Source organism: Mycobacterium sp. GA-1285 (genome assembly GCF_001499905.1).
In the GTDB taxonomy this organism is placed as follows: domain Bacteria; phylum Actinomycetota; class Actinomycetes; order Mycobacteriales; family Mycobacteriaceae; genus Mycobacterium.
This window is the reverse complement of record NZ_LQIS01000012.1, coordinates 170,770-228,256: the sequence shown is the minus strand read 5'-3', so window position 1 is coordinate 228,256 and position 57,487 is coordinate 170,770. Positions and strand designations below refer to the sequence as shown.

The following is a 57,487-nucleotide window of genomic DNA, read 5'->3' as shown; positions in this document are numbered from 1 at the left end:
CCGAATCGTCGGTCGGCATGGCCGTGACGGCGAGGTTGAGCTCGAGCTCGTCGAACCGGTCGCCGGCGGCCTCGCGAACGAAGGCGATGCGGTCGGCGAGCGGATCGCAGCTCGCGGTGATCGGGGCGCCGCCGGTCAGCCCGATGATGTCGGCGCGCTGTGCGGCAAGCGTCAGCAGCTTGTCGCCGTTGCCCGCAATGAGGATGGGCACATCGGGTGCGTGCTCGTTGATGTGCTCGACGACGTGGCGCAGCCAGCCCACCCGCTGGCCGGCGGAGGGGTAGGGGAGCTCGGCCTGTTCGAACTCCTCCTTGACGTACCCGGCGCCGAGGCCCAGGTCGAAGCGTCCGCCGCTCAGGTCGCGCAGTGTGGTGACCTCGCGCGCGAGCAGCGCGGGCCGGTAGAACCCCGCGTTGAGCACGAAGGTGCCGACGCGGAGCCGCTCGGTGGCCATCGCCATCGCCGTCATCATCGGGAACGGCGCGGTCGTGTAGAGGTGGTCGGCGACATGGACGATGTCGTAGCCCATGTCCTCGACGCGGCGCGCCCAGTCCTGCACCGACTTCTGACGGCGCGCGGCCTGCAGCCCCACACCGAACCGGAAGGGTTTGGTCACGACTCGGATGGTATTCGGTGACGTCTTCTGCAAAATGTTTGGCGCGCTCATCGGTTGGCAATAAGCCTGACGCCGACTCCGACCTCCCGGGGTCCCACTAGCCGAAGGACTTGTTGCCCCGATCCGGCCCGTCGTGAACCATTCCGACGGGCCGGATCAATATTTCTGCTCATGGCCACGCATCCCACGATCGGCGTCGAAGAAGAGTTCCTGCTCGTCGACCCCACGAGCGGGGAACCGGTCGCGCGCAACGAGGCCGTCGCCCGCGAGGCCGCCCGCCGGGGCGTGAAACTGCAGCTCGAGCTGACCACGTGCCAGGTCGAAACCACCAGCGAGGTGGTCGGCTCGACCCGCGAACTGCGCGAGGAACTGCTCCGGTTGCGCCGACTTTCCGCCGAGGCCGCGCACGCCGCAGGTGCCCAGCTGCTGGCGGTCGGCCTGCCGCCCACACTTCCGACGGAATTTCCGATCACCGACACCCCGCGGTACCGGGAGATCGGCGACAAGTTCGGCATGATCGCGCACGAGCAGGGCATCTGCGGCTGCCACGTCCACGTCGCGGTGCCCAGCCGGGAAGCCGCGATCCGAGTCAGCAACCGGCTGCGGCCCTGGTTGCCCAGCCTGTTGGCGCTGAGCGCGAACTCCGCGATCTACCGTCACTCCGATACCGGCTACGCCAGCTGGCGCAGCGTGCTGTGGGCGCGGTGGCCCAGCGCGGGCCCGCCGCCGCACTTCGACTCCGTCGACGAGTACGACGCCGTCGTGCACATGCTCCAACAGGCCGGCGCGATGCTCGACGACGGCATGGTCTATTGGGACGTGCGCCCGTCGAAGAACTTCCCGACGATCGAGGTGCGCGTCGCAGACGTGCCCGCGACAGCGGCCGAGACGGTCCTGCTGGCCGCGCTGACCCGGGCCGCGGTGATGACGGCGTTGGAGGACGAGCGGCGCGGCGAGCCGACGCCCCCGCTCGCCGCACACGCGCTCAAGGCCGCGTATTGGAAGTCCGCGCGCGATGGGCTCGACGGCGATGCGGTCGACCTGATGGAGAGCCATCAGCGCGTGCCCGCGCGCGAGCTGCTGGACCGACTCGTCGAGCACGTGCGTCCCGCGCTCGAAGCGGTGGGCGACTACGACCTGGTGTTCGACGAATTGCGCCGCATCACCGAACAAGGCAACGGCGCCATCCGGCAGCGACGCGCGTGGCAGCGCCGCCGGGACGTCCGCGACGTCGTCGCCGAGGCGGCCGAGGCGACGATATCGGGCACCTGAAACCGTCAGGCCAGCGGGAGCTCGGCGAACGGCTCGCCCGTCGGCTCCTGGGAACCGCCCGGCGGTTCGATGGTGAAGGCGAGGGTGCGTGAGTCGCCGAGATCGGGCAGCACGGCCGTCGTCGACGGGGCGACGGCTTGCGCGTCCATCGTGCCCGCGGGATGCGGACCGTCCGCGTCGACCAACCACATCTGGTAGACGGTGCCGGGTTGGGGCGGGGTGACGTTGTTCATCACCAACACGCCGGCGTCCTTCTCGCGGGAGAACACCACCGTCGCGGTGCCGCCACCCGGAATGTCCCCGGAGACGGTGCGCACATCGGGCGCGGCGAACACCTGCTCGGCGGTCGAGGGTTTGGCGGCCGGGCGCAGCGCCAAACCGACGCCGACCGCACCCGCGCCGACCACGACCACTGCGGCGGCGGCGAGCGCGGCCTTCTGCCAGCGAGTCGGCCGCGGCCGCAACTGGCGTACCGGTTCGGCTCGCCCGCCGCCGACCTCGGCCAGCAGACGCTCGCGCAGCTGCGGGGGCGGTTCGACCGCGGTGGCGGCCGACACCACTGCCATCGCCTCGCGGACGTTGCGCACTTCGTCGGCGAAGGCCTGCGCGACCGCAGGCGGCGCGGCCGCGACGCGACGCTCGAGTTCACCGCGTTCGGAATCGGAGATCGCGTCCAGGGCGAAGGCCGCCGCGAGGGCGCCGAGGTCGGAATCCATGGGTTCGGTCATGCCATCCCCAAGCACTTGCGGAGACTGCGGAGGCCGTCGCGCATCCGCGATTTGATGGTGGCGAGGTTCGCCGCCAGACGTTCGGAGACCTGGGCGTAGGTCAGCCCGTCGTAATAGGCCAGCTGGATGCACTCTCGCTGGACATCTGTCAGCGAACCCAGGCAGTTGGCGACCTGGCGGCGCTCGTCGCGCGTGATCACCGAGTCCGCGACGTGATCGGCGGGCGGGTCGACGGTGGCCGCGCCGTAACGGTCCTCCCGCTGCGTCGCGGCCTGTTCGGAGCGCACCCGGTCGACCGCACGACGGTGCGCGAGCGTCATCAACCACGCGAGCGGGGAACCCGCCGAGGGGTCGTAACTTCCCGCGGTGCGCCACACCTGCAGGTAGATGTCCTGGGTCGTCTCCTCGCTGTACCCCGGATCGCGCAGCACCCGGGCTACCAGGCCGAACACCCGCGCCCGGGTGCGGTCGTAGAAGGTGGCGAATGCCTCGACGTCCTCCTCGGCAACCTGGCGAAGCAGTTCGTCGAGGTCCGTGGTCACCAGCGGTAGCCTAGCCACCCGGGTCGGCACCGTCATGAATATCGCGATCTGGCCGCACTGTGCGCGAAAGCCTGTGTCTGAGCGAACGTTTCGCCGACCGCTTCGGCACCGTGGACGACGGGTACCCGCCGCAGCCACAGCGTGAGGTGCTGCAGCCGGTACTCCAGCGCGGTCATCAGCGGCGCCAGCGGAGCGACCGCCTGCATCCGCGCCACCTCGGCGATGCCCGCGCGCCTGCGCGTGCCACGCACCGTCGCGATGAACGCCGGCTCGTTGCCGCGGTGCAGGGAGACGGTCACGTTGACCTCCCCGTCCGGGTGCGGCGCGTGCACCAGGTAGTGACCGTTGGTGCCGTTGAACGGCGACACCCGCAACTTCTTCGGTGCCATCGATGTCCCGTCCGGGCTCGGCGGGAGCAGATACGCATGCCGTTCACCGCGGTGGTTGTGCATCTCCATGACGACGTGACGCAAGACGCCCTCGGCGTCGTGGCACCAGTAGAGCGTGACGGGGTTGAACGCGTAGCCGGCCACTCGCGCCTGCAGCAGTGCGGTGACCCGGCCGCCGCCCAGGTCGACACCGCGGTCCCACAAAAAGGCGTCGATGCGCTGTCGCAACGAGTCCCCCGGGGCGCCGTCGAGGTGGTCACGCGCGTCGAAACGCGCGAACGGGCGCAGCCACCACGGCAGCCTGGGGAGCCGGTCGACGTCGACCAGCCAGCTGTACCCGTGGTGCTCGAAATGGTGGTACACCGGCGTACGTCGCAGGTGCGCCGTCCGGGTGCGGTACAGGCTGGAACTATCCACGTAGCGGTATTCGTAGCCGACCGCACGGCGGATGGGTGGTCAGGCGGACTGAAGTTCCCAGGAGTGCGCCGCGGCGACGAGACCCTGGATCAACGTGGAGGTCGCCGGCGTGAGCCCGTCGTCGCCGGGTAGCTGACTGCGGGGACTGATGCCTCGCACCCGCGGGGTCAGCTCGAGTTGTGCGCCGCCCCCGCGGACACGGTTGACCGGATTGTCGGGGTGCAACCCGCGCAGCTCGCGGGGGATCGCATCGAGATCGGTGACGACGTGATAGCCGGGAACATCGACGTGCTCGGCGAGGTGTTCGGCCAGTGCGCGGTTGCGGCCGCCCGCGAGCAACTGCGTGCTGCGGCCGATGCGGCCGTAACCGTGCAACGACACGGCGACGTCGACGTGGTCGAGGAACTCCGCGAGGCGTTCGGACTCCTGCGCGCGGTACAGCGCCGAGGGCAGGTGGTGCGGATAGTGGTCGGGATGGCGCACCACATACACCGAGGCGCCGGCGGCGTCGGCGGCGCGTTCGGCGATCACATCGGTCATCTGCTCGAGGCCGCCGCCGTGGATGGCCAGAAAACCGAAGCGGGACCGCAGGATTCGTTCCTCGACGATGCCGGGCTGCCGGACAAGTTCCGAAAGTGATTGCGGGGCAGGTAGATCGGATCGTCCGGCGCGGCCCGGCCAATGCGCCGGATCCCATCGCTTGAGGAACTCGACCCAGCGGGGTGGCAGGCCGTGGTGCAGGGCGCCGTCGATGATGCGCTCGAGGTAGCCCGGTCGCGGCGGGCCCGGTTCGACACGATGGTCGATGTACACCCACGCCTCGGCGGGCCCGTCGTCGGTGTGCACCGTGAGTCGGTCGCGACGGTAGCGCACCGGAACGCCTTCGGCGCTGTCCAGCACCGCCAAGTCGTGATCGTTGAGCTGCCACAGCACACCGTGCACCTCGGACCCGTGGAACGGTTCGACGGTGGCGACGCCGCGCTCGTTGATCAGCCAGTCATGGTCGGCCAGTCTGGCCGGCCGGGGCTGCGCAGCAGCGGGACACCGCAACGCCATCTGCGAGACGTCGAGGTTCGAGCCGTAGGCGAAGTACGCGTGCATCAACCCGTCAGCGTCAGATAGATCAACACCACGTTCAAGAGAGTAATCAGGGCGGCGATGACCCACCCGATCGTCGTCGTCACCCGGTGGTTGACGTCGTCGCCCATCAGGGCCCGGTCGCTGGTCAGCCGCACCAGCGGAATGAGCGCGAACGGTATCCCGAACGACAACACCACCTGCGACAACACCAGCGCCCGGCTGGGGTCCAGGCCGATCGCCAAGACCGCCAATGCGGGCAACAGCGTGATCAGGCGCCGCAGCACCAGCGGAATGGAGCGGTGCAGCAGGCCCTGCATGATCATCGCGCCGGCATACGCGCCGACCGAAGACGACGCCAGCCCCGACGCGAGCAGTCCGATCGCGAACAACAACGCGATCGTCGGCCCCAGGGTCTCGTTGACCGCGGCGTGTGCACCCTCAATCGAGTCGGTGTTCTCCTGGCCCCGCAAATTCGTCGCGGCGACCAACACCATCGACAGGTTGACCGCGCCGGCAATGACCATCGCGATGCCGACGTCCCAGCGCGTGACCCGCAGCAGCAGCCGTCGCATCGGCCCGGCTTCGGGGTGCCCGTGCCGATCCCGGGCCAGGCCCGAGTGCAGATACACCGCGTGCGGCATCACGGTCGCGCCCAGCATCGCCGCCGCGATCAACACGCTCTCGGTGCCCGCGAATTTCGGCATCAGCCCCGCAGCCGCCTCTTCGAGTGGAGGGGGCGCGACGAACAGGCTGGTGAGGAAGCCGACCGCGATGACCGCCAGCAGCCCGGTGATGACGCGCTCGAACGAGTTCTGGCCGTGGCGGTCCTTGACCATCAACAGCACCAACGAGACGACACCGGTGATGATGCCGCCGGTGAGCAGCGGTAGGTCGAACAGCAGGTACAGCGCGATCGCCCCGCCCACGACCTCGGCGAGATCCGTTGCCATCGCGACCATTTCGGCCTGCAGCCAGTAGGTCAGCCGGGTGCGGCGCCGCATCCGGTCACCGACCGCCTCCGGCAACGACATACCGGTCACCAGGCCGAGCTTGGCCGAGAGGTACTGCACGATGCAGGCCATCGCGTTGGCCGCGACGATCACCCAGATCAGGAGGAAACCGAATTGCGCGCCGGCGCTGACATTGGCGGCGACGTTGCCGGGGTCGACGTAGGCGATGGCCGCAACGAAGGCCGGTCCGAGCAGCAGCCAGCTCGGCCGCGCCTTCACCTCGGTGCTCCGTGCCACCCCACCCTCTTCCTATCCGGAACAGCGAATAGAAAAGTTAGGTTAGCCGAAACCTCGGACGTTTCGTCGTGCGGGGTTACCTGTGCCCGTCGCCGAGCCCGATGACGAGCCCGCCACCCCACGGCCAGCCCCAGTACGGGTTTGTCTGCGCCGGCGGTGACGTGACGATCTGCGAGCTTCCGTTGGTCCGGCACTGTGTGGTGTTGGGGCCGATGTCGGTGCATTCGGGCGCGGCACCGGCGACCGGCGCGACAAGTATGCACGCACCGATGCCGCCTGCGGTGAAAGCCGTTGCAAAGCAACGATATACGGCCTTCATGGTTGGCCTCCTCGGGCCACTGGAACTTGCGGCCGCTGACTGGCGAGCGCTGCGAAAGACGTTGGGAGTCAATCCCGAACGATCACGGGAAGAAGAAGCCGTCACCTTCCCACATGCTTCCCCATGGGCCGACGTACTCCTGCTCGGCGGGAGTGGCGTTGATGGAGACGTTGCCGGGCGACACGCATTCCGTGGTCGAACCGCCGATGGCCTGCGCGCCGCCGGTGTCGACGCATTGGGGCAGGGTCGGATTCGGGGTCGGTTCGGCGGCGGCCAAGGGTGCCGCCGCGAGCGCCGCGGCGATTCCCCCGGCAGCGATCATCGGAGCGAGATGACGAAGTCTGGTCCGCATTGGCACGCCCTCGATTCTGATCTACCCCCGGCCTTGCTGCACAGCGTACAACCCTTTTCCGGTGATCAACGGCAAGTCGAGTGTGGTGCGGATGCCCGGCGGCGCCGCCACCACCGCCGGGATCGCGTTGACGACGCGGGCTGCCGTCGCGACGAGCCCGGCGTGGTTGTGGTCACCGTTCGGACTGCTCAGACACAGGTCGACCGCGTACGACGGTTCGCCGGTGATCTCGATGCGGTAGGAGCCACCTTCCTGGGCGGGCTGCGGCCAGTCCGGGTGCAGGTCGTCGCGCAGCCGGGTGACGTGTTCCAGCGCAACGGCGACCTTGCCGTCCTTGATGCCCTGGACCTCGAAGCGCAGCGCCGCAGCGGTACCCTTGGCGATGTGGCCCGAGGCGATGTCGAAATCCTCGGGAGCCGGTTCGCGCACATAGGTTTCGGACACCTTGTCGAGTTCGATGCCGAGTCCCGCGGCCAGTTGCCTCACCACCGATCCCCACGCCAGGCTCAAGACGCCGGGCTGCAACAGCATCGGGATCTCGTCGAGCGGCTTGCCGAAGCCCATCACGTCGAACATCACCGTCGCGCTGTCGTAGGTGTCGTAGTTGATGATCTCCATGCACCGGATCTGCTCGATGCTCTGACAGGTTCCGGCCAGTGCGAGCGGAAGAAGGTCGTTGGCGAAACCGGGATCGATGCCATTAACGAATACGCTCGACTGGCCGGTCTCGGCGGCTTCCTCGATCGGCTTGACCATCTCGTCGGGCAGCACCTCCCACGGGTACTGCAGGAAGACGGCGCTGCTGCCGACGACGTTGACGCCGGCGGCCAGGATGCGACGGTAGTCCTCGAGAGCCTCGGGCAGCCGGTTGTCGGCCATCGCGGTGTAGACCGCACAGTCGGGTTGGGTCGCCAGAACCGCATCGAGGTCTGTCGTGGCGGTGATGCCGGTCGAAATGTCAAGGCCGGCAAGCTCGCCCGCATCCTTGCCGGCTTTGGCCTCCGATGACACCCAGACCGCCGTGAGCTCGTAGTGCGGGTCGTTGATGAGCTGGGTCAGCGCGTGCCTGCCGACGTTGCCGGTGCCGACCGCGGCCACTTTGATCGTCATGGAAGTCCTCTCACAGATCCGGGATGGGCATGTCGAGATTGGGCACCGTCAGGCCGCCGTCGACCTCGAGCGTCTTACCGGTCAGGAAGCTGCCCGCGGGCGAGGCGAGGTACACCGCGGCCGCGGCGATGTCCAGCGGATCGCCCAGCCGGCGCATCGGGGTGGCCTGCTCCATGGGCTTACGCAGTTCGTCGTTGGAGGCCACGATGTCGAGCGCCGACGTGAGAATCGACCCCGGCGCGATCGCGTTGACCCGGATCCGCGGGCACAGGTCGAGCGCGGCCAGCCGGGTGTAGTGGGCCAGTGCGGCCTTGGCCGTTCCGTAGGCGGCGAAACCGCGGCCGGCCAGCCGACCCATCGTGGAGGTGATGTTGATGATGCTTCCGCCGCCGGAATGCTCGAGCATCAGCGGTACCGCGGCCGTGGTGAGGGCGTGCGCGGTGGTGACGTTGAAGGTGAAGGCCTCCTTCATGTCCTTCGTGGACGTGTTCAGCAGCGCGTTGGGCATGGTGCCACCTACATTGTTGACGACGATGTCTAGTTTGCCGAACGCCTCGATCGCGGCGCCGGCCAACGTGGCGGTGTCGGCGGGGTGGGCCAGGTCGGCCACCACCACGTGCGCCCTGCGGCCGACGTCCGTGATCTGCTCGGCGACTTCCTCGAGTTGCGATTGTGTGCGCGACGCGATCACCACGTCCGCACCGGCTTCCGCGAATGCGACGGCCATCGCGGCACCCAGTCCGCGGCCGGCTCCGGTGACCACCGCTATCTGATCGTCGAGCCGGAATCTGTCAAGAATCACGTTTCGGTTCCTTCCCTCGCCGGCCGAACCGTAACAGGGCGCGACGACCCGCGTGAGGGCTTTCTGAAACACGTTCTAATTTTCGCGAGACGTACAACAGGGTCGTATCGCGACCGGTAGCACGACCCTGTTGTACGTCTCGCGAGAATCAAGGGCGACGACGGCTGGCGGCTGGCGGCTGGCGGCGATGAACTATTTCTTGGCGGCGGCCTTCTTGGCGGCGGCTTTCTTCGCCGGCGTCTTCTTGGCCGGCGTCTTCTTCGCAGTTTTCTTGGCGGGTGCCTTCTTGGCGGCGCCCTTCTTCGCAGGGGCCTTCTTCGCCGGCTTTTCCTCGTCGCCGCCGCGGCCCTCGCGACGCGCCTTCACACTGGCCTCGAGCTTGGCCAACAGATCGGAGACGTCCTCTGTCTCATCGAGTTCCTGCGGCTGCTCCTCGGCGGTGAACGCCTCGCCGCCTTCGAGTTTCGCCTGGATCAGCTCGCGCAGCTGCTCCTGGTAGTCGTCGTGGTAGCGATCGGGGTTGAAGTCGTCGGTCATCGAGTCGACGACCTGGGTCGCCATCTTCAGCTCGGCCGGTTTGATGTCGACTTCCTTGTCCAGCACCGGGAAATCGGGGTCGCGGATCTCGTCGGGCCACAACAGCGTCTGGATCACCATGACGTCGCGCTTGCTGAAGTCCTGAACCCGCAGCGCCGCCAGGCGGGTCTTGTTGCGCAACGCGAAGTGCACGATCGCGACCCGGTCGGTCTCCTTGAGCGTCTTGGTCAACAACACATACGACTTCGACGACTTGCCCTCGGGCTCGAGGAAGTAGCTGCGGTCGTACATCATCGGATCGATGTCGCTGGCCGGAACGAACTCCAGCACCTCGATCTCGCGACTGCGTTCCTCAGGCAGCGTGGCGATGTCCTCGTCGGTGATGATCACGGTCTGCCCGTCGTCGGACTCGTAGGCCCGGGCGATGTCGCGATATTCGACTTCCTCGCCGTCGATCTCGCAGACCCGCTTGTAGCGGATGCGCCCGTTGTCCTTCGCGTGCACCTGGTGGAACTTCACGTCGTGGTCCTGCTGCGCGCTGTAGACCTTGACCGGGACGTTCACCAGGCCGAACGCGATCGAACCCTTCCATATGGAACGCATCAACCCAGTATGGCTGATTTCAGGGCCGCATCGCGGCTACGGCGATCGGGCAGGTCGGCGCCGGCGCGGGACACCGTCAGCGCAGACGACATCGCGGCGGTGCGCACGACGTCGGTCAGGTCGGCCGTGCCGATCCGTGCCAGGTCACGGCGCCGCTGGGCGCCCAGCAGCCCCAATGTCCACAGCGCGTCGATCAAACCACTCATGTACGCGTCGCCCGCGCCGACGGTGTCGACGACGTCGACCTCGAACGCCGGCGCCCGCACCAGACCCCGCGCACACACCGCGAACGACCCCTGCCCACCCATCGTCACCGCGACGATCGACGGGCCCAGCGACAACCACGTCTCGGCAATCTGTTCGGGGGACCGACCAGGATCGAGCCACCTCATGTCCTCGTCGCTGGCCCTCACGACGTCGCAGCGCTCGATGAGCCGGTCGATGCGGGCGCGTGCGGCATCGGTGTCCTCGATCGACGCCGGCCGAACATTCGGATCGAACGTGACGGTGGCCGAGGGGTGGTAGGTGTCGAGCAGCGCGGCGGCGGCACGGCATCCGGGCTCGAGCACGGCCGCGATCGAACCGGTGTGCACCACCAGCGGCGGCCTCACTTCCGGCGTGCCGGTCAGCTGCCAATCGATGTCGAACGCATACTGCGCCGACCCGTACTCGTCCAACGTGGCCACCGCCGTGGGCGTCCTGGCCGCGCTCATACTTCCCGTAACCACTTGCGCCCCAACTTGTTTCACGTAGCCAAGGATGCGCCGGCCGCGTTCGTCGTCGCCGATGTGGGTGAGGAAGTCGACGCTGCGGCCCAGTCGGGCCAGTCCGACCGCCACGTTGAGCGGGCTGCCGCCGACGTGTTCGGTGACCTGTCCGCCGCGCTCGACGATGTCGATCAACGCCTCGCCGATCACCAGGGCCCTCATGGCGCGTCCTTCCCGGGCGATGCCTCGAGCGTCGGGAGATCCGAACACGAGCGGGCAGCGCCGTCGAAAGCTCGAGGAGAGCTGAACATATTGTGTGACAACACATTAAAGTCGAACTGTCGAAGCTCTCATAGAATTCTTCGGAGATACGTCACCAACGCCTTAGAGTTCGCTCATATGTTCGAGTCATGAGTTCCGAAGCGGTGCAAGCGACGGTCGCCACGCTGCGTGCCGCGTTCGACGACCTGGCCGCGCTGCCCATCGACACGCTCTCGGTCGCAGATTTGGTCGGCGTGCTCGACGAGCTCGAAACCCTCACCTGTCAGATGCCCGCACAGAGCCACCGCCTGCTGGCGCGCTTGCAGGTCGAGAAGACCGCCAAGGAGATGGGCGCCAAGTCGTGGCGCGACGTTCTGTCTATCCGGTGGCGTATCTCTGCCAGCGAGGCGCGCCGCCGACTCGATGAGGCAGCGTTGTTGGCGCCACGGCGCACACTGACCGGAGAACCACTCGAGCCGGTACTGCCAGCGACAGCGATCGCCCAGACGCACGGGTTGATCAACCGTGAGCACGTCAAGGTCGTGCGGGAGGCGATGGACCGCGTTCCGGCAGCGGTCGACGCCGTGACCCGCGCCCAGATCGAAGTCGATCTGGCCCGCAGCGCCGTCGGCGTTGGCCCAAAGGAATTGAAGGACAACGCCGACCGCATACTGTTCCTGCTCGATCAGGACGGCCCCGAACCCGACGACAGGGAGCGCGCACGGCGCCGCGGCTTGTGGAAGGGGCCGCAGGGTCCCGACAAGATGATCCCGGTGAGGGCCACGCTGACTCCCGAAGCATGGGCGATATTCGAGGCCGTCTTCGCCAAGTGGGCCGCGCCGGGTATGTGCAACCCCGATGACGAGAATCCCTGCGTCTCCGGCGTGCCGTCACAAGCGCAGATCGAACAGGACCACCGCAGTCTCGCTCAACGTCAGCACGATGCGTTGATCGCGGTCGGGCGCAGTGTGCTGGAAAGCGGTGAGTTGGGTCAGCACAACGGTTTACCGACCTCGGTCATCGTCCGCACCACATTGGGGGACCTCGAGAGCCTTGCGGGCGTTGGCGTCACAGGCGGAGGCACCGTCATCCCCATCGCCGACGTCATCCGCATGGGCACGCACGCCAACCACTACCTGGCGGTGTTCGACAAGGCCACCGGATCGGCGCTGGACTTGTTCCGTGCCCGCCGCGTGGCCTCGCCGGCCCAACGAATTGTGCTCATCGCCCGCGACGGCGGCTGTACGAAGCCGGGGTGCACCGTGTCCGCGTACGGGTGCCAGGTTCATCACGCCGCCTGCGACTGGGGCAACGACGGGCAAACCAACGTCGACGAACTCGGCTTGGCGTGTGGGCCCGACAATCGCATGGTCGGCCCCGACGGCTGGATCACCCGGATCAACGACGCCAACGATGTCGAGTGGATACCGCCCCCGCACCTCGATACCGGACAAGCCCGTGTCAACGACTTCCACCGTCCGGAACGACTACACCGTCCACCGGACGGAGACACCGAATTGCCGGAAGTCGACGCTGACGACCCGAGTTCTTCGGCCACCAGCGACACCCAAGGGCCGGAACCCAACGCGGCCTGACGCGGGAGCCGCGCCGCGACCGCTCGACGTCGCGATCAACCGTCACCCCACGACTTGTGGATTCCCCGGGTCCAGGCCGTCGGCCAGGTTCGGGTCGAGCCCACTGGGCGAGTGGGTGAACTCCTGGTGAGCCGGCGGCCGGCAGTTGTCATCCATCGGCGTCTGATCACCCGAGCAGTAGGGCAGGAGATCCTCGGGATCGGCCGCGGCGTGCGGCGCCGCCAGCAGAGCCGCCGCAATCAGCGCCGCCGCCAGGATTCTCGTCACGAATCCAACGTAGCAGCGGGTATACGTTCACATTGTGGATCGATTCGGCCGGGTGAAGCTGACCAACCCGGACAAGGTGCTGTACCCGGCGACGGGCACCACGAAAGGCCAAGTCTTCGAGTATTACGTCGGTATCGCCGAGGCGATGGTCCCGCACATCGCGGGCCGCGCCGTCACTCGCAAGCGCTGGCCCAATGGCATCGAGGAGCCGTCGTTCTTCGAGAAGCAACTCGCCTCGTCGGCGCCGGACTGGTTGGACCGCGCGTCGGTCACGCACCGCTCCGGGACGACGACCTACCCGCTGATTGACACCGCCGAGGGCCTGGCGTGGATCGCGCAACAGGCTGCACTCGAAGTGCACGTCCCGCAGTGGCGGTTTGTGCGCAAAGACGACGGGCCACCGACACCCGGGCCGGCGACGCGCATCGTGTTCGACCTGGACCCCGGCGAGGGCGTCACGTTCCGCCAACTCTGCGAAGTCGCCCACGAGGTGCGGGATCTGATCACCGACATCGGATTGACCACCTTCCCCGTCACCAGCGGCAGCAAGGGCCTGCACCTGTATGTCCCACTCGAAGACCCGATCAGTTCGCAGGGCGCATCGGTGCTTGCCCGTCGGGTCGCGCAGCAACTCGAGAAGACGATGCCCAAGAGGGTGACCGCGACGATGACCAAGAGCCTGCGCGCCGGTAAGGTCTTCGTCGACTGGAGCCAGAACAACGGGGCCAAGACGACGATCGCGCCGTATTCGCTTCGGGGACGCGAACATCCGACCGTTGCGGCGCCGCGCACCTGGGACGAGATCGAGGACCCCGAGCTGCGACACCTGAACTTCGACGAGGTGCTCGACCGGGTGCAGCAGATGGGCGACCTCCTTGCGCCGCTCGACGAGGCGGTCCCCGTACCGGATCGGCTGACCACCTACCGCAGCATGCGCGACGCGTCGAAAACCCCTGAGCCGGTGCCGAACAAGCCGCCCAAGACGGGAAACAACGACAAGTTCGTGATCCAGGAGCACCACGCGCGCCGACTGCACTACGACCTGAGGCTCGAACGCGACGGCGTGCTGGTGAGCTGGGCGGTACCTAAGAACCTGCCCGACACTCCATCGGTCAACCATCTCGCCGTGCACACCGAGGACCATCCGCTGGAGTACTTGACCTTCCACGGCGAGATCCCCAAAGGCGAGTACGGCGGCGGCAAGATGATCATCTGGGACACCGGCACCTACGAGGCCGAGAAGTTCAACGACGTGCCACCCGACAGCGCCAAAGAGGGCGGCGAGGTCATCATCAACCTGCGCGGCAACAAGATCGATGGCCGTTACGCGCTGATCCAGACCGACGGCAAGAACTGGCTCGCGCATCGGATGAAAGACCAGAAGCGGCCGCACGCAGGCGATCTCGCACCGATGCTGTCGACGGAGGGCTCGGTGGCGAATCTCAAGGCGGGGCAGTGGGCGTTCGAGGGCAAGTGGGACGGCTACCGCGTGATCATCGACGCCGATCGGGGCCGGCTCACCGTCCGCTCCCGGCGGGGCCGCGACGTCACCGGCGAGTTTCCCCAATTCGAGGCGCTGGCAGCCGATCTCGCCGACCACCATGTGATCCTCGACGGCGAGGCGGTCGCGCTCGACGAGTCAGGGGTGCCCAGCTTCTCGGAGATGCAGAACCGCGCCCGCTCCACCCGGGTGGAGTTCTGGGCGTTCGACATCCTGCACCTCGACGGCCGGTCGCTGTTGCGCGCCAAGTACACCGACCGGCGGCGGATACTCGAGGCACTGGCCGAGGGCGGCGGGTTGATCGTGCCCGACCAGTTGCCCGGCGACGGTCCCGAAGCGATGCAGTACGCGCGCAAGATGCGATGGGAGGGCGTCGTCGCCAAGAGACGCGACTCGACCTACCAACCGGGACGACGGTCGGCGTCGTGGGTCAAAGACAAGGTCTGGAACACCCAGGAAGTCGTGATCGGCGGCTGGCGGCAGGGTGAGGGCGGCCGCTCCAGCGGGATCGGCTCGCTGATGCTCGGGATTCCGGACCCAAACGATCCAGACGGCGGGCTCCAATTCGTCGGCCGTGTCGGAACGGGCTTCACGGACAAGGCGCTGGCCGAGCTGAAGAAGACGCTCGAGCCGCTGAAGACCGACGACAGCCCGTTCACCAAGCCGCTGCCGCGCCAGGACGCGAAGGGTGTCACATTCGTGCGCCCCGAACTCGTCGGCGAGGTGCGCTACAGCGAACGAACCTCGGATGACCGTCTGCGCCAACCGAGTTGGCGAGGCTTACGTCCGGACAAGAAACCCGATGAGGTCACCTGGGAGTAGCCGCGAGCAGCGCTTCCCGCATGCCCCGCGTCGCGAGCACGTCGGCCAACTCGTTGTCGGCGACGCCCGAATGGCCCTTTACCCAGAACCACTCGACCTGGTGCCGCGCGCAGGCCGATCGCAGCCGCTGCCAGAGGTCGACGTTCTTCACCGGCTGCTTCGCGGCCGTCATCCAGCCGTTGCGCTCCCAACCGAGCACCCACTTGGTGATGCCGTTGCGGACGTAGGTGCTGTCGGTGTACAGGTGCACCACGATGGGCCGCGTCAACGCCTCGAGCGCCATGATCGGCGCCGTCAACTCCATCCGGTTGTTGCTCGTCTGCGCCTCGCCGCCGCACATCTCGCGCACGTGTGCACGCCGGCGCAGCACCGCGCCCCAGCCGCCTGGGCCCGGATTCGGTCTGCACCCGCCGTCGGTATGGATCACCACGACGTCGTCTGCCATGCGCCGAGAATAGGCAACAGGGCGGGGTGGTCGGCTCACCGACGCGCAGGCGGCGAGATCATCGCCGCCCGGACCGACATCCCGAACTCGTGATGCCGCAGCGTGGTGATCCGGCGTCCGGGTTGCACCGCGTCTTTGATCGGCCCCGTGCGCTCACCGAAGAAATCCGCGGTCGCGTCGATGTCGGAGACGACGAAGGTGATCCCCCAGAGCGTTGACGGTGCTTCGCTCGTGGTGCCCGGTGAGCCGACGACTTCGATGATCACGTCGCCGAACCCCGCGTGCGCCCAGGCGTCCGCCGGATCGGCGACCTCGAGTTCGTCGACGGTCACGGTCGCTGATGTCACTCTTCGAGACTATGGCTTTCGGTTCGGCCGACGCCTCGGTTCGATCACAACATTACGGTTGTTTGCGGTGCGTTCCGCGAGGTAGGGACGCCGTGCGGAACGACGAAACCCTTCTGTCGGCCGCTGTTGCTCGGTACCTTGAGAGCGGAGCGTCCCGCATTTCACCGGAGGGCGGTGGCACATGGCCGGGGGAATAGCGACTGAGTTGGCGGCCGCCGGGTTCACCGACGCGGTCGAAATCGGCCGCGGCGGCGGTGGCGTCGTCTACCGCTGCTATCAGCAGTCACTGGCGCGAAGCGTCGCGATCAAGGTGCTCGCATCCGATCTCGACGACGACGACCGGGAACGGTTCCTCCGGGAGGGCTACGCCATGGGTGCGCTTTCCGGGCACCCGAACATCGTGAACATCCTGCAGGTCGGCGTGACCGAGGGCAACCGGCCGTTCATCGTGATGCCTTACCACCGTGAGGGTTCGCTTGCGGAGCGGTTGCGCCGCGAGGGCCGCATCGCGTGGCCCGAAGCGCTGCGCATCGGTGTGAAGCTCTGTGGGGCACTGGAAACCGCGCATCGGACCGGCACCCTGCACCGCGACATCAAACCAGCCAACGTGCTCTTCAACGATTACGGCGAACCACAGCTGAGCGACTTCGGAACCGCCCGGATCGCGGGTGGTTACAAGACGGTGACCGGGTTCTTCACCGGCACCCTGTCGTACACCGCCCCGGAGGTGCTCGAGGGAAACCCGCCCACCGTCGAGGCCGACGTGTACTCGCTTGGCGCCTCGATCTACGCGCTGATCGCGGGCAAGCCGCCGCACGAGCGCAAGAACGACGAGGATCTGATCGCGCACTACCTGCGCATCACCTCCACGCCCATACCGGACCTGCGTCCTCAGGGCATCCCCGCCGACGTGTGTGCCGCGGTCGAGAAGGCGATGGCCCGCGAGCCCGCCGACCGCTACGCGTCGGCGGCGGAATTCGGTCATGAACTGCAGTTGGCCCAGCGACACAACGGGCTGACCGCTGACGTGATGGCGCTCAGCGAGCCGAACGCTCCGCTCGAGCAGCCAGAAGCCACGGGGGCGGCGCCGATCTCGGAGCTCGTCGAGCCGTCATTGTCTGCGCAACCCGAACCCCTCCCGACACGCCGGCCCGCCAGGTCCGGCGACACCGGCGCACCCGTGCCCGAGCCGGGGATGTTTGCGCACACCGCGTCGATCAGCCAGTCCAGCCTGCCATGGCAGGTGCCGCCTCGGGTGACACCCGACCCGGTGGGGACCACGCCGCCGAGAAGGCGGAGTCGCAAACGGGTCCTGCTCGTCTCCGGAGCGATCGTGGGGGTGTTGCTGCTGGTGCTCAGCGGTGTCTTCGTCATCGCCTCGACGCGGGACTCCGGTGGCGGCCAAACCGCGGCCCCCGCACAGCCGGTCGCGGAAACGCAACCGGCTTGGCGGCCGATCGCCGACGCGCGCGTCGCCCGCGACGCGGTGGCCGCCACCGAGGCCGACGGCACCATCTGGGTTTTCGGCGGCCTCGCCGCCGATGGCCGCGTCAGCGGTAGGCACGAGGGCTACGACCCCGCCATCGACAGCTGGAAGAGCGGTGAGGACCTGCCGGTCCCCGTACAGCATGCGATTGCGGTGACCTGGCGCGAGAACCCGGTCGTGCTCGGCGGTTGGCGCACCGAAGGCAACGACGCCAAGGTCGCGACCGATCGAGTGTGGCGGGTTGTCAACAGTCGCTGGACCGAACTGCCGCCACTATTGCAACCCCGTGCCGCAGGGGCCGCCGCAGTGGTCGGTGACCGCATCATCGTCACCGGCGGCGTGGACTCCGCGGGAAAGCTGCTCAACACCACGGAAGTCTTCGACGGCACCTCCTGGAAGCTGGGTGCCCCGATCCGCACCCCGCGTCAGATGTTGAGTGCGGCCTCCGACGACAAGCTGGTCTACGCGATCGGCGGCACTACCGGTACCACCGATCTGGCGACCGTCGAGGCGTACGACCCGGCCGCCGACACCTGGACGACCCTGCCCGAACTCCCTGAACCACGAAGCGATTTCGGCGTCGCGGACACCGACGAGCGCCTAGTGGTGGTGGGCGGTACGTCCGGAGGGCAGGTCCTCGAGAGCGTCCTCGCGTTCGATCTGGCGACGACGACGTGGTCCGGTCTGCCCGACATGGGCACAGCCCGCCACGGTATGGCCGTGGCTGCGGTCGGTAACCGCGTATACGCCATCGGCGGGTCGACGGGTGCCGGTGACGCCAAGATCATCTCGTCCGCGGAGACCTTGAAATTGCCTGCGCGGCAACCGCAACCAGCTGCCGAGTGGCGCGCCCTCCCGGATGCGCCGACCCCGCGGCTGATGATGGCGTGGACGGTGCTCGACGACAAGATCTGGATTGCCGGTGGTATCCGCGAGGGGGAAACTCTCGACACAGTCGAGAGCTTCGATCCCCAGTCCGGAACGTGGCAGCGCCAGCCGCCGTTGCCGATCCCACTGCACCATGCGACAGCTGCCGCCTACAAGGGGCAGGTCGTCGTCCTCGGCGGTGCCACCGACAACATCGCCGAACCGTCGAACAAGGTGTTCGCCCTGCGCGACGGTGAGTGGACCGAACTTCCCGCCCTGCAACACGGCCGGGCCGGAGCAGCGGCGGCAGTCGCCGGCGACAAGCTCGTCGTGATCGGCGGCCAGAGCGACAAACAGCTCGTGGTGCCTGCGGAGGTGTTCGACGGGGAGTCCTGGCGACAGGCGGCCGACATGCCCACCCCGCGTGAGCATCTCGCGGCGGTGTCGGACGGCAGTTATGTCTACGCGGTGGGCGGGCGGTCATTGAGCGCCGACGAGAACACCGCGGCGTTCGAACGGTTCGATCCGTCCTCCGGCGAATGGAACAAGTTGCCGGACATGCCGACTCCGCGCGGTAGCTACGGCGCCGCCTACATCGACGGCCGAATTGTCGCGGTGGGTGGCGAGGAGCCGACGCGCGTGCTGGCGACGGTCGAGATGTACGACATCGCCAACGGGAAGTGGACGACGTTGGCGCCCATCGGAACTCCGGTGCACGGCCAGGTGGTGGCCGCGGTCGGTTCGGCGGTGTACTGCATCGGGGGCGCCGACCGGCCGACTCACGAAGGGCCCGTCGCCACCGTCGAGGCCCTGGACTTCACGTAGCGCGCAGTTGCGCGAGGGTGACGGCGCCACGCCGCAGCGCCTCGTTGGCCAACCGGACCCGACGGTCACCCTCGGCGGGGATCGCGAATTTGTCGTAAAGGTTCTGCAGGTGCTGTTTGACCGCGGCCTCGGTGACGAAGAGTTCACCGGCCATCCGGCGAACCGATGCGGGCTCGGGGAACGGGTCCTCGGAGACCAGCGGCCGGCACAACACGACGAGCACGTCGAGTTCGCGGCGGGTCAGCCGCGGCGGAGGCTCGACGGCCTGGGCGGTGACCGTCTCCTCGTCGAGCCTGCCGTCCCCGCGGTCCCTCACCTCCCAGAAGATCAACCGCGACTTGCCCAGCCGCACCTCGTCGCCGGACCGCAGCACCCGTTCGGCGGTGATCCGCTCGCCGTTGAGATAGGTACCGTTGCGGCTGCCGAGATCCCTTATGGACCAAGCGAATCCGAGGTTCTCGAGCACGGCGTGCAACCGCGACACGGTCTCGTCGTGCTCGAGCGACACCGCGTTGGTGGAGGCCTTACCGAGCGTCACCCGCTGACCACTGAGCGGGACCAACTCCCGCCCTGACGGCCTCGAGACTTCCAGGTGCGACGACATGGGACCTCCTATCGGAGCAATTCTGGCCCAGATAGGAGGTCCCTGGTCGACGAACGCTCACGGCCGGTTGGTGAACCTCTTGTAGGCGCGGACGACTCGCCTGGCCGGAGCCGACTCGAACAGCGGCGGCCAGGGCCATTCGCTGCGCTCCCGTCCTCGCGGCGCCTTGAGGAAGGCCAGCCCCAGCACCAACCCGAAGATCAGGTGTCCGACCAAGGTGATCGTCACCGTTGCGATGTTCAGCGGGAACATCATCTCCTCTCCGCGCGGGGCCAATGCGACCGTCGCCATCAGCCCGGCCCAGGTCGGGAACACGGCGAAGGCGACCGATGCGAGCACCGCGTAGACGTTCCTCCACCGGTCGATGCCCAACGCGAACGCGACGACGAAGAACGCCACGCCCAGGCCGCCGCCGTCGCCGATGTAGCGCCACACATAACCGACCGCCGCGCTGCCCGCGGTGTTCGGCTCACCGGTGACGAAAGAGCCCATCACCGGGATGAAGTCGCCCATCAGGTCCAGCACGTGCACCGCGAACAGCCGGGCTGCGTCATAGACGACGCATGCGACCATGCCGGCGATCAGGCCGCGACCGACGATCATGTCGATCCGGTGCGGGGCGAACGCGATGAGCGCGCCCAGCACCGCGCACAGCGCGATCAGGACCACCGACGTGACGTTCTGCGGCACCAGGCCGAACACGTCGACCGAGATGCCCAAGATCGGCATCGACGCCAGGAGCATCACCAGTAGGAGTCGCGCGACGTCCCATCTGGTCGGCGGCTTCTTGACCGTGCTCAGGTCCAGGTAACGCTGCCGCACGGTGTTGGCGACCTTGCCGACGACCGGCAGGTCGATGGCGCGCGGCTGCACCGTCTTGCCGTCGAAAGCACCGGTGGCCTTGGACGGGGGCTTCGTCGCAGGCCTGACCGCGCGCAGGCGCGTCGTCACGGCGTCGGCGCGGGTGATCTGGGGCCGTGGCCGCACCGGCAGGTCGCCGGGGCGCAGCCGCACGGTCTCGTCATGGGCTGGTCGGGTCGTTGCGATCATCGTCTTCCTTGCGGGTCGGGGAGTCCTTGCGGGTCGGAGGGTCGCATCCATGCTGGCGCGCGAACCCGAGCCGCGTAATCGCCGGAAAGCCAGATCTCCCCGCTGGAGGGGAAGGCTTTCCTACCCGTCGGGTAAGGCGGAGAGAGAAGACGCGCCGAAAACGGCTCGGCTTTCGTTTCGGGACCCTACGACTGGGTACGCTGGTGGCACTGGAGCTGAGACGACAGCTTCGCCATGCCTCGCCTTATGAGGTGATCCCCGATCAGTACCGCAGCTTTCGAAGGGCACCGGCTGGTACGCACGCAGTTGGAGATCCACGATCTCGCCGATGCAGAAGAATTTCTCGAAGACGCCTACGGCGTGAGGCTGAGGCTCACCCGCAAACCCTCACCTCGTCGGGAGGGGCCTCTGCTCACCCACTCGCGTGCGGGGGTCGGCCCGCTGACGCTCGACGAAGTCTATGTCGCGGGCCAGATCGAGGTTCGGCCGGATCCGTTGAACCGAGTGGCCACCATCTGGTCCACCGGCGGTCGGGTAGCCAGCGCCTGCGAAGGAACGCGATCCGAGGTGACGGCCGGCGAGGTCGGGATGCTGACACAGCCCCACCTCCCGTACCGGGCGCATGCGGAGGACGCGCGCGCCACAGTGGTCCTCGTCGATCCCGCGGTCGTGGCGGGTGTGGCCACCGGTCTTCCGAGGGGCCAGGCGCCGCTGCCCATTCGCTTCGAAAGCTTTTCGCCCGTCGACGAGAGCGCCGCCCAGGCGTGGAAGCACACGGTCCGCTACATCAGGGACACCGTGCTGTCCGAAGAGTCGCTTGCCACGCCGTTGGTCGTCGGGCATGCGAGTCGGCTGTTGGCGGCGGTGACGCTTCGGACGTTCCCGAACACGGCGGCGAGCGAGCCGAGTCCGCACGACCGTATCGACCACAAGCCGGTGCTCTTGCGACGCGCGATGGAATTCATGGACGCGAACGCCACCCAGGACATCGCGCTGGCCGACATCGCCGAAGCCGTGCACGTGACACCGCGGGCGGTGCAGTACATGTTCCGGCACCATCTGGACACCACGCCGCTGCAGTACCTGCGTCGGCTTCGCCTGCACTATGCACATCAACAGTTGTTGGCGGCCGACCGGAACAGCGACACCGTGACCGCGATCGCCGCGCGGTGGGGATTCGCCCACACCGGTCGGTTCGCTGTGCTGTACCGCCAGACCTACGGGCAGAGCCCGCACACCACGCTGCGCGGGTAGTCCCCAGCACCGACGCCGTCGCGGGAAGGCGCGTAGATTTGAGCGACCGAGCTTGACGCTGCGGAGCGACTGCATGAGTGACGACGGCATATCCGAGGTGATCGAACGCGGTGAACTGGCCCGCGCGCGGGCCGATGAGCTGCGTCGGCGGCAGACCGAACTGGCGATGGGGATTTCCCCCACTGCGGAGTCGGCCGCGCGCGCCCAGCGGCGCGCCGAACAAGCGCTGGACCGTGCGCGCCGGGCGCATCACGGCGCGGCGGCGCGGCACGACGACGCCAGGCAAGCGCACCTGCGGGCAGCGGCCGCGCACGAGCAGGCGGCCCTACATGCCGACGCCCGATCGGTCGGTCTCCATCAGGACGCCGCCGAACGCCACCGTGACGCCGCGCTCCGCCACCATCAGGCCAGTCTCGACGAGCAAATGCTGGAGGAGGAAGACACTCGTCGTTAGTTCTGCAACTCCATCAGCAGCAACGCCCCGCTGGTGGTCTCTTCGGTCGTGCGAAAACCGCTGCAGACCACGCGTACGCGAGCCTGTCGGCCTCGGCGGGTGACCGCGTCCAAAATCGCTTCGGAGGTGACGCCGGGGTCGACGAAGGCCTGACCGATCAGGGGCTTGACCTCGTCAGTGGGCAGGCCGATGTCCAACGACGCGAGCGCCGATCCCTGGGCTTCGTCGGCGCGCAGCCCCCAGAGCTCTTCGCAGCCTCGATTCCACAACATCACCCGCATCTCCCGGTCCACCACGATGAGGCCGAAGTGGATCGAATTCACCAACGAATCGAGGAACGCTTTCGTCTCGTTGACCTCCAGGCTGCGCTGGCGCAGTTCGTCGTTGATGGTGTGCAGCTCGTCGTTGGTGGACTGCAGCTCCTCGTTCATCGTCTCGAGTTCTTCGTTGGTGGACTGCAGTTCCTCGTTGGTGGTCTCGAGTTCCTCGACCGTCGACTGCAGCTCCTCGTTGGTGGTCTCGAGTTCTTCGTTGGTCGACTGCAGTTCCTCGTATGCCGTCTCCAGTTGACGGTTGGTCTCCACCACCTTGTCCAGCAGCGCGCGGGTCGCGGTCACGTCGAAGAAGACGATCGACACACCGCGTAGTCCGTTGTCGGTGTCGACGAGCGGGTTGATGTGAATCTCGAACCACACGACGTCGGAGCCGGGGCGATGCCACTGCACATCCTGAATGCGGGCCGACCGCCGCTCGACCTTGGCCTGCTCGAGATAGGCGCGCAGTTCGACGGGGCGGTACGACACCTCGAGGTCTCGCAGCAGTCGGCCGATGTCGCGAGCCGACAAGCCGAAGGTGGACTCCGCCTGCTGGTTGATCATGGCGACGGTGTCATCGCTGGTGACGACGATCTGGGCGACCGGTCCGGCACGGAAGGCGAGTTCGCGGATCGGGTCCAGTCCCGGTAGATCGTTCTGCCGGTCGTTGACGGGCGCTGAGTTCTCGAGTCGCTCGATGCCGTTGTGCGAGCCGACCGCTTTGCGAAAGATGCGGTGCTTGAGGTTGAGCGGCGTGAAGCGGTCGCTGTGGCTCAACAGCATCTCGGCGTGGCCGAGGAACAACGTCCCTTGCGGGGCCAGCGCGAAGTGCAAGCGGCTCAACACGTTCCGCTGTGTCTCGGCGTTGAGGTACATCAGCGTGTTGCGGCAGACCAGCAGGTCCACCCGCGAGATCGGCGCGTCCTTGACCAGGTCGTTGCGGCCGAAGATGACCGCCCTGCGCAGATCCTTCCGGAATACGTACCGGCCGTTGACCCGCTCGAAGTAGTTGTTCAGGAACTCCGCGGGTAGCGACTCGACGGCCTTTTCGTCGTACGCCGCGGTCCGGGCCTCGGTGAGCGCATCCTCGTCGATGTCGGTCGCGTAGATCTTGACGCGCTGCCGGAAGGCGTCCGCGCCCAGGGCGTCGGCCAGAACCATCGCGAGGGTGTAGGCCTCCTGTCCCGAGGCACATCCGGCGCTCCACACCCGGATGGGATCGTTGGGTCCGCGTTGGGCCAACATCGCCGGAATGACCTCGGCACACAGATGATCCCAGGCCGGCGGATCCCGGAAGAACGCGGTGACGTTGATGAGGATCGTGTTGAACAGCGCGTTGAACTCATCGGAGCTGGCCTGAAGGTGGTCGAGGTATTGCTCGTAGGACTCGACGCCGGCCTGGCGCATCCGGTGTTGCACCCGCCGCATCAGCGACGTGCGTTTGTATCCGGTGAAGTCGAATCCGCGCGAATCGCGCATATATCGCAGTAGCGCCTCGAACGCCTCGTCTGTTTGTTCGCTCAACCCGTGTCCGTCCGCTCGCTCCTGCCGCACGTCCGAAGATACTCATCAAACGGCGTTCTCCGGGCCGATGACCGCCCAAACGGTCTTGCCCGCCGTGTTCGGCGCGTTCCCCCAGGCGCGACACAGGGCTGCCACGATCCGCAGACCCGAGGGAGTCGCGCTGTGCGCGGAGTCTTCGCGCAGTCCGGCGGGCTGATGGCTGACATCGCTCACCGCGACGGTCACGGTCGAGTCCTTCGACTCGACCCGCAAACCGGGCCGACTGGTCGTGTGCTGCAGGACGTTCTCGACGAGCGTCGTGGCAACCACCTTGGTGGTCGGAATCAGTTCGGGCACAGCCCAAGCCGTCAGCCATTCCACGACCAGCTCCCGTGCGCGTTGCAGGCTGGCCACTGTCCCGGGAAGCTCGGCCCTCGCTCGGCGACGCACCTGAACCGAGTCGCCGACGGCGAGTGCGTCCATCGCTGCCTGCATGCTGGCGTAGGACGGCACATAGCGGGTGATGCCGTTTCGGGCGAGCGCCGACCGCAGTTCCTGATGTTCGCAGACCAGCAGAACGGGTATCTCGGGCCAGCGGCCGACATGCCACCGCGCGCTGGTGAACACCGCCAATGCGGATTCCGCGGGCACCTCCAGGTTGCTCACGTCGACGACGACGGCCCGGGGTTCCTCGAGGGCCGTCTTGATGATCGTGTCGCGCAGCGGCCGGTATGTGCGGCTGTCGAGCACGCCACGCGGCCGCACCGCCGTGACATCACCGAGCGGCTCCGCGAGGACGGTCAGCGGGGTGGAATCAGCCGACACCAGCTTCTCCGGGCGGCGATGCCGACAGATGCTCACCGAGCACGAGCGCCGCACGGTCGGCCTCGTCGGCGGTCTCCAGATAGCGCTTTTGGACGGTGCCCGGACCGACCGTGTTCGCCAGTCTGCGCGACATCTTGGCCTTCTCGCGCAGGCTGCGCAGCGCCACCCAGATGGCGCCCTCGATCTCCTCGTCCCGAGCTTTGAGCAGCGCTTCGGCCGTCCAGGCGTGCCCCACCCGGCACCGGTAGCTACTCGGCCCCACCTCGATGAGCGAGCCGTTGCAGTCAGGGCAGATATAGCCCGAATGGGGGCCCAGGTCTTCCGAGTCGACCGACGTCGAGAAACGGCTCCCCATCGCGATCCGGTTTTCCAATTCCATGGCTTTGTCAGGTTCCATTTCGCGAACCTCGATTTCTCGTTCGAGCAGTTTCGTCAGGACGGCGCCGATGTCACTTGCCGCGGCTTGATGGTCGACGACGTCAGATTCGATCGCAGTGCGAGGCATGGCCGCGAACAGCGCGTCGCTGGGGCTCTGAACGACGGTGGCGCCGCCCCGGGATCGGATGGCGGCCACGCCCAACACGCCGTCGTCCAGCACGCCCGATAGCAGGACGCCGATGGCGCGTGGCCCGTAGCTCAGCGCGACCGAACGGAACAGCGCATTGATTGCCGGGCGGTGCCCGCTCTCCGTGGGCCCCCGCGACAGCATCACGTGGCCGTCGACGGCGAGCAGGTGGCGGTCGGGTGCGCAGACGTAGATGTGCCCGGGTTGGATCGCGGCACCGTCGGTTGCGGTCTCGGCAGGCAGCGGCCCGCTGCGGTCGAGGATCTTCGCCAAGACGCTCGGCGCGTTCGGCGGCATGTGCAGGACGATGAGCACCGCATAGGGCATGTCGGGCGTCAACCCGCCGACGAAGTGGCTCAGCGCTTCCACGCCCCCGGCGGATGCGCCGACCGCCACGACGCCCGGCAGCGTCTCGTGTCGCCGCGATTCCGTGCTTGCCATTGCACACCGGTTACCCGCAGCCCCCGCTGGTAACCCCTTCCTGCCGTCACGCTACGCCTTCACCGGGTTGCGGAAAAACCCGGTCAAAGCCTGGCGATCACGTTTTCGGCGAACTTCTCCAGATGCCGGATCTTGGCCTCGAGTGGTTCGGTGTCGGAGCCGCGAATGTAGGGAATGCGAAACCCGACGATGACATCGGTGACGCCCCTGTCTTCCAGCCGTTTGATGCCGTCGGGCGTGTAGGCGTCGGCGGAGATCACGTGAACCTCGAACGGCCCCGTGCGGCCTTCTTCCTCACGGAACTGCTTGAGCTGCTTGAGGAGTCGATCCAACTCCTCGGCGTCGCCGCCTCCGTGCATCCAGCCGTCGTTGCGTGCTGCGCGCCTGAGGGCCGCATCGGCGTGGCCGCCGACGAGAATCGGGATCGGCTCGGTGGGCGCCGGCGTCATCTTCGTCTTGGGGATGTCGTAGAACTCGCCGTGGAACTCGAAGTACTCGCCGGTCGTCAGGCCCCTGATGATCTCGATGCACTCGTCCATCCGCTTGCCGCGCTTGGCGAACGGCACATTCATCAATTCGTAGTCCTCCGGCCACGGGCTGGTGCCGACTCCCAGGCCGAGGCGGTTGCCGAACAGCGCCGCCAGCGAGCCGGCCTGTTTGGCGACCAGCGCGGGCGGTCGGATCGGCAGCTTGAGGACGAAGAAGTTGAACCGCAGCGTCGTGGTCACCGCGCTCAGCGCACCGGCGAGCACGAACGCCTCGATGAACGCCTTGCCGTCGAGAAATTCGCGGCTGCCGTCAGCGGTGTAGGGGTACTTGGAGTCGGACTCGAACGGATAGGCGACGCTGTCGGCGATCGTCATCGCGTGATAACCCGCGGCCTCGGCGGCTTGCGCCAGCGGGATGTAGAACGACGGGTCGGTCATGGCTTCGGCATAGGTGAACCGCACGCGGCGATACTAGAACGTGTTCTAGTTCGGGGTTTAGGTATTGGCGCATCGGGAATCTGGACGCCGTGAGTGCGGCCAAAACCATGTACAAGCCCTTGTCGGTGGTCAGCAGCGTCGTCGGTGGGCTCATCGCCGGCAAGATCTTCACCGAGATCTGGCAGCGAATGCACCCGGACGACCAGGAGCCGGATCCGGAGGACCTCAGCCGCTCGACCCGGGAGGTGTTCATCGCCGCCGCGGTTCAGGGCTTGCTCGTCGGCGTGGTGCGTGCCGCGCTGGCCCGCGGTCAGGCGAAGAGCTTCCAGGCGTTGACGAACGAAAACCCCGACTAGCGAGAGGCGACAGTGACCCAGCTCGTCGCGGACGCGATGGTGGCGCGGCTGCGGGACTGGGGTACGACGCGGATCTTCGGATACGCAGGTGACGGCGTCAACACGATTCTCGGCGCGCTCGCGCGCGCCGGTGACCCGGAGTTCGTCTCCACCCGCCACGAGGAACTCGCGGCCTTCGCGGCCTGCGGCCACGCCAAGTACACCGGCGGGATCGGGGTGTGCCTGGCCACCCAGGGGCCGGGTGCGATCCATCTGCTCGCCGGCCTGTACGACGCGAAGCTGGACCGCCGTCCGGTCGTGGCCATCGTCGGTCAGGTGGTGTCGACGGCGCTGGGCAGCGGTTATCTGCAGGAGGTCGACCTGCACGCACTGTTCAAGGACGTGTGTGCACAGTACGTCCAGACCGTCTTCGCGCCGGAGCAGATGCCGATGGCGCTGGACAACGCGATGCGCACCGCGCTGGCGACGTCGACGCCGACATGCCTGATCGTGCCGCACGACGTCCAGAAGGCCGAGATGCCCGACGAGTTGGAGCACAGCCACGGTGTCGTTCCTTCGGCCGCGGTGTACACGCGCGCGCATGTCGTGGCGCGCGATGCCGACCTGGGGCGCGCCGCCGATCTGCTCAACGAGGGCGAGAAGATCGCCCTGTTGGTGGGGCGCGGCGCGATGGGCGCCGAGGACGAGCTCACCCGGATCGTCGATCTGCTCGGTGCGGGCTTGACGACGTCGCTGCTGGGCAAGCCGGTCCTCGACGAGTCGGCGCCGTGGCACACCGGCGTGATGGGGCATCTGGGCACCACCGCGAGCGCTGAACTCATGGCCGATTGCGACACCTTGCTGATCGTCGGCAGCAATGACCCGTGGACGGAGTTCTATCCGGCGCCCGGTCAGGCGCGCGCGGTGCAGATCGACGTCGAACCGCGGGTCGTCGGCGCGAAGTATCCGGTCGAGGTGGCGCTGACCGGCGATGCGGCGGACACGTTGGCGCGGTTGGCTCCACTGATCCGCCGCAAGACCGACCGGAGGTGGGAGCAACAGGTCGAGAAGTGGACGCGAGAGTGGCACCGCGAGTGCGCGGAACGTGCTGAGGCTCAATGTGACTCGGCGAACCCGGAGTTCGTCGTGCGGGCGCTGTCCGAACATCTGCCGGGCAACGTGCGCGTCGCCGTGGACGTCGGCTCTGCGACGTACTGGTATGCCCGCCATCTGCGGCTGCCGCGCGGTGTGCCCGCGCACGTGTCCGGCTATCTGGCGTCCATGGGGTGTGCATTGCCGTATGGGATTGCGGCCAAGATGGATGCGCCAGACCGCCCGGTCGTAGCGCTGGTCGGCGACGGCGCCATGCAGATGAGTGGTCTGCTCGAACTCGTCACGATCGCCGACCGGTGGCGGGGTTGGACGGACCCGAGGTTCGTGATCCTGGTACTGCACAACCGGGATCTGAACGAAGTCTCGTGGGAGCAGCGGGAAATGGAGGGCGACCCGCGTTTTCCCGCCTCACAGGACGTGCCGTCGTTCCCCTATGCCGACTACGCCGAGCTGCTCGGCCTTCGGGGCCTGCGGGTGGTCGAGTCCGGACAGGCGCCGGCGGCGTGGCAGAAGGCGTTCGAAGCCGACCGGCCGACCCTGATCGAAGCCGTGGTCGACCCGAAGACGCCGTTGCTTCCGCCGTCGATGCCGCAAGCCAAGGCGGAAACGGTGTACGCCGCGCTCGCCGAAGAGCCCGACGGCGATGTGATGCGCAAACGCATTGAGGCACAGCGCAAATCGGAGACCTAGGCGTCGAGCGGGTACGGCGGGGCGCCGACACCGGTGACGCGGTGCGTACCCCACGGCGTCACCTCGGTCAGCTGGCCTTGGGCCGTGCGATCGCCGATCGACAGGTGCACCGTCTGCGGCATCCGGATCTCCGAGGCCATGTCGAAAACCATTCCGCACCAGTGGTACCGGCCGTCGATCGGGTCGACATGGCCGGTCAGCCGCACCCGCACGGCATGGTCGGCGTCGCCGAGGCGCATGCCCGCCGGCCCGTCGTAGAGATCGGTCATTGCGGCAGGAACCCGCTGCGCCGCCACATCCGGCGCGCGATCGGTCCCATCAGCCCGACGTCTTCGAAGAACGCCGCCAGCGGTGCGAAGCCCGCCACCTTGGCATCTCGATGGTGCTTGTTGGCCCTTGCGATCCGCCGCGTCGCACGGGGGTCGAGCCCGATGCGCTGATACGGGACCGGAATGGTCAGCAGGTAGCGGTAGAACGGCCCACCGACCCCGTGCAGGTTGCTCAGCACGAAGCGCGAGACGAATCCCATGTGTGGCCTCGTCCGCCGCAATCCGTCACGCGCGTTCTGGATGTGGCGCGCCTCCTCGGTCACGTGAATACGCATGAGGCGCAAGACGATTGGCTGCAGGTCGGGATCCTCGAGAATCTGGCGCTGCAGCGCATCGAAGATCTCCTCGCCGACCAGCGCCGCACCCCACAGGATCGGTCCGCGAAACAGCAGCGGCAGCGCGTTGATGATCATCCGCTGGTACCGACGGGGCCGCACCGGTTCTGCGCCGATCCGTTCGATGACCTTGCCGAACATCACCATGTGGCGCGTCTCGTCACCGAGTTCGGTGAGCGAGTAGTGCGTCGACGCCGCCGTCACATCCCTGTGCATCAGATCGCGCAACAGCGCCTGATTCAGGATGTTCTCGAACCAGATGCCCGCCGACAGGATGTTCGCCAGTTCCTGACGGGACAGCTCGATCTGCTGCTCGCGGGTCATGGCATCCCAGATCGGCGTGCCGTAAAGCGTCACGTTGCGCGGCGGCAGGAAGAACTTGTCCGGGTCCAACGGCGCATCCCAGTCGATGTCGACGGCGGGTGCATACGATTTCTTGGCCGAGCCCTTCAGCAGGCGTTCGGCGAAGTTTTCGCGCGTCGGACGGGAGGTGCTGACCGGCGTCGTCATGGCTCCAAGGTAGGCAGCGCGGAACGGATTAGTCAATACCTGCGGTACCGCATACTGACGGTATCGCCGCGTTTGGCCGCACTGGGTCCGGGTACCGAGTGGTATGCCAATTGACGAGGCCGACAGGGCCACCCAGGTTCCCGACCCGGACGATCCCCGGAAACCCGAGTCGCCGACCGACCTCACGCGGCCGTCGCTGATGTATTCGATGCGCAAGGCGGTCAAGGAGTTCCAGCGTGACCAGTGCACGGACCTTGCCGCGGCGCTGACCTACTACGCGGTGCTGTCGATATTCCCCGCGCTGGTGGTCATGGTGTCGTTGCTCGGCGTGTTCGGGCAGGGCAGGCGCACTGTCGACGCGCTGCTCGAGATCGCAGCCGACGTGGCGCCCGCGTCCGCCGTCGACACTCTTCGGCCGACGATCGAACAGCTGGTCAACTCTCCAACGGCCGGATTCGCGTTGGTGGCGGGCATCGTGGGCGCCCTGTGGTCGGCCTCGGGCTACATCGGCGCGTTCGGCCGCGCGATGAACCGCATCTACGAGATCGACGAGGGCCGACCGGTATGGAAACTGCGACCGGTGCAGCTGCTGCTGACACTCGTCGGCCTCGCGATGACATCCGCTGTGGTGTTCATGCTGGCGATCAGCGGACCGGTGGCCCAGGCGCTCGGCGACGCGATCGGATTGGGCGATGCGGCGGTCACGGTGTGGAACGTGGTCCGGTGGCCGCTGATCCTGCTCTTCGTCGTGGTGGCGGTCGCCATCCTCTACTACGTCACGCCCAACGTCGAGCAGCCGAAATTCCGCTGGATCAGCGGCGGTGCGGCGCTTGCGATCGTCGTGTGGCTGCTCGCCTCGCTGGCGTTCGGGCTCTACGTGGCCAACTTCGGCAGCTACAACAAGACCTACGGGGCGTTGGCCGGCGTCATCGTGTTCCTGCTGTGGTTGTGGATCACCAACCTTGCGCTGCTGTTGGGTGCGGAGGTGGACGCCGAGGTGGAGCGGGGCCGTCAATTGCAGGCGGGTCTGCCGGCCGAGCACGAGTTGCAGCTGCCGCCCAAAGACGATCGCAACATCCGCAAGGAACAGGCCGCCGCGAAGGAAGACGTCAAGCGGGCCAGGCGGCTTCGACTCTCGCGCGGTCGTAAGCGCGGCGGCAAACACTGAAGGCATACTCGCGGGCGTGACCCGGCGAATTCACGTCATCGGCATCGGTGCGGGCGATCCTGACCACGTCACGGCGCAGGCGGTGACCGCGCTCAACGACACGCAGGTGTTCTTCGCCATGGACAAGGGTTCGGCTAAAGACGATTTGGTGGGGTTGCGGCGGCACATCTGCCAACGCTTCATCCGTGAGCCCGGATACCGATTCGTCGAACTGCCCGACCCGCCGCGGGTCAGGGAGGCTGTCGAGGCGCCGACGTACCGGCAGGCGGTCGCGGACTGGCACGACGCGCGGGCGCGTGTGTGGGCCGACGCGATCGAGGCCGAGCTCGCGCCCGAGGGTGTGGGCGCATTTCTTGCGTGGGGTGATCCGTCGTTGTACGACAGCACCCTGCGCATCCTCGACACCGTCGCACGTCACGTCGACATCGACTACGACGTGATTCCGGGCATCACGGCGATCCAGGCCCTGACCGCGCGACATCGCGTCCCGCTCAACGACGTCGGCGAACCGGTGCTGATCACCACCGGCAGACAACTGCGTGACCGAGGGCTGACCGGAAGCGCGGTCGTGATGCTCGACGCCGACAGTTCGTTCCTGACATGCCCGCCCGACACCCGCATCTGGTGGGGCGCTTATCTCGGCACTCCCGACGAGTTGCTGATGTCTGGGACCGTCGGCGACGTCGGCGAGGAGATCGCCCGGGTGCGCGCCGACGCGCGGGCGCGTCACGGCTGGATCATGGACACCTATCTGCTGCGCTCGGCACCCTAACTGGTTGATCGCACTCACGTCGTGCGTGCGATCCACCGCTTAGGGCCGCAAGAGTGGCGACCTCGACGGTGCATCGACTGGTCTAGGCTGACGCGATGTCGTTCCTCTTGCGGGCCGCGTTGACGGGTCTGGCGCTGTGGGTGGTGACGCTGGTCGTTCCCGGAATCAGGTTCGTCGGCGCCGACTCGCGACTGCAGGAAGTCGGCATCATCTTCGTCGTCGCGGTCATCTTCGGTCTGGTCAACGCGTTCATCAAGCCGATCGTGCAGATCATCTCGATCCCGCTCTACATCCTGACTCTCGGGCTGATCCACATCGTCATCAACGCGCTGATGTTGTGGCTCACGTCGTGGATCACCGAGCACACGACGCATTGGGGTCTCTACATCGACGATTTCTGGTGGACGGCGATCTGGGCCGCGATCGTGCTGTCGATCGTGAGCTGGCTGTTGTCGGTGGTCACCGGCGGCGCCTCGCGACGCGATTGACCGGCACACTGGAGCCATGCCCGAACTGCCCGAAGTCGAAGCGCTCGCCGATCACCTGCGCCGCCATGCCGTCGGCAAGACGGTGGCACGCATCGACGTATCGGCGTTCTCGGTGCTCAAGACGTTCGACCCCCCCATCACAGCGCTGCACGGCGAGACCGTCACCGAGGCGAACCGCTGGGGCAAGTACCTCGGTCTGCGGGTCGGCGATCTGCACCTGATCACCCATCTGTCGCGCGCCGGGTGGTTGCGGTGGTCGGACAAGTTGGCCGCGGCCCCGCTCAAGCCGGGCAAGGGGCCGATCGCGCTGCGGGTCCACCTCGGGACGCCGGGTGCGGGTTTCGACCTCACCGAGGCCGGCACGCAGAAGCGGCTCGCGGTATGGGTGGTCGACGATCCGGTCAAGGTGCCCGGCATCGCCACGCTGGGTCCCGACGCGCTGTCGCTCGGCCCCGACGACCTCGCGAAAGCGCTCGCCGGCAACAGCGGTCGCATCAAGACGGTGCTTACCGACCAGAAGGTGATCGCGGGCATCGGCAACGCCTACAGCGACGAGATCCTGCACGTCGCGCGGATATCCCCGTTCGCGACGGCGGCCAAGCTGACCGACGCGCAACTGTCGGCGTTGCACGACGCGATGATCGGCGTACTCACCGACGCGGTGTCCCGCTCGGTCGGTCAACAGGCCGCGACGCTCAAGGGGGAGAAGCGGTCCGGCTTGCGGGTGCACGCTCGTACCGGTCTGCCGTGCCCTGTCTGCGGAGACACCGTGCGCGAGGTGTCGTTCGCCGACAAGTCTTTTCAGTACTGCCCGACGTGTCAGACGGGCGGCAAAGTGCTCGCCGACCGGCGCTTGTCGCGCCTGCTGAAGTGAAAGTGAGCAGCCGCGCGTCGGTGCAGGCAGGCCGGCCCCGTAACGCGAGTTGTCAGCCGGTGATCGGCGGCTGACGCTGATAGGTATGGAATACGCCAGGTACGCATCGTTCGTCTCCGCCGGCCACCGCCCGGACCCGCCGATCGACCCGACGTCGACCTGGTGGGCCTGGCGCGGCCGCAATATCCACGTCGCGCGCGCGAGCGCCCCGGACGCCGCCGTGCGGCTGATGGTCGTCCACGGCGGCGGCGGTTACTCGGGCGCGCTGTGGCCGATCGCGGCGGCCGCCGCGCGGGAGGGCGTCGAAGTGCTCGCCCCGGACATGCCGCTCTACGGCGACACCGCCGAGCCCGATCCGGGGTCCGTCCGCTATCCGGACTGGCTGGACATGCTGACCGATCTCGTCACCGCCGAACGCGCCGATGACCGGCGCCCGCTCGTGCTGTTGGGTGCCAGCATGGGCGGGATGATGGCCTACGAGGTGGCCGCGCGCACCGGCGAAGTCGCGCACGTCGTGGCGACCTGTCTGCTCGATCCGGCCGACCCCGACGCCCGGCGAGCGGCCGCGCGCATTTCGGCGATCGGTCCGGCCGCGCCGACGTTGATGAAGGCGGTCGACCCGTTGTTCGGCCGCATCCGCGTGCCGATCCGGTGGCTGGTCGACATGAACAACATGAGCCTCGACCCGGAGTTGACCCGGCTGTGCGCCACCGACCCCAAGGGCGGCGGCGTGCGGGTCCCGCTCGGATTTCTCAGCAGCTGGTTGAACTTCCGGCATGCGGCACCCGAAGCGTTCCGCGCGGCACCGGTCACCTTGGTGCACCCGGCGGCGGACCGCTGGACCCCGCCGCACCTGAGCATCCGGTTCCTGGACCGCATCGCCGGGCCGAGATCGCTTGTGCTGCTGGAGAACTGCGGACATTACCCGATCGAGGAACCCGGCCTCACCCAGCTGGTGGATGCGCTACGCGCGGTTCGTGACGACGTGCTGTCCGGTTCGGGACACTAGGACGGCGGTGCCAGCCGGTCGACCAGCTCAACCAGCGGCTCGACGTCCATGGCGCGGGCGGTCATCACCCGATGCAGATGTGCGTCGACCGTGTGAACCACGGTCTGAGCGGTCAGTTCGGGGTCAACGCCGCCGCGCCCACACCGGAGCAGCAGATAGGCCACCTCGCCGGAGATGTCGTCCTCGAACGCCCGCAACGCGTCGAGGTCGGACGGCAGGCGCGCCCCGAGGCGGTGCATCAGCCGGTGCAGACCCGGACGGTCGCGGTGCAGGTCGACGACCGCCTGCAGGATCATGCGCATCGACTCCTCGAACGGCGGTTCCTCGTCGCGCAGCTGCTTGAAGACCGCATCCATGCGCGTTCGCGCCTCGTCGACATGGCGTTGGGCCAACGCGCGCATCAACGCCTGCTTGTTCGGAAAGTATTGGTAGAGGCTGCCGATCGACACGCCGGCGCGCTCGGCGATGCGGTTCGTCGTCGCCTTCAGGCCTTCCCGGTTGAACACCTGAGCCGCGGCCTCGAGCAGCACCTCCACGGTGTCTCGGGACCGGTTCTGGCGGGGTCGTTTCCGTGGTTCGTCGATGCGCTCAGTGTACGTCGGCTCAGCTGTGCCGACAGTAGGACCGGGTGGCCGCCGACAGCGCCCGACGGTAGAGCGGATCCAGTTGGCGCGCGTCGGCGACGGCGCCGATCGCGCTGTCGAGGTCGAACGTGCAGTTCGGTGCGTGCAACCAATTCCATTGCTGCGCAATCTCATCGACCATGATCTTGTTGAACGTGTCGATCTGCGAACGTGACTCGGACAGGTCGGGGGCGGTACGGGGCGCGGTGGCGGGGTCGAACTTCCACTGGCCGAACCGGGTGTACTCGATGCCCTCGGTGGCGTCGATCTGGTCGGCGAAGACCGTGCGCACGTAGCCCTGGTCGATGGCGCGCGCGGAGGCGTCGGCGGCCACGGCGTCCAGTACCGCATCGGCGCGGTGACGGTCCGTGATGGGACCGCCGTCGATCCACTTCGCGGCCGCGACGGAGTCTGCGGTGGCCAGGCGCTGCGCCGCGGTGTCGACCAGCCGGTGCAGCGGAGAAGCGGGTTGGCCCGCGGCGACCGCAGAGCAGAGCGCGACGCACAGGGTGACGAGCAGGAATGCCGCCGTTCGCAGGAGAACCATGTGGCCATTCTGACGGCGATCGCCTCGCTTAGTCTGTCGGGGTGACCCGGCAGAGGATCCTGATCACCGGCGCGAGCTCGGGGCTGGGTGCCGGGATGGCCCGCGCATTCGCCGCGAAGGGTCGCGACCTGGCGCTGTGTGCCCGGCGCATCGACCGCCTCGACGAGCTCAAGGCCGAGCTGCAGGAACGGCACCCCGGAATCGACGTCGCCGTCGCCGCCCTCGACGTCAACGATCACGAGCAGGTGCCGAAGGTGTTCGCCGAGCTCTCCCGCGAGCTCGGCGGAATCGACCGCATCATCGTCAATGCCGGTGTCGGGAAGGGAGCGCCACTCGGCTCGGGCAAACTGTGGGCGAACAAAGCCACCATCGAGACGAATCTCGTTGCCGCGCTTGTGCAGATCGAGACCGCCATCGAGATGTTCGAGAAGGCCGGCGGTGGACATCTGGTGCTGGTCTCGTCGGTCCTGGGAAACAAGGGCGTGCCGGGGGTGAAGGCCGCCTACGCCGCAAGCAAGGCCGGTGTCTCGTCGCTGGGTGAGTCGCTGCGCGCGCAGTACTCGCGCGGACCCATCAAGGTCACGGTGCTCGAACCGGGCTACATCGAATCCGAGATGACCGCCCGATCCGAGTCGACGACGTTGATGGTGGACAACGAAACCGGCGTGCGGGCAATGGTTGCCGTGATCGAACGCGAAAGAGGTCGTGCGGCGGTCCCGTGGTGGCCCTGGGCCCCATTGGTTCGGGTGATGCGGGTGTTGCCGCCGCGGCTGACGAAGCCGTTCGCGTAGCGCCTCCGTGTAGAGGCTCGCGCTTCGGGGTAACCCGCAGCGCTAGTTGCCAGGGAGGTTTCGATGAAGGTGTTGTTGACCGGAGGTACCGGTTTTGTCGGGGCGTGGACGGCCAAGGCCGTGGCCGACGCGGGTCACCAGGTGAGGTTTCTGGTCCGCGATCCGGCGCGGTTGGAGACAAGCGCTGCCAAGATCGGCGTCGCGACCGACGACTACGCCGTCGGCGACATCGCCGATGCCGACTCGACGGCCGCTGCGATGGACGGCTGTGATGCCGTAATCCATTCCGCAGCAATGGTTTCAGTCGACCCTCGGCAGGCCGACAAGATGCTGCGGACCAACCTCGACGGTGCCCACAACGTGCTCGGCGTGGCTGCCGAGCGGGGTTTGGACCCGATCGTCCACGTCTCCAGCTTCACCGCGCTGTTCAACCCGGATTGCAGTGTTCTGCACGCCGACCTTCCGGTCGTGGGAGGGACCGACGGCTACGGTAAGTCCAAGGCGGAGGTGGAGAAGTACGCGCGGGGCCTACAGGATGCGGGTGCGCCGGTGAGCATCACATACCCGGGCATGGTGCTGGGGCCGCCGGCCGGTAACCAGTTCGGCGAAGCGGCAGAAGGTGTTCAAGCGGCGGTCCAGATGCGTGGGGTGCCGGGCCGCGGCGGCGCGTGGATCGTGGTCGACGTTCGAGATTTGGCCGCGTTGCATACGGCGTTACTCGAACCGGGCAAAGGACCACGCCGATACATGGCCGGCGGCAAGCGAGTCCCGATCGCCGACTTGGCGTCGATGATCGGGAAGGCGGCGAACATGTCGCTGCGGGTGTACCCGGTGCCGGATACCTTACTGCGCAACATCGGAAGGGTCGTCGACGTGGTGGGGCCGTTTCTGCCCTTCGATACGCCGGTCACCGCAGCGGCGATGCAGTACTACACGCAGATGCCGTCGTCCGACGATTCACCGAGCGAGACCGAACTGGGAATCTCGTACCGCGATCCGCAGGAAACGCTGACGGACACCGTTTACGGATTGAGACAAGTCGGAAGGTTGTGACGGGTGCCTCATCAATTGGGTTCGCGGGTTAAGTATTCGGCGTCGAACTTGTCGTGGGCGCGACGTCCGCTGCGATCGCCGGCTCCAACGCCCGACATTTACACCGCTCCACCGGACGGAATTTAGTTCGGCCGTGCGCCGTTAGATGACATCATCAGCCGATCCGCCTGGGTTTCAAGCACGCTCATCGCTGGATGCCGACCTACAGGGGTGCGCGACCTCGTTCGTTATGGGCGAAACGATCGGCAGGCATCGATCACCCGCGTCACCTTCTCCTCGCAGAGGTGCGGACCTATGGGCAGGCTGAGGTGAGTTCGCGCCGCCCGCTCCGCGACCGGGAATGTTCCCGCGGGCAGTCCGAGCGGAGCAAAGGCACCCGACAAGTGAGGAGGGATCGGATAGTGGATCAGTGTTTGAATCCCCTTGCTAGCCAGATGCTTCTGTAGTCCATCGCGTGAGGCGTGATCCACTACATACAGATGCCATACGTGTTCGCGGCCGGACGCGACATTGGGCAAGCGTAGTCCTGAAATATCGGCCAATTCCTCGGCATAGCGCTGCGCGATGGTTCGCCGCCGAGCATTCCAAGTATCAAGATGCTGCAGTTTGATGCGTAACACCGCCGACTGGATCTCATCGAGTCGTGAGTTCGTCCCGAGGATGTCATGCACGTATTTCTCGCTGCTCCCATAGTTGCCCAATGATCGAACACGGTCGGCGACGCACGGGTCGTTGGTGGTCACAGCGCCCCCGTCACCGAAAGCGCCCAGGTTCTTACCGGGATAGAAGCTCCATGCTACGGCGTGGCCATGAGCGCCGATGCGTCGGCCGTTGTAGCGCGCCCCATGCGCCTGCGCGGCATCCTCCACTACTACCAATTCATGTTCTTCTGCCAATGCGAGAAGTTCCGCGAGGTCTGCGGGTTGACCGAAGAGGTGCACCGGGACCAGGGCGCGCGTTCGGGGAGTAATTGCGTCCTCAACCCGAGCGGGATCGAGGTTCCAGTGACCAGCTATAGGCTCTACCCCTACCGGGCGTGCACCGGTTTGGGCTACCGCGAGCCAGGTTGCGATGAAGGTGTTCGATGGCACGATGACCTCATCACCAGGACCGATCCCGAGTGCCCGCAGCGCGAGGGCAAGGGCGTCACAGCCAGTCGCGACGCCTACCGCATGCTTCGCGTCTGTTGATGCAGCGAACTCACGCTCGAATGCGGCCGTTTCTTCGCCGCGTATGTACCAGCCGTTGCGCACGACTCGCTCGACGGCTTCTAGGACGGGCGCTTCAATCTCCAAAGTGGCCGCGCGAACATCCAAGAAGGGCACCGAAACGGGAGGGTCCGTCATTGCTGAGAGCCGGAAGAATGCATTGGCGCGATTGCCTCCCCTTTACTCACCCTCAGAGCTCTTGCGGAATCGACGCAAGAGGCGCTAGACGTGGCCGCTGGAGATTGGCACTGGATCGGCAATGGGAGCCGATTCCTTTGCCTAGCCATGGTTGGCAGCCTTAACGACAGTCGTCCGCTCAGCCTCGTCGCCGATAGCCGGGCCGCGGACGGTGTCCACGAACTCCTGATAGTCGTGAATGTAATCCTGTTCGTCGTAAAGCAGCGAGGCGAACACAAGACATACAGCCCCCGTACAGAAGTCCGAGATATCTCTCCAGATTAATCTCGGCACGTACAACCCGAGATAGGAACGGTCGAGCACTACCGATCGCTGGCTATACCCGTCATCGAGCCTCACCGAGAAGGATCCCGAAGCTGCCACGAAAAATTGTTCAAGCGCCCGATGTGCGTGTCCACCACGCTCGGCTCCACCGGGAACATCGTAGAGGTAGTAGACCCGCTTGATTGCGAAAGGGATGTTCACCCCGCCATAGATGGGAGACAGGCTGCCTTGGAGACTCTCGATTTTGTCAAGATTCACCAATTTGCATTCGTCGACACGGCTCACCGAAGACCGCCCCGGAGGCGCAGTAAATCGCCGTAGTCGCGCACGTAATCTTCAGGCGCAAATGGGCTGGAGGCCAGGACAAGTGCCACCGAACTGGTAGCGAAGTTGCTCATCTGCCGCCAAATAAGATTAGGAACCAACAGACCTTGATAGGAACGATTCAATGTGTAGCGAACTCGGTGAGAACCATCGTCCAGAGTAACGTCGAAGCTCCCTGATAGTGCCACGATGAACTCGTGAGCCGTTCGGTACGCGTGGCCGCCTCGAGTTGCTCCACCGGGGACATCGTAGATCCAAAAGATCCTTGCTATCTCGAATGGCACATGCCTGCCCGATTCGATGAAGGTCAGGTTTCCTCGAGCATCGTGAATCTTGGGCAGGTCGATCAACTGGCAGTCATGGCTTATTGCGGGTGGCGCGATTACCGTGCGCTTAGTCTGCATGTCGATGCCAAGCGGGCGAGCCATTTGCGGAATCTTTGCTGCGGTCGGACGGTGACGGTTTGGCTCCTGAAGCGACGAACTTCTCCAAAGAATCGGCTGCGGCCAAAACGCTTTCAGCGGACTTAGTCATCTGGGTGGCGATCTCGCGGGCCCGAGCAACGTATTGCGGGGCAAGAATAAGACGCAGGTCTGCGACCAGCGATTCGAGGGTAGTGGCCGAGAAGGGCCGGGCGGCGCCAATCCGCAGCTGTTCGAGTCGACGCCCCCGAATCGCCGAGTCTTGCCATGTCCAAAGCATCAAGGTAGGGACCCCGGCGCGTAGGCCCGCTTCTGTGGTACCTAAGCCACCGTGATGCACGACTGCACGGCAAGCCGGAAACACGGCCGCGTAATTCATCGCCTCCACCACTTTGACATGGTCCCAATGGGCGACGTCGGTGAAGTCAGTCGCCGCGGCGCATACCAACGCCCGCTCACCTAACTGCGCGCAGGCGGCGCTGATCATGGCGAGTGTCTCGACAGTGTCTTTGACCGGTATGCTGCCAAACCCAAAGCAAATCGGCGGTCTCCCCGCGGCAATCCATGACGCGACCTCCTCATCTGTTTCTGTCGACAATTCCATCGTCAGCGAGCCAACCAAGGGGCGTCGGCCACCGAATTTCGCCCATTCGGCTTCTAGCCCTGGAAACCAAATCCTGTCATAGGCCTGGATTTCCAACGAGCCATTTTCGCTGATCCGGCGCGCGGGGGGGGCATGCTGCCTTAGGCAGAGCGAGTTCATGGCGCTGGCGGTCCTCGATCCTCTTCATTAAACGCCAATTCAGCCACTCGAGGGCGGTCGCGGCGGAACGTTCCAACGCCACCGGGAGGATCGGAACCCATTGGCCGTTGGCCCGCACCGGAGCGAAGTGCAGTGTGGCCAGCGGGATGTCGTAGTACTCTGCGACGCTACATGCAGAGTCTTCTGCGTGTAGGCCGGTCAATAGCAGATCAGCCCCCTTCGCCAGCGACTTCAGCGTCGTGCTGGCCTCAGTTCGGCACTGGGTCAACATCCCCCAATCCTCGCGCCCCAACGCGACGAGATCCCGGATCTTCCAGGGTTTGCGAGACAATCGCGCCGAGAAGTCGCGGTGCACATCAAGCCACGTCTGCGAATTCGGTCCGAACGGAACCGCCGCAATCCCAGCCGACTCGGCAAACGCAACCAAGTCGGGGGCGAGGGCCATGCTCACGTCGTGCCCTCGGCGCAGCAACTCACGGGCGATAGCGACGCCAGGCTCGGCGTCCCCACGAGTTCCATAACATGACAGCACGAACTTCACCGAGCCCCCAATTCTCATCCCGCACCAGCCGCCTGAGCTACTATAGCTGCGGGTCAGTTTAGTAGGGAGGCCCGACCATAGCCATTAATTCAAGCGCTTGGCATGACGCGTATCGCAGGGGCTGACAACCGACAAACTCGTGCCGTAAATAAATCGTCACCGCCGCGAAGGCGACCGGTTCGGGTGGGACGGGGACTCGCAGTCTCGCCCGAGGTCGAGCTAACTCGGCGGAGCCGGGCGGTGTCATGCGTCTACGACTAGGGGTCAAGTTCCCCGGCGTCGAGGGCTTTCTTGACTTCCTGAGCGTGCGCCACTTGCTGCGCGGTGTAGCCGATGAACAGCGCCACCGCTCCCGTCAGGACAGCTAACCCGGCCAGCCACATCATCCCAAATGTGTAGCCTTGATCCAGCGCATGCAATTGAGCCGGATTCATAGACTTCACCGGTCCGTTTATCCCACCCAGTGACAGCGTCCGCGAAGTGACGACGGCCTGGGTAACCGCCAGCACCATCGGGCCGCCGAGACTATACAACATAAGCGACATCGCAGATGAGGCTCCGATCCGGTCCAAACCGACGCTTGCAAGCACCGATAACCCGATCGGGACGTCGGCCACGCCAATACCGAACCCGGCGATGACGAGCGGAACCACGAGATTCGGGAAGTACGGGATGCCGGGGCTGAACGAGGAACAGTACAGGATGGCACCCAGCAAAAGGGTGCCGCCACCGATCACCAATACCCGCGGCGGAAACCGTGTCACCAACCGCGACGACGCGACTGCCCCGGCCGCCATCGCAAAAACGAACGGAATGTAGGCGACACCCGCCGAAAGCCCGCTGTAGCCCAATATGTCTTGGAAGTACAGCGTAACCAGCACAGTTAGGGTCAGCAGAACCCCACCGGCTAGGAAGATGGTGGCGAAAGTGGCCACGCGATTGCGGTCGAAGAACAAATCGATCGGCACAACGGGGTTCTCAGTAGTCCGTTCCACCAATAAGAGCGCCACGATGGCGAAAAGTGCCACCACACCAGGGCCGATCGTCATGGGAGAAAGCCAGCCGTTCGCGGGCCCCATCGAGAAGGTGACAACCGCGGCGATACAGATCAAGGTCGTCAGGCCGGCCCCTGCGGCGTCGAGTTTCACTCGCTTGAGTTCCGTCTCCCGAAGCGCGATGCGAGCGATGCAAATCACCAGCAGGCCGATCGGCACGTTCAGTAAAAAGATGAATCTCCACCCCACCTCGGCCAGTGTCCCGCCCACTACCAGGCTGAGCACTGAGCTGACACCGATCATTGCGCCTAGAACCCCGAGTGCGGCGTTGCGTACCGGGCCTTTCGGGAACGTTGTTGCTACCAGCGCCAAACTGGCCGGTGCAATGATCGCGCCGGCCGCTCCTTGTAGCAGCCGAAACCCGATGAGGATGCCACCATCCCGGGCGATGCCGCACACGGCGGACGCGATGGTGAACAGTACGACGCCGACTATGTAGGTGCGCTTGTGCCCGAAGATGTCACCGAGGCGGCCGCCCACCAGCAACAGGCCGCCAAAGGCCAGCAAATATGCGGTGACCACCCAACTCCGACCGGCATCAGACAGGTCGAGGGCGTTCTGGATCTTGGGAAGTGCGACGACCACGATGGTGCCGTCCATGGTCGCCATCAGCTGGGTGGCGCCGATGGTGATGATTGCCGCCACAAACCGACGAGAGCGCAGCCGGGTTGGCGGGTCCGTATCCGTAGGACTTGGCGTCGTCGGTTTGATGGGCTCGGGGCCGCTCATTCTTCGGGCTCTATCGTCTCGTGGGTTTATGCCATCTCTGCATCGTTAACGCCAGCATGGCGGCAACGCTACAGCAACTCTAAGAGCTGCTCGTGGACCCGAATCGTCGGGTGTCCCGTTACGCGGCTCCGCGGTAGGTGTGCGCAGCTTTCGTGGCAGTCGACTGGACTGACCATCCCGATCGTGCTATGCCGCGCAAGACGTGGTCGTAGACCCGTCTTAGAGCCAGGTAAACACAACGGCGCGGGCTTGGGCAACTGGATTGAAATAATTGCGTGACAACACTTTCCGCTACGGTGAAAAGAGGTCAGCAGTTGCGTTGTCGGAAACACGAATCAGCGCGGCCCTTCGAGGGTCGTTTCCCGGCAGTTCGGTGAACTTGTTCCCGGTAAAGCTCGAACCGCGATCACTCTGGAAGACCGCCAACCTGGGATGGGGTGTTCGCGCCGAATGGTCTTCTAACTGCCAGGGGTAGCTACCGCCATCCGGATCGCGGCACGTCAGCAGCCGCCGACGAACCAGGGCGATCTCCGATACAGCCTGCCGGCCGAAGCGGGCGCCTCGGTATGTCACCGACCATTGGGCCGATTAATTCAGCCTATTGCGACACCAAATCCGGCGGGCACCAACCTCTGCCGCATATCGCATCGGTCACCGTTTTCTTCGACACCTGCCAGCCAGATCACTTAGGCGGCATGGGAACGCGGTACCAGCAGGCTTTTGACCTCGGCATCATCAGTCCAGCACGACCGTAGGAATATAGCGAAGCCAGCGCCCACCGCCATCAGAGAAACGCTTCTCCTTAGCACGGATCTCGGCCTCGTGATTCCAGGCGAACATAAGGGCAACATCAGGATACGGGTCCGCGAAGGCCTCCGGCGGCCGGACCGGGAGGTGCGCGCCAGGAGTGAGGCGTCCCTGCTTTGCAGGTGTGGTGTCACATACGAACTCGACAAGCTCGGTCGTGATGCGACAGAAATTGGTAACGGTGGCGCTCTTTGCCGTCGCTCCGTATCCGACAACCCGCTGGCCGCGCGCACGACAATCAGAGAGAGCGTCGGTCAGCTGGCGAGCGTTCGAACGAACACGTTCGGCGAAAGCGATGAATGTTTCGGGATGGCTCAGCCTCGCTAGCTCTTCGCGCGCCAGTTGGTCATCGACCGAAGCTCTTACGTCGTAGGAGCCGCGACGAGCAAGGCGGTAACGCATTTCACCACCCCCGACTGGCAAGTGCTCCACGTCGATCAGTTCGAGACCACTTCTGTAGGCGGCTTGCGCGACAGACTGCAAGGAGAAGTAAAAAACATGTTCGTCGAAAAATTGGTCGAAGGCAGTGTCTGCAATGAGATCGCCAAGATAAGCGTCTTCGATAATCAACATTCCCTGGGGCGCGAGCAACGCAGCAGCACCGTCGAGTACCTGGCGAATGTCCTGGATACCGCAAATGGTATTTGCTGCGAAAATGATGTCTGCGGAACCATATGTGGACCGTATGTCATCGGCGAGTTCAGCCGTGAAAAACTCGGTCAGCGTAGATACCCCCCGGCTCGTCGCGTATTCGGCGTGAACCCGCGCCGGTTCAACCCCCAAGTGCCGCATCCCCGCGTCAGCGATGTCATGCAGCATCGTGCCGTCGTTGCTCCCGAGTTCCACCACGAACGGGTTTCTGTGACCTTGTAATTCATCTAGCAGCGATCGCGCCACGTCCTTTAAGTGGCCACGCATGGCTGCCGTTCCCGACGTCAGATACGAATAGTCCGGGGTGAATATGTCGTCGGCGGGCGGTACCTCGATGAGTTGCACCATCTTGCAGGTCGGGCACATACCGACCGCCAAGTGATACCACTGCTCGCTGGCGATTTCATCGGCCGAGATAAGGCGGTTGGACCGAGGCATGTTCCCAAGGTCAAGGAACTCCTCAAGCGATCCGGAGCAAACGCGGCATGAAGCTGTCATAGAACCTACGATAAGGTGCCTCAGTCGGGCACTTGCAGTGAGCCATTCTCTTTTTGGACTGAGACCACCACCGAGCAACAGTCGGCCGGATGAGCGCGGGCTGGCGCGTCACCGGAAACATGAACGGTCCCCGAGATCGCTAAGCTGAGCGGCCGCGCTCGCTGCGGTACCTGCGCACCAGCGCGTCGGTCGAGGAGTCCGCCTGTTCGGCGGGGGATTCATCGCCGGTGATGACCGGCAGCAGTGCCTTTGCTTGCGTCTTGCCGAGTTCGACACCCCATTGATCGAACGAGTCGATACCCCAGACGATGCCCTCGGTGAACACCTGGTGTTCGTACAGCGCGATCAACTGTCCGAGCACCGACGGGGTCAGCTGGGTCGCGAGGATCGACGTGCTGGGCCGATTTCCCGGCATCACCTTGTGCGGCACCACATTCGACGGGGTACCCTCGGCCGCGATCTCCTCGGCGGTCTTGCCGAACGCGAGCACCTGCGTCTGGGCGAAGAAGTTGCTCATCAGCAAGTCGTGCATGCTGCCCTTGCCGTCCGCGGTCGGCAGGTCGTCGGTGGGTTGGGAGAACGCGATGAAGTCGGCAGGCACCAGCCGCGTGCCCTGGTGCAGCAGCTGGTAGAACGCGTGCTGGCCGTTGGTTCCCGGTTCGCCCCAGAAGATCTCGCCGGTGCTCGTGGTGACCGGGGAGCCGTCGGCGCGTACCGATTTGCCGTTCGACTCCATCGTCAGCTGCTGCAGATACGCGGCGAAGCGGGCCAGATCGTTCGAATACGGCAGCACGGCACGGGTTTCCGCGCCGAAGAACTCGTTGTACCACAGCCCGATCAGCCCGAGCAGCACCGGAGCATTCGATTCCAGCGGCGCGGTGCGGAAGTGCTCGTCGACGATGTGGAACCCGGAGAGGAATTCGGCGAACCGCTCACGGCCGATCACCGCCATCACGCTCAAGCCGATTGCGCTGTCGACCGAGTAGCGGCCGCCGACCCAGTCCCAGAACCCGAACATGTTCTCGGTGTTGATGCCGAAGTCGTCGACCAGTTTCTTGTTCGTCGAAACCGCCACGAAATGCCGCGACACGGCGGCGTCGCCGAGCGCGTCGGTCAGCCAGCGACGCGCGGCCGTCGCGTTGGTCAACGTCTCGAGCGTCGAGAACGTCTTCGACGCGACGATGAAAAGTGTTGTCGCAGGGTCGAGTCCGTCGAGCTTTGCCACCAGATCGGCCGGGTCGACGTTCGAGACGAACCGCGCCGAGATGCCGGCGTCGGCGTAGTGACGCAACGCGAGGGTGGCCATCGCCGGTCCGAGGTCCGACCCACCGATGCCGATGTTGACGACGGTCGTGATGGCCTCACCCGTCGCGCCGGTCCACTCGCCGCTGCGCAAGCGGTCGGTGAACTCGCCCATCTTGTCGAGCACCTCGTGCACGTCGGTGACGACGTTTCGCCCGTCGACGACCAGCTCGGCCCCCCGCGGCAACCGCAGGGCGGTATGCAGGACGGCGCGGTCCTCGGAGGTGTTGATGTGCACGCCGGAGAACATCGCGTCGCGCATCTGCTCGAGGCGCGCGGCGCGGGCCAGGTCCAGCAGCAGGTTCAGTGTCTCGCGCGTGATCCGGTGCTTGCTGTAGTCGATGTAGAGGTCGCCGACCGTCGCCGCCAACTCGGTGCCGCGCGCCGGATCCTCGGCGAACAACTCGCGCAGGTGTTTTTCGCCGATCTCATCGTGATGCCGTTGCAACGCCTGCCACGCCGGAGTCGAGGCGATATCGGGTATCTGGTCGGTCTCGGCACTCATGACCACGACCCTAGTGCGGCGAAATGGCCGAAGGTGTACAGAAGAGTTATGGATACCGCGAAGCTGCTGTCGTCAGTGCCCACCGGACTGTGGATCGGCGGTGAGGAACGCGAGGGCTCGTCCACCTTCGACGTGCTCGACCCGTCCGACGATCAGGTCCTCACGTCGGTCGCCAACGCGACCGCCGACGACGCCGTCGCCGCGCTCGACGCAGCGTGCGCGGTGCAAGCCGAGTGGGCGGCCACCGCGCCGCGCGAACGAGGCGAGATCCTGCGCGCGGTGTTCGAGAAGATCACCGAGCGCGCCGAGGACATCGCCACGCTGATGACCCTCGAGATGGGCAAGGTCCTGCGCGAGAGCATGGGCGAAGTCACCTACGGCGCGGAGTTCTTCCGCTGGTTCTCCGAGGAGGCCGTGCGCGTCGCGGGCCGCTACACACCCAGCCCGGCGGGCACCGGTCGCGTCCTGGTAACGAAGCAACCGGTCGGGCCCTGTTATGCGATCACGCCGTGGAACTTCCCGCTGGCGATGGGCACCCGCAAGATCGGGCCCGCCTTCGCCGCCGGTTGCACGATGATCGTCAAGCCCGCGCAGGAGACGCCGCTGACGATGCTCCTGCTGGCCAGGCTGATGGACGAGGCGGGCCTGCCCAAGGGTGTGCTGTCGGTGCTGCCGACGAAGAACCCCGGTGACGTGACCGCCGCGCTGATCGACGACGGTCGGCTGCGCAAGCTGACCTTCACCGGTTCCACCGGCGTGGGCAAGGCGCTGGTCAAACAATCGGCCGACAAACTGCTGCGGACCTCGATGGAACTCGGCGGCAACGCCCCGTTTGTGGTGTTCGACGACGCCGACGTCGACGCCGCGGTCGAGGGCGCCGTGCTGGCCAAGATGCGCAATGGCGGGGAGGCCTGCACCGCGGCCAACCGCTTCCACGTCGCGAACTCGGTGCGCGAGGAGTTCACCGACAAACTGGTCAAGCGGATGAGCGAATTCACCCTCGGCAAGGGAGTCGACGAAGCGGCCACGCTGGGACCGCTGATCAACGCCAAACAGGTCGCCACGGTCGAGGACCTGGTCTCCGACGCGGTGTCGCGCGGGGCGAAGGTCGCGGTCGGCGGGGTGGCTCCCGGCGGTCCGGGCAGTTTCTATCCGGCGACCGTGCTGGCCGACGTGCCCGCCGACGCCCGCATCCTCAAGGAGGAGGTGTTCGGGCCCGTCGCGCCGATCACCGGATTCGACACCGAGGAAGAGGGCATCGCGGCGGCCAACGACACCGACTACGGACTCGCGGCCTACATCTACACGCAGTCGCTGGACCGCGCGCTGCGCGTCGCCGAGGCGATCGAGTCGGGCATCGTGGGCATCAACCGCGGCGTGATCTCCGATCCGGCCGCGCCGTTCGGCGGGATCAAGGAATCCGGCTTCGGGCGTGAGGGCGGCTTCGAGGGCATGGAGGAATACCTCGAGGTCAAGTACATCGCCTTGACGAAGTAGTCGACACGCCGCGGCGCCTGCGCCCGCAGGTCAGCTCGCGCGGGCAAGATTTCGCAAGTGAACGCGCGTCGCTCCGTCGCGCCCGCTGATCGCCGCCCGCTGTCAGTACATCCCTCCTCGCGTGCGCGTCGGCGTGGCGAGATCCCCGCCCTCGACGGCATCCGCGCCGTCGCCGTCGCACTCGTGCTCGCCGACCACGGCGGCATCCCCGGCGTCGACGGCGGCTTCCTCGGCGTCGACGTGTTCTTCGTGCTCAGCGGATTCCTGATCACCTCGCTGCTGCTCGACGAGCATGCGCGCACCGGGCGAATCCGGCTGCGGGACTTCTGGATCCGTCGCGCCCGCCGACTGCTGCCCGCCCTGTTGGTGATGGTGCTCGCGGTGATCGCCGCGCGGGGGTTCTTCTCGACGGAGGCGATCGCCAATCTGCGCGACGACGCCGTGGCCTCATTCTTCTGGGTGGCCAACTGGGCATTCGTCGCCCAGCACACCGACTACTTCTCCCAGGGCGCGCCGCCGTCGCCGCTGCAGCACACCTGGTCGCTCGGGGTGGAGGAGCAGTACTACCTGCTCTGGCCGCTGCTGCTGATCGCCGTCGCGTTCGCCTTCTGTCGGCGCAATCCCACACATCTGCGGTGGGCGGTCCTGGGCCTGGCCGCGGCCGGTGCGCTCGCCTCGGCGGCCGCGGCGATCGCCTTCGTCGACGACGGGACGCTGAACCGGATCTACTTCGGCACCGACACCCGAGCGCAGGCGCTGCTCGTCGGTGCGGCGGCCGCGGCCCTGTTGGTGCGGGACTGGACCACGGTGACGCTCGCCGGGCCGGTGATCAGGACTCGATGGCTGCGCTGGGTCGCGCGCGCGGTGTCCGTCGCCGGTGTCGTGGTGCTGGCGCTGGCGGTGCACATGGCGACCGGCAGCGTCGGTGATTTCCGCAGCGGCCTGCTGATCGTCGTCGCGCTCGCCGCCGCGGGCGTGATCGGGGCGGTGGCGATGGACCAGGAGGGGCCGGTCGCCCGTGTGCTGGCGTGGCGGCCGCTGGTGTGGCTGGGCGCGATCTCATACGGCGTCTACCTGTGGCACTGGCCGATCTTCCTGGCGGTCAACGGCGAACACACCGGATGGTCCGGCTGGTCGTTGTTCGTGCTGCGGTGCGCGGCGACGCTCGCGGTCGCAGCGCTGTCGTGGTGGCTGCTCGAACAGCCCATCCGGCGCTGGCGGCCGGTGATCGTGCCGATGCTGCCGTTGGCCGGCGCGACGGCCGCCACCGCGGCGGTGATCACGATGACCGTGCTGCCGGTCGGTGTGCCCGCAGGACCACCGACGACGGAGGATTCGAGCATCGACTCCGCGGCGCTGGTGGCACCGGAGGTCCCGATCCAAGTGCAGCGGCACATGACTCGCGATCCGAACACCAGGACCGTCGCGGTGTTCGGCGACTCGGTGGCCTGGACGCTGATGCGCTACCTGCCGGACACGCCGGGTCTGACGTTCACCGACTACACGACGATCGGATGCGGGATCGCGCGCGGCGGACCGTACCGCTATGTCGGTCAGACGCTGAACCAGAAGCCGGCGTGCGACTCGTGGCCCAGCAGATGGTCCGAGCGGGTCAAGCACGACCGGCCCGACGTGGTGCTGCTGATCGTGGGCCGGTGGGAAGTCGTCGACCGGATGAACGAGGGCCAGTGGACCCACGTCGGGGAACCGACGTACGACGCTTACCTGCGCGCCGAACTCAACCGCGCGCTCGACATCCTGTCCTCGACCGGCGCGCGCGTCGTCGTCACGACCGAACCCTACAACCGCCGCGCCGAGAAGCGGGACGGCAGCCTGTATCCGGAGGACGATCCCGATCGCGTCGACGACTGGAACGCGTTGTTGCGCAGCGCGGTCAAGTACCGCCCGAACGTCACCGTGCTCGACCTGAACCGCAAGCTCGGCCCCAACGGCGGCTACACCAACTGGATCGACGGCATCCGCATTCGCAGCGACGGCGTGCATCCCACGCCGGAAGCGGTCGAGTGGTTGACGCCGTGGTTGACCGACGCGCTGCGCTAGGGATTTCGGTGCACTACGGCAGGGTCAATGGCCGAGGCGGCCGCGGCCCAGGCGCAGCAACAGCATCGCGAGGTCTTTGCCGTCGGGGCCGAGTTCGCTGTAGCGCTCGATGACCTTCATCTCGCGGCTGTGCACCAGGCGGGTGCCCCCGGAGGCCATCCGGGCCTGACCGATCATCTTGGACACCTCGGTACGGCGCTTCACCGCGGCGAGGATCTCGGCGTCGAGCCGGTCGATCTCCCGGCGCAGGTCATCGATATCGGGCACAGTCTCGGTTCCGGTCGTCATGGATTTCGCCGCCTCGTCGTGTGGGTCCACGTCTCGTCCTCGTCCGCCCCAGGCCTCACACAAGACGGGACAAAGTGTGCCATCAAACGCCGTGCCAGCGCAAAGCCATGCGGCGGTTCGACCGCGGGAGTGTCCCTGCACAGCGGTAAGTTCGACACTGACATGAGCGCACCGAACCTGATCGCACCGAACGGGGCCGCCGAATCCGACCGACTGCTCGACGGGCTGAACCCCCCGCAGCGCCAGGCCGTCCTGCACGAGGGCTCGCCGCTGCTCATCGTCGCAGGTGCCGGCTCCGGCAAGACGGCTGTGCTCACCCGCCGCATCGCCTACCTGCTCGCCGCCCGTGACGTCGGCGTCGGGCAGGTGCTGGCCATCACGTTCACCAACAAGGCCGCGGCCGAGATGCGCGAGCGGGTGGTGGAGTTGGTGGGTCCGTCCGCACGCTCGATGTGGGTGTCGACGTTCCACTCCACCTGTGTGCGGATCCTGCGCAACCAGGCTTCGCTGCTGCCGGGGCTGAACTCCAACTTCTCGATCTACGACGCCGACGACTCGCGTCGCCTCCTGCTGATGATCGGCAAGGACATGGGGCTGGACACCAAGCGGTACTCGCCGCGGCTGCTGTCCAACGCCATCTCCAATCACAAGAACGAGTTGGTCGGCCCGGAGCAGGCGGCCGCCGAGGCCTCGGAGGCGGGCGAGGAGCTGCCCGGCATCGTCGCCGAGGTCTACGCCGAATACCAGCGCCGCCTGCGCGCAGCCAACGCGCTGGACTTCGACGACCTGATCGGCGAGACGGTCGCCGTGCTGCAGGCCTTCCCGCAGATCGCGCAGTACTACCGGCGGCGGTTCCGGCACATCCTCGTCGACGAGTACCAGGACACCAACCACGCCCAGTACGTGTTGGTGCGTGAACTGGTGGGTACTGCGGCCTCGCAAGATGATCCAGCCGGCGTGCCGCCTGCCGAACTGTGCGTGGTGGGCGACGCCGACCAGTCGATCTACGCGTTCCGCGGTGCGACGATCCGCAACATCGAGGACTTCGAACGCGACTATCCGAGCGCGACAACCATTCTGCTGGAACAGAATTACCGCTCCACGCAGAACATCCTCAACGCCGCGAACGCGGTGATCTCCCGCAACGCCGGCCGGCGCGAGAAGCGGCTGTGGACCGACGAGGGGGAGGGCGAGCTGATCGTCGGCTACGTCGCCGACAACGAGCACGACGAGGCGCGATTCGTCGCCCAGGAGATCGACGCACTGGTCGACGACGGGCTCAACTACAGCGACGTGGCGGTGTTCTACCGCACGAACAACTCCTCGCGTGCGCTCGAAGAGGTGTTCATCCGCGCTGGCATTCCCTACAAAGTCGTTGGCGGCGTGCGCTTTTACGAGCGCCGGGAGATCCGCGACATCGTCGCGTACCTGCGCGTGCTGGACAACCCCGGCGACTCGGTGAGCATGCGTCGCATCCTGAACACTCCGCGCCGCGGCATCGGTGACCGCGCCGAGGCGTGCGTCGCGGTGTACGCCGAGAACACCGGGCTCAGCTTCAACGACGCCCTGCAGGCGGCCGCCGAGGGCAAGGTGCCGATGCTCAACACCCGTGCCGAGAAGTGCATCTCGGCCTTCGTGGAGATGCTCGACGATCTGCGCGGCCGTCTCGACGGTGAACTCGGCGAGTTGGTCGAGGCAGTGCTCGACCGCACCGGGTATCGTGCCGAACTCGAGTCGTCAAGCGATCCGCAGGATCTCGCGCGGTTGGACAACCTCAACGAATTGGTCAGCGTCGCACATGAATTCAGCACCGACCTGGCCAACGCGCAGGCGCTCGCCGAGGACGAGCCCCTCGACGAGGACATCCCCGACACCGGCGTGTTGGCCCAGTTCCTGGAACGGGTGTCGCTGGTGGCCGACGCCGACGAATTGCCCGAGCACGGAGCCGGTGTCGTCACGCTGATGACCTTGCACACCGCCAAGGGTCTCGAGTTCCCGGTCGTGTTCGTGACCGGCTGGGAGGACGGCATGTTCCCGCACATGCGGGCGCTGGGCGACCCCGCCGAGCTGTCCGAGGAGCGGCGGCTCGCATACGTCGGCATCACCCGCGCGCGGCAGCGGCTCTACCTCAGCCGAGCCAAGATCCGTTCGTCATGGGGCCAACCGATGCTGAACCCGGAATCCCGCTTCCTCAAGGAGATTCCGCAACACCTGATCGACTGGCGGCGCACCGATCCCGAGAACGGAAGGTCATTGTTGAGCGCACCAGTCAGCGGTGCGGGGCGCTTCGGGGCCCCCCGCCCGTCGCCGACGCGCTCCGGTGCGGGAAAGCGCCCACTGCTGGTGCTCGAACCCGGCGATCGGGTCACGCACGACAAGTACGGGTTGGGTCGCGTGGAAGAGGTGAGCGGCGTGGGCGAGTCGGCGATGTCGCTGATCGACTTCGGTAGCTCCGGTCGGGTCAAGCTGATGCACAACCACGCGCCGATCACCAAGCTCTAGCCGGAGCGTTCCCAGCGGCCGGTGGCCGGCAGCGCGGCGAGCACGATGCTCGCCACCGGCAGCACGGGGATCGCGTACACCACGGCGGGTAGCTTGGCGCCGGCGACGAACAGGCTGGAGAAGATCAGCAGCGACACCACCGACCCCACCATGACCAGCAGGCGGCTCACCCAGCGACGCAGCAGCAGCCCGATCAGCCCGGCGATCAGGGCGGCCGCCGAGATCGCGGTCAAGAAGCCGACCGCCACGCAGAACAGTCGATCCGAGCGCCACCAGCCGGTGATCAGGTCGGTGGCGATGACGGCGGTGGCCCAACCGGTCAGGATGCTCGCCACCGCGGTCGCGATCGCGGTCTTCGGGTTGGCTTGCGGCGATCCGGCCGGGGACACGGCCACCGGCCGCGCTCGCGGTACGTAGTCCCCTCGCGAGCTGGGGCCCCAAGTGTCCGCCGCACGGTCGGACAGCTGTGTCGCGCCGCCGTCCGCCATCTCCGTCGGCGGGTCGGCGATCGGAATCGCACCCGTCGGATGGCGCCGGATGATATTCGTCTGCGGGTCCTGGCCGGTCGGAATCTCTCCGGAAGGGTGACGACGAATGATGCCCGTTTCCGCGCTCGACGGTGATTGGCGTGTCAGATCGGAGTCGTCGTCGCTGGCCACTCAGCCAGACTAGTTGCCGATCGACAGGCCGCGTTTGGCCAGCCAACCGACGGGGTCGACGCGGTCGGTGCCGTTCAGGTGCACCTCGAAGTGCAGGTGCGGCCCCGTCGAGTTGCCGGTGTTGCCCATCTTCGCGATCTGGTCGCCCGCCCAGACGCGCTGACCGACCTCCACCGACCACGAGCTGAGGTGACCGTAGAGCGTCACGGTGCCGTCGGAATGCCGGACCTTGACCATGTTGCCGTAACCGGCGTACGGCCCGGCCGAGATGACCACGCCGTCGGAGGCGCTGAGCACCGGCGTGCCGATCGAGTTCGCGATGTCGATGCCGGCGTGCAGGGCGCCCCAGCGGTAGCCGAAGCCCGACGTCCACACGCCGGTGGTGGGCCTCACGAACATCGGACGTTGCAGCCGGGCTTCGCGTTCGGCGCGCTCCTGGGCGAACGCCGCCGCCTTCTGGATCTCCTCGGTGTGCAACGACGCGCTGGCGGCCGGCGTCACGGCGACCACCTGCATACCGCCCGACGTCTCGCCGATCGGGTTGGCCATCGCGGCCTGATCGGCGGCCAGGACGGCCTCCGACGAGTTCTCGTGCGCGGCATTGGCCATCGAGTATGCGCCCGCGGCGGTGGCACCGACCGCCATCGCGGCGACCATCAGCCGGCCCTTGACGGGAACTTCCTGCTTGCGGTGCGCAGGCGTACGGCGCCCGATGCGGATGACGTCGGTCGCGGCCACGCCGTCGCTGGTGTCGGTGTGGCTGTCGCGGTAGGCGTGGGAACGGCGGGCGTGCCTCGCACCGGACTTGGGACCGGACCGGAACTCCGAGGGCACCGTCAGACGCAGCGGGATGAGGTCGTCGGTGTCGGTCAGGTCGTCCAGTTCGGGAGCACCGATGACCTGGGCCTCGCGGTCGAAGGCGCTGTTCTCGCGGAAGTCGATGTCATCGAGATCGCCGAACTCGTTGAACGGAATGATGTCGGTGACTTCGGCAGGGGATTCGCTTGCGCGGCGGCTGATTTGGCGGTTCGTCGACGATCTGCGATGAGATCCGGACGAACGGTGCGAAGCCAACCTGGGGTGTCCTTGCCTGTCGGATGCCTGTCGGGAATTGCCTGTCGTGACCAAAGCGTTATCGAGACCAGAGGCACGGTAACCAACTCCCCGCTGCGGCTGCAAGCCGGGGGGCACATCCGCGCGAGATTGTGATTCGTATCACTGAACGCGAGCGGTGAGATCTACCACATGACCGGTGGGCGGTGCCGACGCGTCGTGGGCGTGTGGATAAAGTTCCTCCGAGCCTTCGGCCCAACAACTCCGCAATAGACGCGCTAGAGACAGGGACGTTCCAAAGCCAATGGACCTCTTCGAATACCAGGCGAAAGAGCTCTTCGCCAAGCACAACGTGCCCACCACGCCCGGTCGCGTGACCGACACCGCCGAGGACGCCAAGGCGATCGCCGAGGAGATCGGCAAGCCGGTGATGGTCAAGGCGCAGGTCAAGACCGGCGGCCGCGGTAAGGCCGGCGGCGTCAAGTACGCGGCCACCGCCGACGACGCGTTCACCCACGCGCAGAACATCCTCGGTCTGGACATCAAAGGCCACATCGTGAAGAAACTGCTGGTCTCCGAGGCCAGCGACATCGCGGAGGAGTACTACATCTCCTTCCTGCTCGACCGTGCGAATCGCACGTATCTGGCGATGTGCTCGGTCGAGGGCGGCATGGAGATCGAAGAGGTCGCCGCCACCAAGCCGGACCGGCTGGCCAGAGTGCCCGTCGACGCGACCAAGGGCGTCGACGAGGCATTCGCCCGCGAGATCGCCGAGAAGGGCCACCTGCCCGAGGAGGTGCTCGACTCCGCGGCGGTGACGATCGCGAAACTCTGGGAGGTGTTCACCAAGGAGGACGCCACCCTGGTCGAGGTGAACCCGCTGGTGCGCACTCCGGACGATCAGATTCTCGCGCTGGACGGCAAGGTCACCCTCGATGCGAACGCCGACTTCCGGCACGAGGACCACGCGCAGTTCGAGGACCGCGACGCCACCGATCCGCTGGAACTCAAGGCCAAGGAGCACGACCTCAACTACGTCAAGCTCGACGGTTCGGTGGGCATCATCGGCAACGGTGCCGGCCTGGTGATGTCGACGCTCGACGTCACCGCCTACGCCGGCGAGAAGCACGGCGGCGTGAAGCCGGCCAACTTCCTCGACATCGGCGGCGGGGCCTCGGCCGAGGTGATGGCCGCTGGACTGGACGTCATCCTCAACGACGAGCAGGTCAAAAGCGTGTTCGTCAACGTGTTCGGCGGCATCACCTCGTGCGACGCCGTCGCCAACGGCATCGTCAACGCGCTGAAAATCCTCGGCGACGAGGCAAACAAGCCGCTCGTGGTTCGTCTCGACGGCAACAACGTCGAAGAGGGCCGCCGCATCCTGGCCGAGGCCGAACACCCGCTGGTGATCCAGGCCGACACCATGGACGCCGGAGCCGACAAAGCCGCCGAGCTGGCGAACAAGTCTTAAGGAGCCATGACCCATGTCTATTTTTCTGAACAAAGACTCCAAGGTCATCGTCCAGGGCATCACCGGCGGCGAGGGCACCAAGCACACCGCGCTGATGCTCAAGGCCGGCACGCAGCTGGTCGGCGGCGTCAACGCGCGCAAGGCCGGCACGACGGTGTCGCACAAGGACGCCGAGGGCAAGGACATCGAGCTGCCGGTGTTCGGCAGCGTCGCCGAGGCGATGAAGGAGACCGGCGCGGACGTGTCGGTGGTGTTCGTGCCGCCGAAGTTCGCCAAGGACGCGATCATCGAAGCAGTCGACGCCGAGATCCCGCTGCTGGTCGTCATCACCGAGGGAATCCCGGTGCAGGACACCGCCTATGCCTGGGCGTACAACCTGGAAAAAGGTGGAGGGAAGGGTCCAAAAATTCGCATCATCGGGCCGAACTGCCCCGGCATCATCACACCCGGCGAGGCGTTGGCCGGCATCACTCCGGCCAACATCACCGGGCCGGGTCCGGTCGGTCTGGTGTCCAAGTCCGGGACGCTGACCTATCAGATGATGTTCGAACTGCGCGATTTCGGGTTCTCGACCGCGATCGGCATCGGCGGCGACCCCGTCATCGGCACCACGCACATCGACGCGATCGAGGCGTTCGAGAAGGATCCCGACACCAAGGTCATCGTGATGATCGGTGAGATCGGCGGTGACGCCGAGGAGCGCGCCGCCGATTACATCAAGGGGAACGTCAGCAAGCCGGTCGTCGGCTACGTCGCGGGGTTCACCGCGCCGGAGGGCAAGACGATGGGCCACGCCGGCGCCATCGTGTCGGGCTCCTCGGGCACCGCCGCGGCGAAGAAGGAAGCACTCGAGGCCGCGGGCGTGAAGGTCGGCAAGACGCCGTCGGAGACCGCCAACCTGGCCCGGGAAATCCTGCAGAACCTGTAGCGGCTTCTCCCTCTTTCCCTCCCTCTTTCCCGCGAGCACCCGCGTCTGCAC

The 57,487-nt window shown here is 66.4% G+C and carries 53 protein-coding genes and 3 pseudogenes (1 of these 56 cut by a window edge); 21 read left to right on the top strand and 35 right to left on the bottom strand.

Annotated elements, in window-relative coordinates; all coding sequences use genetic code 11:
* Positions 1–616 carry the 5' portion of an LLM class F420-dependent oxidoreductase gene (locus AU193_RS09915; RefSeq protein WP_064422172.1) on the bottom strand. Its footprint begins 203 nt before the window's first position, so only the first 616 of its 819 coding nucleotides appear in the window; its start codon is at positions 614–616; the stop codon falls past the left edge of the window.
* 171 nt (positions 617–787) lie between these two features.
* On the opposite strand from AU193_RS09915, the gene AU193_RS09910 reads away from it, so the two are divergent.
* The gene (locus AU193_RS09910) at positions 788–1,888 is read left to right on the top strand and encodes a glutamate--cysteine ligase (RefSeq protein WP_064422171.1); all 1,101 of its coding nucleotides are present in this window, start codon (positions 788–790) and stop codon (positions 1,886–1,888) included.
* Positions 1,889–1,893: 5 nt separating this feature from the next.
* Here the strand turns inward: AU193_RS09910 and AU193_RS09905 are convergent, their stop codons facing one another.
* The 11 genes from AU193_RS09905 to AU193_RS09855 all read right to left on the bottom strand — a co-directional run bounded on the left by AU193_RS09905 (position 1,894) and on the right by AU193_RS09855 (position 10,943).
* Positions 1,894–2,616 (bottom strand): anti-sigma factor, encoded by a 723-nt coding sequence (locus AU193_RS09905; protein WP_064422170.1) that lies wholly within the window; start codon positions 2,614–2,616, stop codon positions 1,894–1,896.
* Positions 2,613–3,194 (bottom strand): sigma-70 family RNA polymerase sigma factor, encoded by a 582-nt coding sequence (locus AU193_RS09900; protein ID WP_064422169.1) that lies wholly within the window; start codon positions 3,192–3,194, stop codon positions 2,613–2,615. The genes AU193_RS09905 and AU193_RS09900 overlap by 4 nt, the downstream gene beginning before the upstream one ends.
* Positions 3,191–3,964, bottom strand: a complete 774-nt coding sequence (locus AU193_RS09895; protein ID WP_064422168.1) for a DUF1365 domain-containing protein — start codon at positions 3,962–3,964, stop codon at positions 3,191–3,193. Before AU193_RS09895 ends, AU193_RS09900 begins: the two co-directional genes overlap by 4 nt.
* Positions 3,965–4,003: 39 nt before the next feature.
* On the bottom strand, positions 4,004–5,065 hold the full coding sequence (locus tag AU193_RS09890) for a poly-gamma-glutamate hydrolase family protein (RefSeq protein ID WP_064422167.1): 1,062 nt from the start codon (positions 5,063–5,065) through the stop codon (positions 4,004–4,006).
* A complete protein-coding gene (locus AU193_RS09885) occupies positions 5,065–6,291 on the bottom strand; it encodes an Nramp family divalent metal transporter (RefSeq protein WP_064422166.1) in 1,227 nt (408 codons plus the stop codon). The genes AU193_RS09890 and AU193_RS09885 overlap by 1 nt, the downstream gene beginning before the upstream one ends.
* A 76-nt stretch (positions 6,292–6,367) precedes the next feature.
* Positions 6,368–6,610 carry a hypothetical protein gene (locus AU193_RS09880; protein WP_064422165.1) on the bottom strand — a complete coding sequence of 81 codons (243 nt, stop codon included), beginning with the start codon at positions 6,608–6,610 and terminating at the stop codon, positions 6,368–6,370.
* An 82-nt stretch (positions 6,611–6,692) separates the two neighbouring features.
* Positions 6,693–6,962 (bottom strand): hypothetical protein, encoded by a 270-nt coding sequence (locus AU193_RS09875; RefSeq protein ID WP_064422164.1) that lies wholly within the window; start codon positions 6,960–6,962, stop codon positions 6,693–6,695.
* Between the two features lie 21 nt (positions 6,963–6,983).
* Complete coding sequence (locus tag AU193_RS09870; protein WP_064422163.1) at positions 6,984–8,072, bottom strand: diacylglycerol kinase; 1,089 nt, start codon at positions 8,070–8,072, stop codon at positions 6,984–6,986.
* Between the two features lie 10 nt (positions 8,073–8,082).
* Positions 8,083–8,874 (bottom strand): SDR family oxidoreductase, encoded by a 792-nt coding sequence (locus AU193_RS09865; RefSeq protein ID WP_064422258.1) that lies wholly within the window; start codon positions 8,872–8,874, stop codon positions 8,083–8,085.
* 192 nt (positions 8,875–9,066) lie between these two features.
* Complete coding sequence (locus AU193_RS09860) at positions 9,067–10,014, bottom strand: Ku protein (RefSeq protein ID WP_064422162.1); 948 nt, start codon at positions 10,012–10,014, stop codon at positions 9,067–9,069.
* Complete coding sequence (locus tag AU193_RS09855; protein WP_064422257.1) at positions 10,014–10,943, bottom strand: carbohydrate kinase; 930 nt, start codon at positions 10,941–10,943, stop codon at positions 10,014–10,016. The genes AU193_RS09860 and AU193_RS09855 overlap by 1 nt, the downstream gene beginning before the upstream one ends.
* A 188-nt stretch (positions 10,944–11,131) precedes the next feature.
* Here AU193_RS09855 and AU193_RS09850 point away from each other — a divergent pair, with 188 nt between their 5' ends.
* The gene (locus AU193_RS09850) at positions 11,132–12,577 is read left to right on the top strand and encodes an HNH endonuclease signature motif containing protein (RefSeq protein WP_082682910.1); all 1,446 of its coding nucleotides are present in this window, start codon (positions 11,132–11,134) and stop codon (positions 12,575–12,577) included.
* A gap of 42 nt (positions 12,578–12,619) precedes the next feature.
* Here the strand turns inward: AU193_RS09850 and AU193_RS09845 are convergent, their stop codons facing one another.
* Positions 12,620–12,844, bottom strand: coding sequence for a hypothetical protein (locus AU193_RS09845; RefSeq protein WP_064422161.1), 225 nt, complete (start codon positions 12,842–12,844; stop codon positions 12,620–12,622).
* A 31-nt stretch (positions 12,845–12,875) separates the two neighbouring features.
* Here AU193_RS09845 and AU193_RS09840 point away from each other — a divergent pair, with 31 nt between their 5' ends.
* Entirely contained in the window at positions 12,876–15,167 is a 2,292-nt protein-coding gene (locus AU193_RS09840) for an ATP-dependent DNA ligase (RefSeq protein ID WP_064422160.1), read from the top strand.
* On the opposite strand, the gene rnhA is transcribed toward AU193_RS09840, so the two are convergent.
* Positions 15,154–15,612, bottom strand: coding sequence for a ribonuclease HI (rnhA, locus tag AU193_RS09835; RefSeq protein WP_064422159.1), 459 nt, complete (start codon positions 15,610–15,612; stop codon positions 15,154–15,156). The genes AU193_RS09840 and rnhA overlap by 14 nt on opposite strands.
* A gap of 35 nt (positions 15,613–15,647) precedes the next feature.
* Positions 15,648–15,884: pseudogene (locus tag AU193_RS09830) on the bottom strand (glyoxalase); the annotation flags it as partial.
* Between the two features lie 256 nt (positions 15,885–16,140).
* Here AU193_RS09830 and AU193_RS09825 point away from each other — a divergent pair.
* Positions 16,141–19,137, top strand: a complete 2,997-nt coding sequence (locus AU193_RS09825; protein WP_064422158.1) for a serine/threonine-protein kinase — start codon at positions 16,141–16,143, stop codon at positions 19,135–19,137.
* On the opposite strand, the gene AU193_RS09820 is transcribed toward AU193_RS09825, so the two are convergent.
* Both AU193_RS09820 and AU193_RS09815 read right to left on the bottom strand, forming a co-directional pair.
* Complete coding sequence (locus tag AU193_RS09820; protein ID WP_064422157.1) at positions 19,130–19,741, bottom strand: FHA domain-containing protein; 612 nt, start codon at positions 19,739–19,741, stop codon at positions 19,130–19,132. The genes AU193_RS09825 and AU193_RS09820 overlap by 8 nt on opposite strands.
* Positions 19,742–19,798: 57 nt before the next feature.
* Positions 19,799–20,791: a hypothetical protein gene (locus tag AU193_RS09815; RefSeq protein ID WP_064422156.1), complete on the bottom strand. Its 993-nt coding sequence runs from the start codon at positions 20,789–20,791 to the stop codon at positions 19,799–19,801.
* A gap of 306 nt (positions 20,792–21,097) precedes the next feature.
* On the opposite strand from AU193_RS09815, the gene AU193_RS09810 reads away from it, so the two are divergent.
* Together AU193_RS09810 and AU193_RS23425 are read left to right on the top strand one after the other, a co-directional pair.
* Positions 21,098–22,045 carry an AraC family transcriptional regulator gene (locus AU193_RS09810; RefSeq protein WP_253867715.1) on the top strand — a complete coding sequence of 316 codons (948 nt, stop codon included), beginning with the start codon at positions 21,098–21,100 and terminating at the stop codon, positions 22,043–22,045.
* Between the two features lie 73 nt (positions 22,046–22,118).
* On the top strand, positions 22,119–22,499 hold the full coding sequence (locus AU193_RS23425) for a hypothetical protein (RefSeq protein ID WP_216637276.1): 381 nt from the start codon (positions 22,119–22,121) through the stop codon (positions 22,497–22,499).
* Here the strand turns inward: AU193_RS23425 and AU193_RS09800 are convergent.
* From AU193_RS09800 to AU193_RS09785, 4 genes are all read right to left on the bottom strand, one after another.
* On the bottom strand, positions 22,496–24,337 hold the full coding sequence (locus tag AU193_RS09800; protein ID WP_082682916.1) for a CheR family methyltransferase: 1,842 nt from the start codon (positions 24,335–24,337) through the stop codon (positions 22,496–22,498). The genes AU193_RS23425 and AU193_RS09800 overlap by 4 nt on opposite strands.
* Positions 24,338–24,382: 45 nt before the next feature.
* Positions 24,383–25,141 (bottom strand): STAS domain-containing protein, encoded by a 759-nt coding sequence (locus tag AU193_RS09795; RefSeq protein WP_064422154.1) that lies wholly within the window; start codon positions 25,139–25,141, stop codon positions 24,383–24,385.
* Complete coding sequence (locus AU193_RS09790; RefSeq protein WP_064422153.1) at positions 25,131–26,147, bottom strand: chemotaxis protein CheB; 1,017 nt, start codon at positions 26,145–26,147, stop codon at positions 25,131–25,133. The genes AU193_RS09795 and AU193_RS09790 overlap by 11 nt, the downstream gene beginning before the upstream one ends.
* An 83-nt stretch (positions 26,148–26,230) precedes the next feature.
* Positions 26,231–27,097, bottom strand: coding sequence for a TIGR03619 family F420-dependent LLM class oxidoreductase (locus AU193_RS09785; RefSeq protein ID WP_064422152.1), 867 nt, complete (start codon positions 27,095–27,097; stop codon positions 26,231–26,233).
* Between the two features lie 65 nt (positions 27,098–27,162).
* Between AU193_RS09785 and AU193_RS09780 the strand changes: the two genes are divergently transcribed.
* Both AU193_RS09780 and AU193_RS09775 read left to right on the top strand, forming a co-directional pair.
* A complete protein-coding gene (locus AU193_RS09780; RefSeq protein ID WP_064422151.1) occupies positions 27,163–27,429 on the top strand; it encodes a DUF4235 domain-containing protein in 267 nt (88 codons plus the stop codon).
* A gap of 12 nt (positions 27,430–27,441) precedes the next feature.
* Positions 27,442–29,211 carry a thiamine pyrophosphate-requiring protein gene (locus AU193_RS09775; RefSeq protein ID WP_064422150.1) on the top strand — a complete coding sequence of 590 codons (1,770 nt, stop codon included), beginning with the start codon at positions 27,442–27,444 and terminating at the stop codon, positions 29,209–29,211.
* On the opposite strand, the gene AU193_RS23835 is transcribed toward AU193_RS09775, so the two are convergent.
* Together AU193_RS23835 and AU193_RS09765 are read right to left on the bottom strand one after the other, a co-directional pair.
* Positions 29,208–29,480, bottom strand: coding sequence for a DUF4873 domain-containing protein (locus tag AU193_RS23835; protein ID WP_216637274.1), 273 nt, complete (start codon positions 29,478–29,480; stop codon positions 29,208–29,210). The two genes, AU193_RS09775 and AU193_RS23835, sit on opposite strands and share 4 nt — an antisense overlap.
* The gene (locus tag AU193_RS09765; protein ID WP_064422148.1) at positions 29,477–30,385 is read right to left on the bottom strand and encodes a diiron oxygenase; all 909 of its coding nucleotides are present in this window, start codon (positions 30,383–30,385) and stop codon (positions 29,477–29,479) included. The genes AU193_RS23835 and AU193_RS09765 overlap by 4 nt, the downstream gene beginning before the upstream one ends.
* Before the next feature lie 103 nt (positions 30,386–30,488).
* Between AU193_RS09765 and AU193_RS09760 the strand changes: the two genes are divergently transcribed.
* The 6 genes and pseudogenes from AU193_RS09760 (at position 30,489) to AU193_RS09740 (ending at position 34,696) form a co-directional block, all read left to right on the top strand.
* Positions 30,489–31,553 carry a YihY/virulence factor BrkB family protein gene (locus AU193_RS09760; protein WP_064422147.1) on the top strand — a complete coding sequence of 355 codons (1,065 nt, stop codon included), beginning with the start codon at positions 30,489–30,491 and terminating at the stop codon, positions 31,551–31,553.
* A 16-nt stretch (positions 31,554–31,569) separates the two neighbouring features.
* Positions 31,570–32,325, top strand: coding sequence for a precorrin-6A synthase (deacetylating) (gene cobF, locus AU193_RS09755; protein WP_064422146.1), 756 nt, complete (start codon positions 31,570–31,572; stop codon positions 32,323–32,325).
* Positions 32,326–32,420: 95 nt separating this feature from the next.
* Positions 32,421–32,813 (top strand): phage holin family protein, encoded by a 393-nt coding sequence (locus AU193_RS09750; protein ID WP_064422145.1) that lies wholly within the window; start codon positions 32,421–32,423, stop codon positions 32,811–32,813.
* 16 nt (positions 32,814–32,829) lie between these two features.
* Positions 32,830–33,072: pseudogene (locus tag AU193_RS23565) on the top strand (DNA-formamidopyrimidine glycosylase family protein); the annotation flags it as partial.
* A gap of 147 nt (positions 33,073–33,219) precedes the next feature.
* Positions 33,220–33,687 carry a zinc finger domain-containing protein gene (locus AU193_RS23560; protein WP_253867736.1) on the top strand — a complete coding sequence of 156 codons (468 nt, stop codon included), beginning with the start codon at positions 33,220–33,222 and terminating at the stop codon, positions 33,685–33,687.
* Between the two features lie 85 nt (positions 33,688–33,772).
* On the top strand, positions 33,773–34,696 hold the full coding sequence (locus AU193_RS09740; RefSeq protein WP_064422143.1) for an alpha/beta hydrolase: 924 nt from the start codon (positions 33,773–33,775) through the stop codon (positions 34,694–34,696).
* Here the strand turns inward: AU193_RS09740 and AU193_RS09735 are convergent.
* A complete protein-coding gene (locus AU193_RS09735) occupies positions 34,693–35,232 on the bottom strand; it encodes a TetR/AcrR family transcriptional regulator (protein ID WP_082682909.1) in 540 nt (179 codons plus the stop codon). The genes AU193_RS09740 and AU193_RS09735 overlap by 4 nt on opposite strands.
* 67 nt (positions 35,233–35,299) lie before the next feature.
* Positions 35,300–35,866: a chorismate mutase gene (locus AU193_RS09730; protein ID WP_064422142.1), complete on the bottom strand. Its 567-nt coding sequence runs from the start codon at positions 35,864–35,866 to the stop codon at positions 35,300–35,302.
* Positions 35,867–35,907: 41 nt separating this feature from the next.
* Between AU193_RS09730 and AU193_RS09725 the strand changes: the two genes are divergently transcribed.
* Both AU193_RS09725 and AU193_RS09720 read left to right on the top strand, forming a co-directional pair.
* Positions 35,908–36,657, top strand: coding sequence for an SDR family oxidoreductase (locus tag AU193_RS09725; RefSeq protein WP_064422141.1), 750 nt, complete (start codon positions 35,908–35,910; stop codon positions 36,655–36,657).
* A 63-nt stretch (positions 36,658–36,720) separates the two neighbouring features.
* On the top strand, positions 36,721–37,710 hold the full coding sequence (locus tag AU193_RS09720) for an NAD-dependent epimerase/dehydratase family protein (protein ID WP_064422140.1): 990 nt from the start codon (positions 36,721–36,723) through the stop codon (positions 37,708–37,710).
* A 227-nt stretch (positions 37,711–37,937) separates the two neighbouring features.
* Here the strand turns inward: AU193_RS09720 and AU193_RS09715 are convergent, their stop codons facing one another.
* From AU193_RS09715 to pgi, 7 genes and pseudogenes are all read right to left on the bottom strand, one after another.
* On the bottom strand, positions 37,938–39,035 hold the full coding sequence (locus AU193_RS09715; protein WP_305728609.1) for a DegT/DnrJ/EryC1/StrS aminotransferase family protein: 1,098 nt from the start codon (positions 39,033–39,035) through the stop codon (positions 37,938–37,940).
* A 162-nt stretch (positions 39,036–39,197) separates the two neighbouring features.
* Complete coding sequence (locus tag AU193_RS09710) at positions 39,198–39,665, bottom strand: FdtA/QdtA family cupin domain-containing protein (RefSeq protein ID WP_064422138.1); 468 nt, start codon at positions 39,663–39,665, stop codon at positions 39,198–39,200.
* The gene (locus AU193_RS22800; RefSeq protein ID WP_253867713.1) at positions 39,662–40,132 is read right to left on the bottom strand and encodes an FdtA/QdtA family cupin domain-containing protein; all 471 of its coding nucleotides are present in this window, start codon (positions 40,130–40,132) and stop codon (positions 39,662–39,664) included. Before AU193_RS22800 ends, AU193_RS09710 begins: the two co-directional genes overlap by 4 nt.
* Positions 40,098–41,430, bottom strand: a pseudogene (locus AU193_RS09705) (glycosyltransferase). Before AU193_RS09705 ends, AU193_RS22800 begins: the two are co-directional and overlap by 35 nt.
* A 257-nt stretch (positions 41,431–41,687) precedes the next feature.
* Positions 41,688–43,214, bottom strand: a complete 1,527-nt coding sequence (locus AU193_RS09700; RefSeq protein ID WP_082682906.1) for an MFS transporter — start codon at positions 43,212–43,214, stop codon at positions 41,688–41,690.
* A gap of 735 nt (positions 43,215–43,949) precedes the next feature.
* Positions 43,950–45,170, bottom strand: a complete 1,221-nt coding sequence (locus tag AU193_RS09695; RefSeq protein WP_064422137.1) for a class I SAM-dependent methyltransferase — start codon at positions 45,168–45,170, stop codon at positions 43,950–43,952.
* Between the two features lie 139 nt (positions 45,171–45,309).
* Positions 45,310–46,977, bottom strand: coding sequence for a glucose-6-phosphate isomerase (gene pgi / locus AU193_RS09690; RefSeq protein WP_064422252.1), 1,668 nt, complete (start codon positions 46,975–46,977; stop codon positions 45,310–45,312).
* A gap of 48 nt (positions 46,978–47,025) precedes the next feature.
* On the opposite strand from pgi, the gene AU193_RS09685 reads away from it, so the two are divergent.
* Both AU193_RS09685 and AU193_RS09680 read left to right on the top strand, forming a co-directional pair.
* On the top strand, positions 47,026–48,474 hold the full coding sequence (locus AU193_RS09685; protein ID WP_064422136.1) for an NAD-dependent succinate-semialdehyde dehydrogenase: 1,449 nt from the start codon (positions 47,026–47,028) through the stop codon (positions 48,472–48,474).
* A gap of 57 nt (positions 48,475–48,531) precedes the next feature.
* Positions 48,532–50,535, top strand: a complete 2,004-nt coding sequence (locus AU193_RS09680; RefSeq protein WP_082682905.1) for an acyltransferase family protein — start codon at positions 48,532–48,534, stop codon at positions 50,533–50,535.
* Between the two features lie 24 nt (positions 50,536–50,559).
* On the opposite strand, the gene AU193_RS09675 is transcribed toward AU193_RS09680, so the two are convergent.
* On the bottom strand, positions 50,560–50,823 hold the full coding sequence (locus AU193_RS09675; RefSeq protein WP_064422250.1) for a chorismate mutase: 264 nt from the start codon (positions 50,821–50,823) through the stop codon (positions 50,560–50,562).
* 162 nt (positions 50,824–50,985) lie between these two features.
* Between AU193_RS09675 and pcrA the strand changes: the two genes are divergently transcribed.
* Positions 50,986–53,325: a DNA helicase PcrA gene (pcrA, locus tag AU193_RS09670; RefSeq protein ID WP_064422249.1), complete on the top strand. Its 2,340-nt coding sequence runs from the start codon at positions 50,986–50,988 to the stop codon at positions 53,323–53,325.
* Here pcrA and AU193_RS09665 read toward each other — a convergent pair.
* Together AU193_RS09665 and AU193_RS09660 are read right to left on the bottom strand one after the other, a co-directional pair.
* Positions 53,322–53,984 (bottom strand): hypothetical protein, encoded by a 663-nt coding sequence (locus tag AU193_RS09665; RefSeq protein ID WP_371259173.1) that lies wholly within the window; start codon positions 53,982–53,984, stop codon positions 53,322–53,324. The genes pcrA and AU193_RS09665 overlap by 4 nt on opposite strands.
* A 9-nt stretch (positions 53,985–53,993) precedes the next feature.
* A complete protein-coding gene (locus AU193_RS09660; protein WP_064422135.1) occupies positions 53,994–55,058 on the bottom strand; it encodes a M23 family metallopeptidase in 1,065 nt (354 codons plus the stop codon).
* A gap of 283 nt (positions 55,059–55,341) precedes the next feature.
* On the opposite strand from AU193_RS09660, the gene sucC reads away from it, so the two are divergent.
* Both sucC and sucD read left to right on the top strand, forming a co-directional pair.
* On the top strand, positions 55,342–56,508 hold the full coding sequence (gene sucC, locus AU193_RS09655) for an ADP-forming succinate--CoA ligase subunit beta (RefSeq protein ID WP_064422134.1): 1,167 nt from the start codon (positions 55,342–55,344) through the stop codon (positions 56,506–56,508).
* Between the two features lie 13 nt (positions 56,509–56,521).
* On the top strand, positions 56,522–57,436 hold the full coding sequence (sucD, locus tag AU193_RS09650) for a succinate--CoA ligase subunit alpha (RefSeq protein WP_064422133.1): 915 nt from the start codon (positions 56,522–56,524) through the stop codon (positions 57,434–57,436).
* Positions 57,437–57,487 lie beyond the last annotated feature (51 nt).

Excerpts from the sequence above, each read along its gene's own strand:
- AU193_RS22800 (WP_253867713.1), bottom strand. The coding sequence starts at position 40,132 with ATGGCTCGCCCGCTTGGCATCGACATGCAGACTAAGCGCACGGTAATC.
- pcrA (WP_064422249.1), top strand. The coding sequence starts at position 50,986 with ATGAGCGCACCGAACCTGATCGCACCGAACGGGGCCGCCGAATCCGAC.
- AU193_RS09860 (WP_064422162.1), bottom strand. The coding sequence starts at position 10,014 with ATGCGTTCCATATGGAAGGGTTCGATCGCGTTCGGCCTGGTGAACGTC.
- AU193_RS09790 (WP_064422153.1), bottom strand. The coding sequence starts at position 26,147 with ATGGCAAGCACGGAATCGCGGCGACACGAGACGCTGCCGGGCGTCGTG.
- AU193_RS09765 (WP_064422148.1), bottom strand. The coding sequence starts at position 30,385 with ATGACGACGCCGGTCAGCACCTCCCGTCCGACGCGCGAAAACTTCGCC.
- AU193_RS09700 (WP_082682906.1), bottom strand. The coding sequence starts at position 43,214 with ATGAGCGGCCCCGAGCCCATCAAACCGACGACGCCAAGTCCTACGGAT.
- AU193_RS09760 (WP_064422147.1), top strand. The coding sequence starts at position 30,489 with ATGCCAATTGACGAGGCCGACAGGGCCACCCAGGTTCCCGACCCGGAC.
- AU193_RS09685 (WP_064422136.1), top strand. The coding sequence starts at position 47,026 with ATGGATACCGCGAAGCTGCTGTCGTCAGTGCCCACCGGACTGTGGATC.
- AU193_RS09750 (WP_064422145.1), top strand. The coding sequence starts at position 32,421 with ATGTCGTTCCTCTTGCGGGCCGCGTTGACGGGTCTGGCGCTGTGGGTG.
- AU193_RS09850 (WP_082682910.1), top strand. The coding sequence starts at position 11,132 with ATGAGTTCCGAAGCGGTGCAAGCGACGGTCGCCACGCTGCGTGCCGCG.
- pgi (WP_064422252.1), bottom strand. The coding sequence starts at position 46,977 with ATGAGTGCCGAGACCGACCAGATACCCGATATCGCCTCGACTCCGGCG.
- AU193_RS09695 (WP_064422137.1), bottom strand. The coding sequence starts at position 45,170 with ATGACAGCTTCATGCCGCGTTTGCTCCGGATCGCTTGAGGAGTTCCTT.
- AU193_RS09905 (WP_064422170.1), bottom strand. The coding sequence starts at position 2,616 with ATGACCGAACCCATGGATTCCGACCTCGGCGCCCTCGCGGCGGCCTTC.
- AU193_RS09740 (WP_064422143.1), top strand. The coding sequence starts at position 33,773 with ATGGAATACGCCAGGTACGCATCGTTCGTCTCCGCCGGCCACCGCCCG.
- AU193_RS09880 (WP_064422165.1), bottom strand. The coding sequence starts at position 6,610 with ATGAAGGCCGTATATCGTTGCTTTGCAACGGCTTTCACCGCAGGCGGC.
- AU193_RS09815 (WP_064422156.1), bottom strand. The coding sequence starts at position 20,791 with ATGATCGCAACGACCCGACCAGCCCATGACGAGACCGTGCGGCTGCGC.
- AU193_RS09825 (WP_064422158.1), top strand. The coding sequence starts at position 16,141 with ATGGCCGGGGGAATAGCGACTGAGTTGGCGGCCGCCGGGTTCACCGAC.
- AU193_RS23425 (WP_216637276.1), top strand. The coding sequence starts at position 22,119 with ATGAGTGACGACGGCATATCCGAGGTGATCGAACGCGGTGAACTGGCC.
- AU193_RS09875 (WP_064422164.1), bottom strand. The coding sequence starts at position 6,962 with ATGCGGACCAGACTTCGTCATCTCGCTCCGATGATCGCTGCCGGGGGA.
- rnhA (WP_064422159.1), bottom strand. The coding sequence starts at position 15,612 with ATGGCAGACGACGTCGTGGTGATCCATACCGACGGCGGGTGCAGACCG.
- AU193_RS09870 (WP_064422163.1), bottom strand. The coding sequence starts at position 8,072 with ATGACGATCAAAGTGGCCGCGGTCGGCACCGGCAACGTCGGCAGGCAC.
- AU193_RS09890 (WP_064422167.1), bottom strand. The coding sequence starts at position 5,065 with ATGCACGCGTACTTCGCCTACGGCTCGAACCTCGACGTCTCGCAGATG.
- AU193_RS09855 (WP_064422257.1), bottom strand. The coding sequence starts at position 10,943 with ATGAGGGCCCTGGTGATCGGCGAGGCGTTGATCGACATCGTCGAGCGC.
- AU193_RS09910 (WP_064422171.1), top strand. The coding sequence starts at position 788 with ATGGCCACGCATCCCACGATCGGCGTCGAAGAAGAGTTCCTGCTCGTC.
- AU193_RS23835 (WP_216637274.1), bottom strand. The coding sequence starts at position 29,480 with ATGACCGATCTCTACGACGGGCCGGCGGGCATGCGCCTCGGCGACGCC.
- AU193_RS09820 (WP_064422157.1), bottom strand. The coding sequence starts at position 19,741 with ATGTCGTCGCACCTGGAAGTCTCGAGGCCGTCAGGGCGGGAGTTGGTC.
- AU193_RS09730 (WP_064422142.1), bottom strand. The coding sequence starts at position 35,866 with ATGGTTCTCCTGCGAACGGCGGCATTCCTGCTCGTCACCCTGTGCGTC.
- AU193_RS09720 (WP_064422140.1), top strand. The coding sequence starts at position 36,721 with ATGAAGGTGTTGTTGACCGGAGGTACCGGTTTTGTCGGGGCGTGGACG.
- AU193_RS09900 (WP_064422169.1), bottom strand. The coding sequence starts at position 3,194 with ATGACGGTGCCGACCCGGGTGGCTAGGCTACCGCTGGTGACCACGGAC.
- sucC (WP_064422134.1), top strand. The coding sequence starts at position 55,342 with ATGGACCTCTTCGAATACCAGGCGAAAGAGCTCTTCGCCAAGCACAAC.
- AU193_RS09675 (WP_064422250.1), bottom strand. The coding sequence starts at position 50,823 with ATGACGACCGGAACCGAGACTGTGCCCGATATCGATGACCTGCGCCGG.
- sucD (WP_064422133.1), top strand. The coding sequence starts at position 56,522 with ATGTCTATTTTTCTGAACAAAGACTCCAAGGTCATCGTCCAGGGCATC.